Raw genomic sequence first — 56,106 nt, forward strand, 5'->3', positions numbered from 1 at the left:
GCTCATCGCCGAGGGCGCCCCGTGCCTGCATTTCATCACCCTGAATTTCGCCAAGGCGACCACCGAGGTGCTGACCAATCTCGGCTACGAGGTGACCGCGGCGCCGCTGAGCGCCTGAGTCGCGGTGTGCGACGCGGCGCCGCGAAAACGCTTCGTGAGTATGCCCACATGTCCGTTTTGTGGCGATTCTGTGGGGCGTAGGCAGAATGGCGTCATGCCGCATTCCAATCCGATCGCCGCGTGGAAGTCACTGCGCGAAGGTAACGACCGCTTTGTCAACGGCACTCCGCAGCACCCCGGCCAGGGGGCCGCGGCGCGCGCCGAACTGACCGGCGGACAGCACCCCTCGGCAATTCTGTTCGGCTGCGGGGACTCTCGCGTGGCCGCCGAGATCATCTTCGACCGCGGGCTCGGCGACATGTTCGTCGTGCGCACCGCCGGGCACGTGGTGGACTCCTCGGTCCTGGGGTCCATCGAGTACGGCGTCGCCGTACTGAACGTGCCGCTCATCGTCGTGCTGGGCCACGACTCCTGCGGTGCGGTCCGCGCCACCATCGACGCGCTCGACACCGGCGCGGTGCCGGGCGGATTCATTCGCAGCGTGGTCGAGCGGGTCACCCCGTCGATCCTGCTCGGCCGCCGTGACGGCCTGAGCACCGTCGACGAACTCGAGGCCCGCCACGTCGAGGAGACCGCGCTGCTGCTCACCCAGCGCTCGACCACGATCGCCGAGCGCATCGCCGCCGGCCAGCTCGCGATCGCGTGTGTCACCTACAACCTGGCGGACGGCCGGGCGGCGCTGCAGCGCGTGATCGGCAACGTCGGGGAAGCCGAAGTGTTCGAGGCGCTCGAGGCGCACACGGCGTAACCCACCGGCTCGGGACGGACGCGCGTCCGGCCCGAGCCGAGACTCACCACCAGTACCTCGCCACTTCCCAACTCTGCAGCGTGCCCGGGGTATCGCAGTGCGCCCAGGACTGCTGGCCGCCCCAGACCACCGGGCCGCGGCGTTCGTAGGTGGCCCAGCTGCTGCCGAACCAGCCCCACCAGTAACGGCATTCGATGCGCACCTGATGGCCGGTCCAGCCGTCGCACATCGAGTACGCCGCGCTGTTGTTCACCGGATAGGCCGCGCATCCCGGCTGCCACGGCTGCGCCTGCGCGGGGACCGCGCCCAACGCCGCACCCGCGCCCACGAGGACCGCGGCCGACGTGCTCACGAGCAATTTCCTGCCGAGCGTGTTCATCACAGACTCCCATCAGCGTGGGGCATGTCGTCCCGACCCTGACGGGGCCTCGCGCCTGTCGAACTCCGGCGGTGCGGCCGTCGAGTGCGGCGAACCACCCTTGCGTGATATTCGTCATATTTTCGCGCGTTCGCGTTACAGCGAGCTCTCCTCGCGCCTTCGCCGAAATCGCCTCCCTCAGCGGGGTTGGACCGTTTGGGGGCCGTCCGCCCGTAGCCTGGGCGACAGGCGCGAATCCGGACGATCAGGACGTCGCGGGCGCTCGGTGTCGGCACGCTTCACGAACGCGAGGGGACGACGGGAATGCAGCAGGGCGACGGTGAACGGGCGGGGAGCAGGGCGGTTCGGCTCGAAATGTTCGGCGGGCCCGAGGTTCTCACTGTGCGGGAGGTGGCCGAGCCGCAGGCGGGGCCCGGGCAGATCCGGGTCCGGGTCACCGCGGCCGGACTGAATCCCATGGACCGGTACATGACCGCGGACGACGCGACCGCGGCCGGATTCGGGCTGAGTCTGCCCGCGGGATTCGGGACCGACTACGCGGGCGTCGTCGACCGGGTCGGGTCGGGCGTGCGCGGATTCGCGGTGGGGGACAGGGTATTCGGGACCGCGTTGTCGCGGGCCGTCGCCGACTTCGTGGTGGTGGAGGCGCGGGGCACCATCGTGAGCGGCGTCGCCCACCACACCCCGGACGGGGTCGACGACCACACGGCCGCCGCGCTGCCGATCGCGGGTGGTACCGCCGCGGCCGCGCTCCACGCCCTGCGCCTCGGGCCGCAGGACACGGTGCTGATCGGCGGCGCGGACGGCGGGGTCGGGGTGTTCGCGGTGCAGCTGGCGCGTATCGCGGGGGCGCGTGTCATCGGCACCGGGTCCGCAGCGTCGGCGGAGTACCTGCGCGATCTCGGCGCCGAACCGGTGGTCCACGGTGCGGGGCTGGCCGACCGGGTGCGCGAGCTCGGCGGGGAGCCCGTCACCGCGGCGCTCGATCTGGACGGTGCGGACACCGTGGACGCCGCCCGCGAGCTGGGGGTTCCCGACGACCGCGTGTGCGCCGTCGCCGCCGTGGTCGACGGGGTGCTCGCCGCCAACGGTGCCACGGCCGGTACCGCCACCCTGGTGAACATCGCGCGACTCATCGCCCGCGGCCGGATGCACGTGCCCATCGCCGCGACCTTCCCTCTCGACGAGATCAGGGCGGCGGTCGAACTCCAGGCGGACCGGGACATGCGCGGCAAGGTCGTGATCGAACTCTGAGCGGTGTGCGGCGGCGAATCGATTGCACCCCAACGGCTTCCGGGAACACCGGCTATCCCTGATCGCCGAAGTCGATCACCGTGCGCGCCGTCGCTCCGTCGCGCATGTGCCCGAACCCCTCGTTCACGCGAGTCAGCGGTAGCCGGCGCGCGACGAGCGCGTCGAGTTCGAGCCGTCCCCGCAGATACAGCTCGGCCAGCTGGGGGATGTCGTCGGTGAATCGGTTGTCGCCCATCAGCAATCCCCGGACGCCCTTCGCCGCGGTGACCATCGCGACGCCCGGCAGTTCGAGGATCTCACCGGCGGGCGGGATGCCCACGATCCACGCGGTCCGCCCCGGCCGCACCATGCGTACGGCCTGCGCGACTGTGGCGGTGCGCCCGACGATGTCGAAGGCGTGATCGACGCCGCCGGTCAGCTCGAGAACGGTGGCCGCCGGGTCGGGGTCGGCGCTCGCGTCGATCAGATCGGTCGCGCCGAACCGGACGGCGAGCTCGAGCGCCGCGGGGTTGGTGTCGACAACCGTGATGGTGCGGGCGCCGGCCAGGCGCGCGCCCTGCACGACGTTGAGCCCCACGCCACCGGCGCCGATCACCGCGGCCGTCTCGCCCACGCGCAGCCCCGCGCCGCGCACCGCGGAGCCGACCCCGGTCAGCACCGCGCAGCCCAGCAGAGCGGCGCGATCGAACGGCATGGCGGCGGGTATCTCGACCAACGCGTTGCGGTGCACGATGACCGCGTCGGCCAGGCCGCCGAGATTGGCGACCTGACCCACCGGCTCGCCGTCCGCGCGGGTCAGTCGCGGGCGCGGGCGGCCGAGGCGGCCCAGGTCCATTCGCCTGCCGCACAACCAGGTTCGACCGGATCGGCAGTCGCGGCACTCGCCGCAGAACATGGACAGGCAGGCGACCACCGGTGCGCCGACGGTCAGGTGGCGCACGTTCGATCCGATCGCCTCGACGGTTCCGGCGATCTCGTGCCCGGGGACGGTCGGCAGCGCGGTGGGCAGGGCGCCGTCGATCATGTGCAGGTCGCTGTGGCACAGCCCGCAGGCGGCCACGCGCACCCGGACCTCGTCGGGTTCGAGCACGTCGTCGAGGTGGAGTTCCTCGAGGTCGAGGCTGCCGGGTGCGGCGGTGAGTACCGCCGCGCGAATGGGTGTCCGGGAAGATGACATCGCGTGGTCCGCTCGGGTCGGGCTGATCAGGATCGGTGCGCGGCGGGCTCGGCCGGCGGCGCGGAGTCGGGGGCCGGGGCGAAGGTGAAGCCCCGATAGCCCGCTGCGGCAACGGCATCGCAGATCTCGCGGTACACGCCCATGCCGCCGACGAACGGCAGGAACATGCGCGGTTTGCCGGGGATGTTCGCGCCCATGTACCAGGACGCGGCGTGCGGGTACAGGGTGTGCCGGGCCGCGGTGTCGACCTGCTCGGCCCACGAATTCTCCGCCGCCGCAGTGGGTTCGACCGGTGTATCGCCGTCGCGGCGCTGACGGGCGATGAGATCGGTGATGAACTCGACGTGGTGTTCGATCGCGGTGACCATGTTGACCAGCACCGACGGGCTGCCCGGTCCGGTGACGAGGTAGAGGTTGGGGAATCCGGCGGTGGCCACGCCCAGGTAGGCGCGGGGGCCGTTCGCCCATTTCTCGCGCAGCGCGATGCCGTCGCGGCCGCGGATGTCGATGGCGTCGAGGGGACCGGTGATCGCGTCGAATCCGGTGGCGAACACCAGGACCTGCGCCGGATGGTGCCGCCCGGCCACGACCACGCCGTCCGCGGTGATCCGCTCGATCGGCGTCTCGCGGACACTGACCAGGGTGACGTTGTCCCGGTTGTAGGTTCGGTAGTAGTCGGTGTCCACGCAGATCCGCTTGGCGCCGATGGGATACCCCGACGGCGTGAGCCTGCGCGCGGTATCGGGGTCGGTGACGGACTCGGCGATCCGGTCGCGGAAGAACTCCGCCACAACGGCATTGGCGTCGGTGTCCAGCAGCACATCGGCGAACACCGCGATGATGCCGGGGCCGCCGCTCGCCCATTTCTCGCGCAGCATCCGCTCACGCTCTTCGGGGGTGAGCGCCGCGGCCGGGGTGAGCGATTTGGCCAGCTCGGTCCCCGCCGGACTGACCCGGCAGGTGGCGCGGATGCGCGGGTATTCGCTTTTGACACGGTCGATCTCGTCGGCCCGCAGGGGCCGGTTGCCCGCCGGGGCGCTGAAGTGCGGGGTGCGCTGGAAGACGGTGACGTGCGCGGCCTGGGCCGCCAGCCGCGGAATCAGCTGGATGCCGGTGGAACCGGTGCCGACCACCGCGACGGTGCGCCCGGTCAGGTCGATGCCCTCGGCTGGCCAGCGCGCGGAATGCACTATCGGCCCGGCGAATTCGTCCACGCCGGGGATCTCGGGCGCGCGGGCCGCGGACAGGCAGCCCGCCGCCGAGATCAGGTAGGTGGCCCGGACCCGGTGGCCGGTGGCCGATTCCACGAGCCAGGTGTTCGACCGCTCGTCCCAGGTCGCGGCGGTGACGGTGGCGCCGAAGGTGATGTGGCGGCGCAGCTCGAACCGGTCGGCGACGTGGCGCAGGTAGGCGAGGATCTCCGGCTGCGAGGCGTAGCGCTCGGTCCAGGTCCACTCCTGTTCCAGGTCGGTGTCGAAACTGTAGGAGTAGTAGACGCTTTCGACATCGCAGCGCGCGCCCGGGTAGCGATTCCAGTACCAGGTGCCGCCCACGTCGTCGCCCGCCTCGAACACCCGCACGCGCAGGCCGAGGCCGCGCAGCCGCTCGAGCGCGTACAGCCCGGCGAAGCCGGCCCCGATGACCACCGCGTCGACCGTGTCCGCGGTGTCGGCGGTGTCCGGGACGCCGGTGACGGCGGCGACCCGCGCGGCGACGAAGTCGATGCCGGCCCGCGCGCCGGGCAGCAGATTCACCATGTGGAAGAAGCCGTGCATCTGACCGTCGACCGTGTGGGTGCGCACCGGCACTCCCGCTTCGGCGAGCGCCTCGGCGTAGGCCAGGCCCTCGTCGCGCAGCGGGTCGTGGGAGGCCAGCAGCACGCTCGCGGGCGGCAGGCCCGAGAAGTCCGGGGCGCGCAGGGGACTCACGTCCGGCTCGGATCGCACGTCGCGATCGCCGGTGTACTGCTCGAAGAACCACGCCATGGTCGCGCGATCCACCATGAGCTGGTTGTCCGGCGCGAGGTAGCTGGGCCGGTCGAAGTCGGCGTCGGTGATCGGGTAGATCAGCACCTGGTGGTCGATGCGCGGGCCGCCGAGGTCGCGGGCGCGCCGGGCGAGCACCGCCGCCAGATTGCCACCGGCGCTGTCGCCCATGACGATCAGCGGCGTTCCCGGCGCGGCGAGGTCCGGCCGGTGCGCGTCGACCCAGCCCAGCGCGGCCCAGGAGTCTTCCAGCGGAACGGGATAGGGGTGTTCGGGTGCGAGCCGGTAGTCCACCAGCACCACCGTGCAGCGGGTCCGCGCGGCCAGTTCCCGTGCCAGGGTGTCGAATCCGTCGAGGTCGCCGACCACCCAGCCGCCACCGTGGTAGTAGACGATGATGCCCGCGGGATCCGGCGCCGGGCGCAGGATGCGGGCCCGGATCGCCGCGTCACCGGACGCTATGTCGGTGTCGTGCACCGCGGCCATGGGCGGGCCCGCGCCCAGCAGCGGGGTCAGCGCGGCGTTGCGTTCCCGGGCCTGGACGGGGGTCGACTCGTGCAGGGGCGTCCGGCCGGCCGCCTCGAGCCGCCGCAGGAATTCGGTCGTGTGCGCATCCAGTTCCATACGGCGTTCTGACCTTCTGTCGTGATCGGGTGTGGCACAGCAACTCCAGCAGAGTCCGCCGCCCGCGTGGCGCGACCGGCGTGGCCGTTCGACCCATCCGGCGGGTCACTTGGCTAGCGGGCACGACCGGGCATCGCACCCCGGAGTCGAACGCGCCGACGGCCCTACAGCGTCAGCCGGTGCGACTCGCGCAGCCTGCGCAGGACGATGGCCAGGTACAGCCGCCCGCGCCCGTAGCAATCGGTCAGGAAGAAGCCGAACACCGCTTCCGCCGCCGCGACGCGATGGGCGACGGTGTTGTGATGGGTGTCCAGGGCGCGCGCGGCCTGCCGGATCGAGGTCGAGGCCACCACCACGTCGAGGGTGCGCAGCATGTCGGCCCCGGACTCGGCCAGCACCCGGTCCAGGGCGCGCACATCGTCCATCCGGTTGATCAGTTCCGGGGTCATGGCCTCGGCGAGCGCCTCGTATCCGCGCAGTCGCCAGTACTCGAACGCGACGCCCTCCTCGATCAGATAGGGGCCCTGATCGCGCGGGCTGGGCTGGCTGAAACGCAGGGCGGCCAGCGCCTCGGCGGCCGCGGCCGGGGCGTCGATGACGGGCAGCTCGCGGCTCACGCCCACCTGCACGCCGGTCGGAACACCCTGCTGGAGCAGCGTTGTCACGCGCGGGCCGACGGTGAGCAGCACGGTCAGCCGGTCACCCGGCGCGCTCATCACCCGGACACCGCCGCGGCGCAGCGCGTCGATCAGCGCGGCGACCCCGGAGTCGGGTCCGTGCGCGAGCAGGATGCGCGAGGGCTGTTCGGCGGTCAGGCCCAGGTGCGCGGCCGCGCCGCGGCGGGCGGCGCGCGATTCGCTACCGGTGGCCAGCACGTGCACGGTGCGCTGCTCGGACATCAGCGAGCCGTACTGGGTCGCCTCGTCCAACGCCAGTGTCACGCACAGCGAGAGTCGTTGCAGCAGCGCCCAATCCTCGGGTCCGACCGGGCCGCCCAGACCGACCAGCACGCCGCAGGGGGTCGAGGAGGTCGCCGCGATGGAGTCGGGCCAGATGTTGCCCGTGGTGCCCGCGCCGTCGGCGGCGTGCACGGACCCCGCGTGCCGGACCGCCACCACCCGCCCGAGCCAGCGGCCGGTGGCGGTGACGATATGGGCCACCGAGGCGCGATCGCAGGTCAGCGCGTCGAAGAAACGCAGAACGTGCACGGGGACTGCGTCGCCGGTCGGCAGCCCGGTCATCGCGGGCACCGCCCGGTGCCCGCACCCCGGTCCCGGCGCGCCGCACGCGTATCGCCTCGCCCCATGTGATGGAACCTCCTGCCCGAACACGCCCGCGACACGGGCCGGATACACCGCACCAGGCTGTCGGTGACCCGTTCGGGGTGGCAGCACTGTATCGGGCCATCCGGCGCGGCGGAAGGGGCAATTGGCTAGCGGATAACGATGCGGGGCGAGCACGGCTCTGGCAGGTTGCACTCATCCCAACTCCACGGAGAGCCGAGCATGAAACCTGTCAATCACCTCTGGATCGGGGGCGAGTGGACCGAACCGCACGGGACCGAACGCCACACCCTGATCGACCCCCGGGACGGGCAGCCCTCGGCGAGCGTGCTGCTGGCCGACGCGCACGACGCCGATCGCGCTGTCGCCGGTGCGCGCGAGCGGTTCGACCACGGTCCGGAATGGCCACTGCACGAGCGACTTCGGGTGCTCGACGAGCTGGCCGGGGTGATCGAGAGCCGGGTGGACGAGTTCGCGGACACCCTGGCCGCCGAGACCGGGGCGCCGGCGGCGTTCGCGCGCCAGGGGCAGGTCGGGTCGGCGTTGAGCACCCTGCGCGGAATCGTGGAGGCCGCGCGGGACTATCGGTTCGGGACGCGGGTGGGCGATTCGCTCGCCGTCGCCGAGCCCGCCGGGGTGGTCGCGGCCATCACGCCGTGGAACTTCCCGCTGCACCAGGCCCTGGGCAAGGTGTCCTCGGCGCTCGTCTGCGGGTGCACGGTCGTGCTGAAACCCGCTGAGCTGTCGCCGATGTCGGCCTATCTGCTCGCCGTGGCCGCCGCCGACGCCGGGGTGCCCGCGGGCCGGCTCAGCGTGCTGGCCGGGCGCGGTGACGTGGTCGGCGCGGCCCTGGTCGAGCACCCGGACGTCGACGTGGTGTCGTTCACCGGGTCCACGGCGGTCGGGCGGTCGATCGCGGCCGCGGCCGGCGGCTCGCTCAAACGGGTGGCGCTCGAACTCGGCGGCAAGTCGCCGAGCGTGCTGCTCGACGACCTCTCCGACGCGGCGTTCGCGGACGCGGTCGCCACCAGCCTGCGGTTCTGCCTGCTGAACGCCGGTCAGACCTGTGCGGCGTGGACCCGGTTGATCGTGCCCGAGCGGCGGTACGACGACGCCCGCGCGCTGCTGCGCGACCTGGCGGCGACCTATGTGCCGGGCGAGAACCTCGGCCCGCTGGCCTCGATCACGCAGTGGGACAGGGTGACCGGGTTCCTGCGGGACGGGGTGGCCGCGGGCGCGGAGGTCATCTGCGGGGATCCCGCACCGGGGCCGCCGCCGCGCGGGTACCACCTGGCCCCGGTCGTGTTCGGACGCGTCACCCCGGAGATGCGGATCGCCCGCGAGGAGATCTTCGGCCCGGTGCTGTGCGTGCAAACCCACACCGGTGACGACGACGCCGTGCGCCTGGCCAACGGCACGCCCTACGGGCTCGGCGGCGCGGTGTTCGGCACCGACACCGCACGCGCCTACGCGGTGGCCCGACGAATCCGCTCGGGCAGCGTGCACATCAACGGGCTCAACAGCAATCGGGCCGCGCCGTTCGGCGGAGTCAAACACTCCGGGATCGGGCGCGAGTTCGGGCGCTGGGGGCTCGAGGAGTTCCTCGAGGTCAAATCCATCCAGCCGCCGCCCGGATTCGCCTACCCCGCCGACCCGGCGGATTCGTACTCCCTTCTATCCCAGGACAACTCATGAGCGAAGCAGGAATTCCGGATCTCTACGCCGCGGCCCAGGCCCTGATCGCGGGCCCGGCGGCCGCGCCGCGACCCGCCCGCGACGCGATCAATCAGCCGATGATCAACAATTGGATCGAGGCGCTGGGTGACGCCAACCCGATCCATGCCGACCCCGTCGCCGCCCGCGCCGCCGGCCACGCCGCGGTGGTGGCCCCGCCCGCCATGACGCAGGCGTGGACCATGCCGGCGCTCGGCGCCGAGCGCGACGACGACCACCCGACGGTGAAACTGTTCGAGCTCCTGGACAGCGCGGGCTACACCTCGCTGCTGGCCACCGACTGCGACACCGTCTATCACCGCTATACGACGCTGGGAGAACAGGTTTCGCTGCGGGCGTCGCTGGCCGCGTGCGAGGGGCCGAAGCAGACCGCGCTCGGGGAAGGCTGGTTCTGCACCGTCCGCAGCACCTGGCTCGTCGGTGACGAGGTGGTGGCCGAGATGAACTTCCGGATGCTCAAGTTCCGGCCCGCGCCCCGGACCGGCTCGCCCGCGGCCGAACCCGCCGACCACGACCCGGGGGCGCCGTTGCCGGGGGAGAACGCCCGATACGGCGGCGCGCCGGCGCGGACGGTGCCGGAGCGGCCACCCGTGGCCGCGGCCGGGGATCGGCTGCCGGAGTTGGTGATCTCGGCGACCCCCACCTTCATCGTCGCGGCGGCCCTGGCCACCCGCGATTTCCAGCCGGTGCATCACGACCGCGACTACGCCCGCGCCCGCGGCTCCCGGGACACGTTCGCCAACATCCTCACCGACACCGGGCTCGTGCAGCGGTTCGTCACCGACTGGGCCGGGTCTCGCGCGCGGATCACCGCGATCCGGCTGCGATTGGGGGCGCCCTGGTACGCGTACGACACCCTGACGCTGACCGGGCAGGTGAATACCGTGTCGGGGCAGCGGGTTTCGGTGGCGGTGACCGGAACGTGCGCGCTGGGCAAGCACATCATCGCGACCGTGGATCTGATCATGGACGGCACCGTCGCGCCCGGGGATCCGCTGTGAACGCGCCCGATATCGCCGCGATGCTGCGCGAACGGGCGGGGGATCCGCATCCGGGACTGCGCACCCGGGACCGGGAGTGGTCCTGGGCCGAGGTGGTGGCCGAATCGCGGCGGCGCGGGGCACTGGCTACGCGACTGGATTGGCCGGGCCCGCGGCACATCGGGGTGCTGCTGGACAACGTGCCCGAGTTCGTATTCTGGCTCGGCGGTGCGGCACTCACCGGCGCGACCATCGTGGGGATCAATCCCACCCGCGACGACGACACCCTCGCGGGGGAGGTGCGCCACACCGACTGCGGGCTCATCATCACCGACGCGGCCGGGGCGGCACGGCTGAGCGCGCTCGAAATCGGGGTGGATCGCGACCGGATCCTGGATATCGGCTCGGAACGGTATCGGGCGCTGCTCGACGCAGCCCCGGACGAGAGCACGGACACGGACGCGGTGGGCCCGGAGTCGTTGCTGCTGTTGCTGTTCACCTCCGGGACCACCGGGCGCTCGAAGGCCGTGCGGTGCACCCAGGGGCGGCTCGCGCGGATCGCCCACACCGCGGTGGGGAAGTTCGGGCATACGCGGGCGGACGTGGAGTACTGCTGTATGCCGCTGTTCCACGGCAACGCGCTGATGGCCCTGTGGGCGCCCGCGCTCGCGGTCGGGGCGACGATCTGCCTGACGCCGAAATTCTCCGCCTCGCAGTTCGTTTCCGACATCCGGTATTTCGGGGCGACCTACTTCACGTACGTCGGGACGGCGATCGCCTACGTGCTGGCCACGCCCGCCACCGCCGAGGACGCCGACAATCGGCTCACGCGCGGGTTCGGCACCGAGGCCTCGCCCGAGGATCGCGCGCGATTCCGCGCGCGCTTCGGCGCCCCACTGGCCGAGGGCTACGGCTCGAGCGAGGGCGGGGCGGTGGCCGTAGCTGATCCGGCGGCGCCACCCGCGGCGCTGGGACGGCCCGCGCACGCGGGCGTGGCGATCGTCGACCCGGTGACGCTGCGGCAGTGCGCGATCGCCGAGATCGACGCGGGCGGGCGGGTGCGCAATGCCGAACTGGCGGTCGGGGAGATCGTCGACAAGACCGGATCGCCGACCTTCGAGGGCTACTACGCCGATGCCGACTCGGACGGCCGGCGCCTGCGCAACGGGTGGTACTGGTCCGGGGACCTGGGCTACATCGACGCCGCCGGATTCCTGTATTTCGCCGGGCGGCAGGGTGATTGGGTGCGGGTCGACGGGGAGAACACCTCGACGCTCGTCACCGAGCGGGTGCTGCGCCGCTATCCCGGCGTGCTGGCCGCGGCCGCGTTCGGGGTACCCGACCCGCGTTCGGGCGATCGGCTCATGGCGGCTATCGAGGTAGCCGATCCCGCCGAGCTGGATCCGCGGGCGCTGGCGGCCTGGTTGAACGAGCAGCCGGATCTGGGCGGCAAGGGGATTCCGCGGCTGGTGCGCATCTCCGCGCGGCTGCCCGCGACCGCGTCGAACAAGATTCTCAAACGCGTGCTGCAGCGCCAGCGCTGGGACACCGGCGACGAGGTGCACCAGTGGACCGGGCGTCCACCCGCGCGCTACGCACCCATGACCGCCGCCGACAAGCACGCGCTGACAACCGAATTCACCGCGCACGGACGAGAGCATCTACTCGTCCCGGACCGGGGGAACGACGATGACGGGCACTGACAGCTACGACTACGTCGTCGTCGGCGCGGGCAGCGCGGGCGCGGTCGTGGCGGCCCGGCTGGCGCGCGGCGGAGCGCGGGTCGCCCTGCTCGAGGCCGGGCGCGGCGACGACACCCGCCTGCTCCGGGTGCCCGGCATGACGTTCCTGGTGCACACCGTTCCCCGGCTCAAGGCCCGGGTGTGCTGGAAGCAGTACTCGGTCCCGCAGACCCACGCCGGGGGCCGCCGGATACCGATGACGCGCGGCAGGGTACTGGGCGGATCCAGCTCGGTCAACGGCATGGTCTTCGTGCGCGGGAACCGGGCCAACTACGACGGCTGGGCCGAACAGGGTTGCGACGGATGGGGTTTCGAGCAGGTCCTGCCCGCGTTCAAGCGGATGGAGGACTGGCGGGGCGCGGCGGGGGAGTTGCGCGGCACCGGCGGTCCGATCGCGGTCACCACCGCCGCGGACGTCAGCGACGCGACCCGCACCTTCCTGTCCGCCGCCGCGCACACGCTCGGCGCGCCGATCATCGACGACTACAACGGCGCCTCCCAGCATGGACTCTCGCTGTTCCAGCAGAGCGCCGCCGACGGTGTCCGCTACAGCTCGGCGCGCGGATACCTGCGCGAGCCGCACCTGCTGCCGAACCTGCACGTGCACACCGGGATCCATGCCACGCGGGTGGTGATCGAGAAGGGCCGGGCACTCGGGGTCGAAGTCCTCGACGGCGCCGGTTCCCGGATCGTCCGGGCCACGTCCGAGGTGGTGCTGTCCGCCGGGGTGATCGGATCCGCGCACCTGCTCCTGCTGTCGGGCATCGGCCCGGCCGCGCAGTTGCGCGACCACGGCATCGAGGTCCACGCGGACCTTCCGGTGGGTGAGAACCTGCAGGATCACCTGTTCGTGCCCATGACCTACCTCGTGGACAACTCCCCGCATCGCGGCACGGTCCGGCATTTCCTGGGTGGGCTCCTGGAGGAGACCCTGCGCCCGGGATCGGGATGGTTCGGGCGCACCTTCCTCGAAGGGGTCGGCTTCGTCCGCACCTCACGCGCGGGCGCCGTCCCCGACCTCCAGCTCCACCTGCTGCCGTGGAGTTACGTCGCCCCGAACCAGGATCGCGACGTCCTGCACCGGGTGGACCCCCGCCCCGCGCTGACCGTCATGCCCACCATGATCTACCCGCGCAGCCGCGGCACCGTGCGCCTGGCCGCACCCGACCCGCTGCGGGCTCCGCTCATCGACCCGGCCTATCTGTCCGATCCGGCCGACGCCGAGCTACTGCTCGAAGGTATGGCCATGACCCGAGAGATCATGGCGCACAACGACATCGCCGGTCACACCCGCGGTGAGCTGCACCCCGGGCCACGATTCGCCGACCCCGCCGCACTGCGCCGCGAACTGCCCCACCGCATCCATTCGGTCTATCACCCGGTCGGCACCTGCCGCATGGGCGTGGACGAGGGCGCGGTCGTCGATCCCCGCCTGCGCGTGCGCGGCGTCGACGGTCTGCGCGTGGCCGACGCGTCGATCATGCCCACGATCACCGGCGGCAACACCAACGCTCCGGCCCTGATGATCGGGGAGATGTGCGCGGCCTTCATGAGCGAGCCGTAGCCGCCGGCCGGCGCGGGTCAGCGGTACTGCTCGCTGTGGTGGGAGAGGCGCTCGGCGAACGTCTCGGTCCAGGCAGCGGCCTCGGACTCGTCGGCGTGATCGGCGATCCGGCGCCGTGTCGCTCTGCGTTCGAGGGGTCCGCGGCCGAGATTCTTACCGGGGCGCGGCGGCGCCGCCAGTAGTCGCACACCCCAGCGGATGTACGCCTCCAGCGGCATCCCGGCGCACTCGGCCGCGGCGCGCAGATCGCGCCATTCGTCCTCGTCCATGGTCACGGTAACCGTGACGTCTTTGGTCGCCATAGGCCAACGTTAGTCCGTTCCGCCGCCGCGGGTCGGGGTTTGCGGGACGATCGGTCCGCGCGCCGCCGCGCCGATTCCGGTCGGCGGAACCGGTTTCGGCGCGGCGCGAATCAAATACTTGACTCATTCCAGATTAGCGGCGAGACTGGCGAGCGTGCCCACGGCCATGGAATTCCAGCAGATGTTGCGAGGGGTTTCGCTGCGCGTGACAGCTCCACGCGTGGCAGTGCTGAGCGCCGTGCACGACCAACCGCACGCCGACACCGACTCGATCATCCGTGCCGTGCGTGCGAACCTGTCCGCGGTGTCCCACCAGGCGGTGTACGACTCGTTGCGCACCCTCACCGCGGCCGGGCTCCTGCGATGTATCCAACCCTCGGGCCTGGTGGCGCGCTACGAGTCCCGCGTCGGCGACAACCACCACCACGTCGTGTGCCGCACGTGTGGGTCCATCGCCGACGTCGACTGCTCGGTCGGCGCGGCCCCCTGCCTCACCGCCTCCGACGACCACGGTTTCGCGATCGACGAAGCCGAGGTCATCTACTGGGGTCTGTGCCCCGATTGTGCCGCGGCACAACATGATTCACCACTTACCTGATCGCAGCCCGCAATCACCCTCAGGAAGGAACACTGTGACCTCCGAATGCCCAGTCACCGGCGGTAACGCCAGCGAGAGCGAGAACCCGGCGATCCCGTCCCCGACCGCCAAGAACGGCCGCCCGCGCACCAACCAGGACTGGTGGCCCGAGCAGATCGATCTCTCGGTCCTGCACGCGCATTCGTCGAAGTCGAACCCGCTCGGCGCGGACTTCGACTACGCCAAGGAATTCGCCAAGCTCGACGTCGAGGCCCTCAAGGCCGACGTCGCCGCCGTGCTGACCGATTCCCAGGATTGGTGGCCCGCCGACTACGGCAACTACGGCGGCCTGTTCATCCGCCTGAGCTGGCACGCGGCCGGCACCTACCGCATCGCCGACGGCCGCGGCGGCGGCGGCCAGGGCGCGCAGCGCTTCGCCCCGCTCAACAGCTGGCCCGACAACGCCAACCTGGACAAGGCCCGCCGCCTGCTGTGGCCGGTCAAGCAGAAGTACGGCAACCAGATCTCCTGGGCCGACCTGCTGGTCTTCGCCGGCAACGTGGCCCTGGACTCCATGGGATTCCAGACCTTCGGCTTCGGCTTCGGCCGCGCGGACGTCTGGGAGCCCGAGGAGGTCTTCTGGGGTCCGGAGGACACCTGGCTGGGCGACGAGCGCTACAGCGGTGACCGCGAACTGTCGGGTCCGCTGGGCGCGGTCCAGATGGGCCTGATCTACGTGAACCCGGAAGGCCCGAACGGCCAGCCGGATCCGGTCGCCTCCGCGCGCGACATCCGAGACACGTTCGGCCGCATGGCGATGAACGACGAGGAGACCGCCGCGCTGATCGTCGGAGGCCACAGCTTCGGCAAGACCCACGGCGCCGGCGATGCCGCGCTGGTCGGCGCCGAACCCGAGGCCGCCTCGATCGAGCAGCAGGGCCTGGGCTGGAAGAGCGCCTACGGCACCGGCAAGGGCAAGGACGCCATCACCAGCGGTCTCGAGGTCGTATGGACCTCCACCCCGACCCAGTGGGGCAACGGCTTCCTGCAGAACCTGTACGGCTACGAGTGGGAGCTGACCAAGAGCCCCGCGGGCGCGCACCAGTGGAAGCCGAAGGACGGCGCGGGCGAGGGCACCATCCCCGACCCGTTCGGCGGTCCCGCGCGCACCCCCACGATGCTGACCTCGGACCTGGCCCTGCGCGAGGATCCGATCTACCGCGAGATCACCCGGCGCTGGCTCGATCACCCCGAGGAGCTGTCCGAGGCCTTCGCCAAGGCCTGGTACAAGCTGCTGCACCGCGACCTCGGCCCGATCAGCCGCTACCTCGGCCCGTGGGTGCCCGAGGAGCAGCTGTGGCAGGACCCGGTGCCCGCGGTCGATCACGAGCTGATCGGCGAGCAGGACATCGCGGCGCTCAAGGCCAAGGTGCTCGAGTCGGGCCTGACGGTCGCGCAGCTGGTCAAGACCGCGTGGGCGGCCGCCTCGAGCTTCCGCAGCACCGACAAGCGCGGTGGCGCGAACGGCGCTCGCCTGCGGCTCGAGCCCCAGAAGAGCTGGGAGGTCAACGAACCCGCCGCGCTGGCTCAGGTGCTGCCCGTGCTCGAGGGAATCGCGCAGGAGTTCAACGGATCCGGCAAGAAGGTCTCGCTGGCCGACCTGATCGTCCTGGCCGGGTCCGCGGCCGTCGAGAAGGCCGCCAAGGACGCCGGATACGACGTCACCGTCCCGTTCCATCCCGGACGGACCGACGCCTCGCAGGAGAACACCGACGTCGAGTCGTTCGCGGTGCTCGAGCCCCGCGCCGACGGCTTCCGCAACTACGTCCGCCCCGGTGAGAAGGCCCCGCTCGAGCGGCTGCTGCTGGAGAAGGCGTACCTGCTCGACGTCACCGCGCCGGAGCTGACCGTGCTGGTCGGCGGCCTGCGCGCCCTCGGCGCCAACTACGGCGACTCCGAGCACGGCGTCTTCACCGACCGCCCGGGCGTGCTGACGAACGACTTCTTCGTCAACCTGCTGAACCAGAACACCGAGTGGAAGGCGTCCGAGACCGCGGAGAACGTCTACGAGGGCGTCGACTCCCGCTCGGGCAAGGCGGTCTGGACCGCCACCGCCAACGACCTGGTCTTCGGCTCGCACTCGCAGCTGCGGGCGATCGCGGAGGTCTACGCCCAGCAGGATTCGGGCGAGCGCTTCGTGAACGACTTCGTCGCCGCGTGGGTCAAGGTCGTCGACAGCGACCGCTTCGACCTGGCCTGATCGATACACCGGAACCCGGGTCGGACCACACGGTCCGGGCCCGGGTTTCGCTGTGCCGCAGTGCTTTTCTTGGAGGATGTCAGCGGGACCCGGTCCACGCGGCCGGGGCCGCCGAATATCGGTGCGTCCACAGGGGTTCGGCTCCGGCCGGCACCCGCAGCCGGGCCTGTCCCGGCCACCAGGCGCGCCGCGCCGGTGGTGCGTGGCGGGCGTGCGTTCGCGGTCCCGAGCTCGGGTCGCCCGCTACTTGCCGAGCAGATGCCGCAGGGCGGGATCCAATTCGGCTGTGCGGAAACGATGTTCGGCCTTCGCCAAGCGTTCCGGGAGGACCCGCTGACTCGCGGCGGCGAGTTCGCGGGCACCCTGTTCGCCCAGCAGCAGCGCCGGGCCGAACGTCGGGACCGGCAGGAACGCGGGGCGATGGAGGACTTTCGCCAGGACGGCGGTGTACTCGGCGTTGCGCACCGGGTTCGGGCTCACCGCGTTGACCGGGCCGGACAGCGAATCATCCCAGAGCGCACGGTGATACACGTCCACGAGATCGTCGACGCCGATCCACGGCAGCCACTGCCTGCCGTCGCCGATCCGCCCGCCCAGGCCCGCGGCGAACAGCGGGCGCAGCAGGCGCAGGGTGCCCCCGCGCGGGGACTGCACGATCCCGGTCCGGACCCGGACCACACGGGTGCCCGCCGCGGCGGCGGGCTCGGTGGCGTCCTCCCAGTCCGCGACCACGTCGGCCAGGAAACCGTCACCGCGCGTGGAGTTCTCGGTGAGCTCGTCGTCGCCGCGGTCGTAGCCGTAGTACCCGACGGCCGACGCGCTCACGAAAGCGCCCACGCCCGCGCGGCCCGCCAGCTCGGCGAGCCGGCGCGTCGGTTCGATCCTGCTGTCCCGGATGTCTTTTCGATGCTGTTCGGTGAATCGACCCGCGATCGAGGCCCCGGCGAGGTGGACGACCGCGTCGATCCCGTCGAGCAGATCGGGTGCGGGAGCGCCCGTGTCCCAGCGTCGTTCGCCCGCGTGGCGCGGTGCGTGGCGCACCAGCCGGATCACGGTGTGCCCGCCGGTGCTCAGGAACGCCGCCAGCGCCGAGCCGACCAGGCCGGACGCGCCGGTGATCGCGATGGTGGACCCCGAGAATCCGTGCCGCGCCGCCCGCCGGTGCGCGGCCAGGTCGTCGGCCAGTTGCCGGTACCGGTAGTCGAACGTGGCCCGCAGCGCGGCCTCGGGGATCGGCGTCTCGACCCGGTCGATCACCCGCGTGTGCGTCGCGTCGACGGCTTCGAACTCGTGAATGTGCCGCCAGCGCATCGCGATTCCGGCCGGCATCGACGCCACGCCGTCCACGGCGACCGCGTCCGCGAACCGGTGCGGCGGATCGTAGGCCGCGGCGTCGTGCTGCGCGACCCAGCGCAGACCCCCGGGTAGTCCCAGGACGGCCCGGCCGTCGGCGAGCGACTCGGCCTCCGAGATCAGGGTCATCGGCTGCCACGGCGGTACCAGCCGGGTGAAGGCCCCGGGCCGGGCGAACCAGTCGAATACTTCCGCCAATGGCGCGTCGACCACGCTGGAACGTTGGATGCCCATCCCTCGACTGTAGGCGCGAATCCGGCGATTGCAGCGAACGTGCATCGTTCGCGCCGGATGTGCCGGAGCGCGGGCGTGCCCGCGCGCACCTCGCCCCGAGTCCGGTTCGCCGCGAACGGCTCGGGCCCGGCGGGTCGGCCCGGCTCGCCCGCGGCATCCCCGCGAGTCCGTGGCCAGCGGAGATCTGCCGACGGCGGCGCGGACGAGCGTCGGTAGCATCGAGGATCGACGCACAAACCGATCGGTATGAATTCGAAGGGTGCGAACAGTGACGACCAGTGCCCGGGGCGAGTTGGCGCAGCGGCTCGACGCGCTGTACTCCGCCGCCGGCGCGCCGCCGCTGCGCGTGATCAGCATGCGGGCCACCCGCGAGCTGCGGGTGCGCAATCCGCAGGGGCGCGAGATCAGCGCACAGCGGATCTCGGACTGGCGGCTCGGGCGCAGCGTGCCCGCCAAGTTCGACGGCCTGTCCGCCGTGCTGGGCGTGCTGGTGCCCGCCGCGCAGGCGCGCCGGCCCGATCCCGCACTGCCGGAACTGTATTCGATGACCGGCTGGCACAAACTCTGGTCGCGGGCGCAACAGGAGCGGACCGGAACACCGGCCGGGCCGGTCCCGGCGATCTGCCCGTACCCGGGACTGGCGGCCCTGACGATCACCGACGCGGAGTACTTCGCGGGGCGCGAGAACCAGATCGAGACGCTGCGCGCCCGCTTCACCGAGAACCTCGGCACCGGGGAACCGCTGATCCTGGTCGGCGACTCCGGCGTCGGGAAATCCTCGCTGCTGCAGGCCGGATTCGCCGCCCGGGTGCGCGCGGAATTCGACGTGCTGCCGGTCACACCCGGCGCGGTCGCCGCCGGGGCGCTCGCGGACTGGGCCGCCGAACGCGCCTCGGACTCGAAACCATATGTGCTGGTGGTCGATCAGCTCGAAGAGCTGTTCCTGCCGCCCTTCGACGACGACGCCGCGAGCCGCTATCTCGAGGTCCTGGCGTCCCTGGTGACCGGCGGCCCGGTGCTGCCCGGCCGGTGCGCGGGCGTGGTCGCGGCCCTGCGCGCCGACTTCTACACCCAGGCCGCCCGCTTCCCGGCCCTGGCCGCGCTGCTCGAACGCAATCAGATACTGCTCGGCCCGCCCAGCGTCGCCGAACTGACCGCCGCCATCGTCGAACCCGCCCGGCGCGTGGGGCTGCGCCTGGGCGACGGGCTGGTCGAGCTCATCCTGGCCGACCTCGGGGTCCGCGGCGGCGGCCGGGCCGTGCGCGCGGGCACCTTCCCGCTGCTCGCCCACGCCCTGCGCAGCACCTGGGAATTCCGCGAGGGCGACCTGCTGAGCGTGCGCGCCTACGAACGCGCCGGCGGCGTGCGCGGCGCGATCGCCACCAGCGCCGAACAGCAGTGGGAGAAATTCGACCCCCGCGAACGCGAGACCACCCGCATCCTGCTGCTGCAACTGGTGACCCCGGCCGCCGACGGCACCGCCGTGGGCCGGCACGTGGAGCGCGAGAGCCTGATTCGGCGCTGCCCGGACCAGGACTCGGCGCGCACCGTGCTGAACACGCTCGTCGCGGCCCGCATCCTCACCCAGGACGCGTCCGGCACCTCCCTGGCGCACGACGCCGTGCTCAGCGCCTGGCCGCGCCTGGCCGAATGGGTGGACGAGGACCGCGAGGACGCGATCGTGCGGCACCGGTTGCACACCGACGTCGAGGAATGGGCGGGCGCCGGGCGCGATCGCTCGCTGCTGTACCAGGGGACCCGGCTCGCGGTGGCGAGTGACCTACGGTCCCGCATGCCGAATGTGCTGTCCCCCTTGGGAATCGAATTCCTCGATGCGGCCGAGCAGGTACGGCGGCGCGGGGTGCTCGGCAAACGGGCGCTGGCGCTGTTCCTGGTCGTCGGCGCGATCGTGACCTCGGTGCTGGCCGTGGTGTCCATGCGACAGAGCCGGCTCGCCGATCGCGAGCGCGAAGACGCGCAGTTCGCCGCGCTGGTCGCCGCGGCCCAGCACAACCAGGCCGGCGACCCGACCGAATCGGCGCAGCTCGCACTCGTCGCCACCGCCGTACGGCCCGATGATCCGCAGGCCCGCGGCCTGCTGCTGGCCTCGCAGGCCGCCCCGCTCGCGGCCACCGTGCCCGCGCACGAGGGCGCGATCTACGGTGTGGCGCAATCCCGAGACGGCATCGTCGCCTCGGGCGGCTACGACAACGCGGTGCGGCTGTGGCGGCGCGACGACGCCCGCGGGCTGACCGCGCTGGGCGCCGCGCTGCCCGCGGACGCCTGGGTGGCGTCGGTGGCCTTCTCGCCCGACGGGCGAACGCTGTTCGCCAGCACGGCTTCCGGGCGCGTGCACCGCTGGGACGTCTCCGACCCCGCTCATCCCGTGCGCGCCGACACCATCGACCTCGGGCATCGCGGGGCGGTGTACGCGGTCGCGGTGCGCGCGGACGGCCGCTGGATCGCCACCGCCGGGGACGACCGCACGGTCCGCCTGCACGATCTGGCGTCCGGGGCGACCGTCACGCTCACCGGACACGACGCGCCCATCCGCACCCTGGCCTTCGCACCGGACGGGAACACGCTCGCCAGCGGCAGCGACGACCGGACAGCGCGGCTGTGGGACGTCACCGACCCCGCCGCCGCGCGAGCGCTCGGCGCACCCCTGGCCGGGCAGCGCCTGACGATCCACGCCGTCGCCTTCAGCCCCGACGGGAGCGTGCTCGCCACCGGCAGCGACGACCAGAGCTTCCAGCTGTGGTCGATGCGCGACCGGGCGAACGCGGCGCCGCTGGGACCGCCGGTGCCCGCGCGCACCGCGGCGGTCTGGTCGGTGACCTTCGCCCCGGACGGCCGGACCCTGGTCACCGCCGGGCGGGACGGCACCGCCGATCTGTGGAGCGTGATCGATCCCCGCCGGCCGGTGCCGGTGGGAAAACCCATGGGCGGCAGCCGCGGTGCGCTCGCGGCCGCCCTCTTCCTGGACGAGGGCCGGGTGCTGACCGGCGGCCAATCCGGCGAATTGCAGGTCTGGACGCTCTCACCCGCCGAACTCGCCGGCCACACCGCGCAGGTGCAGGCCCCCGCCTTCGACGCCTCGGGCGCGCTCATGGCGACCGGGTCGTGGGACGGGACCGTCCTGCTGTGGGACACCACCGGCGCGACCCCGCGCCCGATCGCCGCCGCGCCCATGCCCGCGGACGTCCGGGTCGAGAACCTCGCGCTCGCGCCGGACGGCCGCACCCTGGCGGTGAGCCTGGTCGACAGCGGGCCGGTGCTGCTGTTCGACCTCGCCGATCGCACCGCACCCCGGCCGCTGCCCACCCTGGACCTGCCGCAGGCGCGCTACGCGCACGAGATCGCGTTCTCGCCCGACTCGCGCCACCTGGCGACCGCGCTCACCGACACCAGCGTGCAGATCTGGGACCTCGGCGATCGCGACCGGCCGGTCGCGCAGGACAGCGCGCTGACCGGGCCGGGCGGGTGGGTGAACGCGGTGGCCTTCGCGCCCGACGGGACACGTTTGTACGCGGTATCGGGCGAGGGGCGGGTGCACAGCTGGAATCTGGCCGCGGCGCAACGCACCTCGACCGTGCTGGCCGATTACCACCGCAGCCTGAACGCGCTCTCGATCAGCGCCGACGGCACACTCCTGGCAACCGGTGGTGACGATCAGATCGTGCGGGTGGCGCGCCTGGACGGCGATCGCGCCGACGAACTCGCGGCACTCGGCGGCTACTCGAGCGCGATCCGGTCGGTGAGTTTCGATCCCGGGGCGCGGTCGCTGGCCACCGGTGCGGACGATCAGACCGTGCGGCTGTGGTCCATCGCCGATCCCGCCGCGCCGGAGGCGATGGGCGCCTCGATCGTGCCGCGCGGCACGGTGCGCTGGCGGGTGCAGTTCAGTCCCACCGGGATGCTCGGCGCGGGCGGGGGCAACGCGGTGCTGAGTTGGCTGAACACCGACGCGTCGGCGGCGGCCGAGCGGGTGTGCGCGGCGAGCGTGGGTTCCGAACTCGACGGGGATTGGCGGCAATGGCGTCCGGAATTGGCCGCCGCCTGCGCGCGCTGATCGTATTCGGAAATGCGGAAAGCCCGCACGGCCGGGAGGAATGCGGCCGTACGGGCTTTTCGGGGGTGGGGCTATCAGAAGCCGATGTGCAGACCGAGCAGGTCGCCGCCGAACAGGGTGAGGTTGTTGAACAGCTGAGTGAATCCAGAAAGCATGAGCGTGTCCTTCTCGGTCGAACTGTGTTGGGGAGTTGCTCCGGTCTTCGCCGGTGCCACATCAGATTTGCACTGGATGTCCAGTCCGTTTCGGGTGCCGGTGGAAGATCGCCCGGTCGCGCCGGGAAAACGTACTTTCCGGTCCGGACAGATCCGGGTCCGGACCGGACGGATACGCCCGCGGATCGGCTCTCGCCGGTGGACGGTTTCGCGATTTTGCATCCGGGCAAACCTCATCAAATGGGATTATTCGGAGGCCGTTTAGATTCGACGTGATTCGTGTAGACAACCGGTCGAATCAGTCAAAACGCCTGGAAATGACGTGCATCACCGGTGTGTGGGAAGTAATTACTAGTGTTTTCCTGCAAAAGATGATGACGTCTCGATCCGTGCAGTAGCGTGCAGTCCGCGAACCGTCAGCGATCAGTGCTGACACGATTGTTTCGATAGGAGCTCTGCCATGGCTGAATTCATTTCCGGTGGTCTGTTCGACGCGTTGCTCAAGATGGTCATCGGCTCGATGAGCGGCTCGGCAAGTGGCAGCGTGCCCTGCCCCTAGGGTTTCGCGGTCCGGCGCCCGCAGGAGTGCTCGCTCCCCGGGCGTGCGGGGCCTTCGATTGCGGGATGGACTCGGGTCCGGTCCGGGTGCGAACAGCGAGCGCATACTGGTCGGGTTGTTTCTGATCGGGACGGACACCTCACACTCCGGAGGCACCTCGATGAAGCGTCAGCAGAATCTGTCCCAGGACGCCCGGCGCAAGGCCGACGCCGAAAGCGCCGCCGCCCACCGCGCCGAACGGCACGATCAAATGCGGGACATGAATCTCGCTCGCGAGGACTCCGGCGGTGATTACGAACCCGCCGACCGCGAGGACATGGAGGGCATCGATCGCCCCCGTACCCGCATGCGCGACGACCGCCACGCCGCCGAAGCCGCGGCCCACGACGCCGTCCGCCGCGCGAACACCGAGCTCGACGGCGACTGACCGTCGGGGTGGATCCGGGCATTCCATTCGGGGGATGCCCGGCGCCGCTCGTCTCGCGCGCGTCCACGGCCGACTCGGCCGGTTGAGGTTCGGAACCGGTGTTCGGGACTCGGAGTTGACTCCGAGGTGAACTGCGGGGGACGTCCAGGACTCGGTGTGGTCACGAAAGTGCGGGGCAGCGGAGTGGTGTGTCACGGGACGAGGACGATCCGGTCTATCCGGAGATCTGATATCCGCTTTTCATTGCTGGACAGTAACTGGAACGCCTAGGGTTCGAGATCTGGCATTCGGGACAAATCCCACAGGGGTGGGGGAGTCCGCAGGGTGCGATCGAGTTCGGGTTGCAGGGTCCCCCGTTACTGAAGGGCAACACTATGAACCGTCACCAGCTCTCCGCCCGGCGAGTGCCGCGCCCGCTCATCCATCCCCATCGGGAATCCGATCCCGCCCTCGCGCGGGTGCTGGTCGTCGAAGGACACCGGGCCACCGCCGAGATGGCGCTGCTGGTGCTCTCGGCCGCCGGATACGACTCGATGCACGCCCCGAACGGGCACCAGGCCCTGGCCCTGTCCGAGCGCTGGCATCCGGACCTGGTGCTGCTGGACCTGAGATTGCCCGATCTGCACGGCGTCGAGGTGTGCCGGCGACTGCGGATCACCGGCGACGCCCCGATCATGATCGTGTCCGCCGAGCCGGACCGCGGTGTGATCGAGAGCGCGCTCGCCGCCGGCGCCGCCGACTATCTCCCCAAGCCCTTCCGCACGAGCGAACTGCTCACTCGGATTCACGCTCGCCTGCACCCGGACCTGGTGATCGACGAGCGCGAGGACAACGAGCCGCGCGCGGCCGTGCCGGTCGTGCGGCACGCGGCACGGCTCGCCGACTAGGCGGGCTGGGAGCCGGTTCGACTCCCGGCGAGCTCGATCACCCCGGCGAGACCGTTCCGGAGCGCAGTTCGCGTTTGAGGAGTTTGCCGCTCTGGTTGCGCGGCAGCGACTCCGCGAACCGAACGATCTTCGGGACCTTGAACGGGGCGAGCCGCTCCTTCACATGCGCGATGAGGTCGCCGGCGGCGACCGCGTCGGTGTCGGCGCGCAACACCACCACGGCCGTCACCGCCTCGATCCAGCGCGGGTCCGGGGTGCCGATCACCGCCACCTCCGCCACCGCCGGGTGGGTGTAGAGCGCGTCCTCGACCTCGCGCGAGGCCACCAGGATGCCGCCGGTGTTGATCACGTCCTTGATCCGGTCGACCACGGTGATGAAGCCCTCCGCGTCGCGGACCACGAGATCGCCCGAGTGGAACCAGCCGTCGGTGAACGCGGCCGCGGTCGCCTCCGGGTTCTCCCAATAACCCAGGCACAGTTGCGGTGAGCGGTACAGGATCTCCCCGGGCACGCCCGCGGCAACGTCCACGCCGGCGGCGTCGACAACCCGCGCCTCCACGAACAGCACCGGACGCCCGCACGAGTCCGGCCGGTCCGTGTGCTCCGCGGGACGCAGCACGGTCGACAGCGGGCCGATCTCCGACTGCCCGAAGCAGTTGTAGAAGCCCAGTGCCGGATAGCGGTCGCGCAGCCGTTGCAACACGGTGACCGGCATGATCGACGCGCCGTACTGCGCCTTGCGCAGCGAGGACAGATCGTGCTCGTCCAGCCCCGGGTGCGTGGCCAGCGGAACCCAGACGGTCGGTGCGAGGAACAGCGAACCGATGCGTTCGGCCTCGACCGTGCGCAGGATCTCGGGAATGTCCGGCACGGGCAGCAGCCGCACGGTGGCCCCGACCGCCAGGTACGGCAGCATGAACACGTGCATGCCCGCCGAGTGGTACAGCGGCATGCAGATCAGCGGGTTGTCCGCCGCGTCCAGGTCGAGCGCGACGATGGCGCTGGTGTACTCGTGCACCAGAGCGCGATGAGTCATCATGGCGCCCTTGGGTTTCGACGTCGTGCCCGAGGTGTACAGCAGCTGCGCGAGATCGGTGTCGGCGGTCCCGGACTCCCACGGCGGCACCGGCCCCGCCGCCGAGGTGTCCAGCAGGGAATCGGCCGCGTCCCGCAGCGGGAGCACGGCGCATCCCGGCGGCAGTACCGGCGTGAGGTGCGCGGTCAGTTCCGGATCGGCGAGTACCGCACGCGCACCGGACTGTTCGAGCAGATACGCCAGTTCGTCGCCGCGCAGGGCGTAGTTGATCGGGACGTGAACCAGCCCGGCGCGAGCGGCGGCCAGAAACGCTATGACGTAGGCATCGGAGTTGGTGCCGTAGGCGGCGATTCGGTCGCCCGGCGTCGATCCGAGCCCCCGCAGCCGGGCTGCGGCCCGGGTGACGGCGTCGTCGAGTTCGCGATAGGTGAAGGCGCGGTCCGCGAACCGCACGGCCACCCGGCCGGGATGGCGGGCGGCGCTGCGGCGCAGCATGCCGTCGACCGTCCCGGCGCGGGGATCAGTGATGGGAGAGGACAATTCGGAGCCCGTCATCGTTCCAAGGATCGTTCAGTCCGCGGTGCCGCGGGGATGAACGATGATCTTCACGTGCTCGCGCGGTGAACGCAGCGCGGTGAACGCCTCCGCCACCCCGTCTAGTCCGACGCGGCCGGTGATCAGGGCCTCGGCGTCGATCACGCCGTCCGCCAGCCGGTTCAGCGTGATGTCGTACGGCTCCTGATAGTTGCCGTGACCGAAGTTCACCGCGATGCGCCGGAATTGGCCGACCACCGGAACGATGGTCTCCTCGGCGAACCCCGCGGCCAGGACCTGGATGCGGGAGTTGAACGGCAGCTGATGCAGCAGTTCGCCGATCACGCCCGCGCGGCCGCTGCACTCGTAGGCGATGAGAATCCCCGAATCCGCCTCGCTCACCAGTGAATTGCCCTCGGCGGCCAGGGCGTTCCACACCTCGATGGGATCCTGCTCGGTGGGATCGACCACGATGTCCGCGCCCATCCGCCGGGCGAGTTCGCGGCGGGCGGGTGAGGGTTCGGAGGCGATCACCACGCGCGCGCCGTGTGCCTTCGCCGCGACGATCGCGCCCAGGCCGATGGTGCCGCAACCGATCACGAGCGCGGAGTCGGCGGCGGTCAGACCGGACTGCTGCACGTGCATTTCGCCGACATGCAGCGGTTCGGCCAGGGTGGCATGGTCCAGGGACAGGTTGTCGGGTACCTTGCGCACCCAGTAGGCGTCCACCACGATCTGTTCGCCGAACGCGCCGTGATAGGTGTTCGAGTAGCCGATGATCGTCGGGATTCCGGTGGCGGTGTCGGTGGCCAGGCCGATGCCGGCGACCCGGTCGCCCACCGCGAAATCGGTGACGTCGGAGCCGATCTCGGCGACGATCCCCGCGTACTCGTGGCCCAGTACCACCGGTCGGTCGGTGTCGAACTCGGCCAGCGGGTATCCGGCCGCGTTCGCGACTCCCACGAACCGGCAGGGGTCCTTCGACACCGACAGGTCACTGCCGCAGATGCCGCAGGCCACCACGTCGATGCGAATCTGCCAGGAGCCCAGGGCCGGTGGCGCGTCCACCTCGGCCACGGAGAACTGCCCCTCGAGGAATTGTGTTGCGCGCATGGTCAGGCTCCAGTCTGTGCGCCGTAGTAGTCGGTGTGGGCCTTGGTGATGGCGGTGACCAGCTGCCCGATCAGCAGGTCGCGGTTGTCCTGCGCGAATTGCAGGCTCGCTTCGCGACCGCGGTTGCGGTTCTTGAAATGCGGGATGACCTCGGAGGCGAACAGCTCGTAGCTGCGCTTGGTGTCCTCCCAGCTCGCCATGTCCACGTGCAGCACGAGCATGGTGCCGAACCCGCCCGTCTTGTCGATCAGGCGCTGGATCTGCTCGATGGCCTCGTCCGGGGTGCCGATGATGGCCTGGCCGAACTCCCCGAGGGTGTCGTTGCGCCACTGGTCGATGATGCCCTTGGGCGTCCGTGCCCAGTCCGGGCTCTGGCCGGTCTGGCGGTTGACGTAGGCGGCCATCGAGCCGATGCGCCGCGACACCGCGCGCTCGGCGTCGGCGCGGGACTCGGCCAGGAAGATCGGGTTCACCAGCCGCCAGTTGGCGCGGTCGGCGATGTGCCCGTGTTCGGCGCATGTCTTCTCGTAGACGCCCCAGTTGCGATCGAGCACCTCGAATCCGCCGGGCGAGCTGGCGGCCAGGGACAGCAGCGACAGGCCGTGGGTGCCCGCGAGCACCGAGCCGTTCGGGGAAATGGTTGACGCCGTGGCGATTTCGATTCCGGCGGGGTCATAGGTGGGCAGCTGGGCGCGCGCGTCCTTCAGGGTGAACCAGTCGGTCCGCATGTCGACGACCTCGCCGCGCAGCAGCCGGGTGATCGCTTCGAGGGCCTCGCCCTGGCGGCGGCGCTGATCGGAGGGGTCGATGCCCATCATGTGGGCGTCGAGGGGGATCTTGCCCGGGCCCGTGCCGAAGATGAGCCGTCCGCGCGTCTGCAGGTCGAGCTGGGTGATGCGGTCGGCGGTGATCAGCGGGTGGTGGTAGGGCAGGGACACCACGCCGGTGCCGAAGCGGATGCGCTGCGTGCGCTCGGCCGCGGCGGCGATGAAAAGGTCGGGGGCGGGGACGATCTCGGCGCCGGTGGAGTGGTGCTCACCCATCCAGGCCTCGTCGAAACCGAGGTGGTCCAGATGCTCCATCAGGTCGATATCGCGGCGCAGCTGCAGCGCGGGATCGGCGTCGAGGGGGTGGTACGGGGCCAGGAAGGCGCCGAATTTCATCGAGCTGGGGGTCCACATGGAACGGGTATCTCCTCGTCGAGACGGGGCTGTGAGCGGGCTCACTGCGGTGCCCCTTCATGACAACATGGATCGAGTGATCCAAAAATGAGTGTCTCGCTGAGTGGAACGGGGCGGAAAAGCCGCGACGGATAACGAATCTTCGCTTGACTCTGATGGGCGTTGCCGATCTACAGTGGATCAACCGATCCAGTATTTTCGCTACCGTGGGAGCCCGCTGTGTACCTCGACGTCGAACCCGGCGGGCCGAGCCCGCGCCTGGTCGAACCGGATGACTTCACCATCCTGTCGGTGGTGGTCACCGGTCCTCGCGACGACGAGCTCCTGCGCTCCGCGCTGTCCGGCTGGGCGGAATTCGACGGCACGCACGCCTGGCTCGATATCGAACGCCTGGAGATCGAATTGCGGGCCGCGCTGACCGCCGGCTCGCGCTGGGAGCAGGGGTTCGCCGCGATGCTCGGGTACGCGCGCGATGCGGGCTGGCTGGATGACTCGGGCCGGGCGGTGCGCGCGCATTGCCGATGGGCGCTCGGGTGATCGAGGTCCGATGAGCCGGACGTTCGAGGCCGGCCGAGCCTGTGCCAAGCTCGGATCCATGCTCACGCCCGCCAATCGTCAAGGCGCCACGACCCGCACCCGACTGCTGAAGACCGCCGAGCGGCTCTTCGCCGCCGAGGGCGTGGACGCGGTGTCGGTGCGCGCGATCAATGCCGCCGCCGGCCTGGGCGCGGCCTCGGTGAACTATCACTTCGGCACGAAAACCGATCTGCTGTCGGCGGTTCTGCTCGACTTGGGCGCGCCCGTGCGCGACCGGATCCGAGCGAACGTCGATGTACTGGGCGCTCGCCCCGCGCCGCCGACTCCCGCCGAGCTGGTGGACGCGGTCACCGGCCCCTATCGGGCGCTGCTGCACGACCACCGCACCCGCGGCATGCGCTGGATCAAAATCGTTTCCCAGTTGTCGGTGCAGGCTCACCCCGCCCTCGAAGCCGCCGAGGAAGACCTGCGCGGCGTCCTGCTCGCACAGGTCCGTCGTACCTTCCCCGGCAGCGATCCCACCCGGCTGGAACGCCGCTGGGCGGTGGCCCTGACGACGTTCCTGCAGGCGCTGGCGCATGCCGACGATTCGAGCGCGGCGCACGCGCTGACCGCCGCCGAACTGACCGAGTTCCTCGACGATCAGGTGGTGTTCCTGCGCGGGGGCCTGAGCGCGCTGCTCGGCGACTGAGGCGCGGGCGCGAGTTCGCCTCTCGCGTCGCACGGGGATTCGATCCCGCTGTGCCGGTCCGGAATTCGGTGGCGGCCGCGCCGCCCGGCACTCAGTCCAGGCAGAATTCGTTGCCTTCGGGATCCGCCATGACGATATGGCCGAACCCCATGGGCGGCTCCGGCTCGACGCGGGTGAGACGCTTCGCGCCCAGTGCGACCAGGCGATCGCATTCGGCCTCGAGCGCGGCCATCCGCTCCGCGCCCTGCAGGCCCGGCGCCACGCGCACGTCCAGATGCACGCGGTTCTTGGCGACCTTGTCCTCGGGCACCTGCTGGAAGAACACGCGCGGGCCGGACCCGTCCGGGTCCTCGATGGCCGAGCGGGTGTTGCGGTGTTCGGGCGGGACGCCCAGCGCGGCCAGGAACTCGTCCCACGCCGCCAGGGGGTCCGCGCCGGCGGGCAGTTCGACCCCGGGCGGGCCGGGGTGGACATAGCCGAGCACGTCGCGCCAGAAGGTCGAGAGCGCCTTCGGGTCGTGCGCGTCGAAGGTGATCTGCAGGTGGCGGCTCATCGGGCGGCTCCGTTCGTGGTGTGCAGGTAGAGATCGCGCAGCAGGGCGACCTCGGACAGATGGTGGATGAGTTCCCGGTGGATGTGCAGGACCAGCGCGGCCATCGGCAGGTCCGGGTAGGGCTCGGCGGGTCCACACGGTACGGCCAGTCCGTCGCTGCCGAGCGCTCGAACCCCGGAAATCCATGTGCCGAGCTGTGTTTCGAGTTGTTCGAGAGCCTGTTTCGCGGTCCTCGCGTATTCCCAGTCCTCGTACGAGGCGGCGGGTGCGCCGAAATGCGCGGCGTTGCGGGCCGCGAGCACACCCACGATCACATGACCGAGTCGCCAGGCGATCGTGGTGAACGGCGCGGGATCCGGTGGCGGGTAGGCGAAGTCGATGGTGAAGTCGCCGCGGCCCGCCTGGATGGGGGCGGTCGAGGCGCCGCGCGGGTACACGCTCCAGGCGTTGGGCACCGGCGACCAGAAGTACTCGTCGTCGCTCAGGCCCTCGAGTCGTTGCCGCACCTGGTGATTCCAGTGGAACTCCCACTGGTCGCACAGCAGGGCGTTCCAGTCCGGTTCGTCTGCGTCCATGCGGCTACTCTGACAGCAATAGCGGACAGTATCGGTCCGCAATCGCACGGACACTCGGTGAGGTGGCCATGACGGACCGGGACGACCGGGGAACGACCGAACGGGTGCTGACCCTGCTCGGGCTGCTGCAGCAGCGGCAGGTGTGGACCGGGCCCGAGCTGGCCGAGCGGCTCGCGGTCACCGTGCGCACGGTGCGCCGCGACGTCGAACGGCTGCGCGCGCTGGGCTATCCGGTGCACGCCAGTCAGGGGGTCGGCGGGGGATATCAGCTCGGGTCGGGGCAGGATCTGCCGCCGCTGCTGCTGGACGACGAGGAGGCCATCGCCACGGCCGTCGCGCTGCTGGTCGGTGCGGGCGGTGCGCTGACCGGGGCGGGCGACGCGGCGTTGCGGGCGCTGACCAAACTCGACCGGGTGCTGCCCGCGCGGCTGCGGCACGAGATGCGGGTGCTCACCGAGGCCATCGAATCGTTCGATCGCGGCCGGTCCCCGGTCGACCCGGACGCGATCATGACCCTGGCGCGCGCGTGCCACGATCAGCTCGAAGCCGGGTTCGACTACCCGGCCGGTGACGCGGTGGCCCGGCGCCGCGTCGAGCCCTACCGCCTGGTGGCCTCGGATCGGCGCTGGTACCTGCTCGCCTACGATCTCGAGCGGGCCGACTGGCGGACGTTCCGGGTCGACCGGATGCGCGAAGTCGCCCTGCGCACCTGGCATTTCCGCGCCCGCCCGGCGCCGGACGCGGCGGCCTTCGTGCAGGAGAGCGTCGCGGCCCGGGTGTATCCCCGGCGGGCGCGGTTTCTGGTGCACGCGCCCGCCGACACCGTCCGCGCCCAGGTGCCGCCCGCCGCGGCGGTGGTCGAGGCCCTCGATGCCGAGTCGTGCGAACTCCGCAGCGGGGCAGCCAATCTCGATGCCGTGCTGATGCACGTGCTGGTGCTGGGCCACCGCTTCGAGGTCCTCGAACCGCCCGAATTGGCTGTGCGCGCACGGCTTCTCGCGGGAAATCTGGCCGCCGCGGGTGGTGGCGGGTCGTAGCGGCCGGGGGTCGACCGGGTTCCGGCCCGTCGGTCAGACCCGCGCGTGCGTGTCGGCCACCTGGCGGGTGGCGATCTTGGCGATGCGGGCGACCAGGGTGCGGGGGCGGCGGGGGAGCAGGTGCGCCGAGGCGAAGTTGCCGATGCCCGGGACCACGTAGCCCCGGTTGCGTTCCAGGGCGCGCAGACTCGCCCGCACCACCTGGTCCGCGCTGCCCATCGGCGCGCCGATCGCGGCCTTGCGGGTGCCGACCACGTCGAAGAATTGGGTTTCGGTCGGCCCGGGGCAGACCGCGAGGACCTTGACGCCGCGATCGCTGTACTCGCGCCACAGCGCGAGGCTGAAGTTCAGGACGAACGCCTTCGTGGAGGCGTAGGTGGCGAAGTAGGGGGAGGGCTGGAACGCCGCGGTCGAGGCGACGTTCACGACCTCGCCGGCGCCGCGCTCGAGCATGCCGGGGATCAGGAGCCGGGTCAGTCCGGCCAGGGCGACGATGTTGACCATCAGCTGGTCGTGCTCGCTCTCGGCGGGTAACTCCTCGAATCGGCCCGCGCTGCCGAACCCGGCGTTGTTGACGAGGAGGTCGACGATCAGGCCGCGGCGGGCGACCTCGTCGGTGACGCGGGTGGCGGCATCCGGGTGCGCGAGATCCTGGCCGATGACCTCGACGCGGACGCCGTGGCGGTTACGCAGTTCCGCGGCAAGGGATTCCAGCCGCTCGATCGAGCGCGCGACGAGTATCAGATCGTCGCCGCGCGCGGCCAGCGCCGCCGCGAACTCCGCGCCGATGCCGAACGAGGCGCCGGTGACCAGTGCTGTTCTTCCCGAGTGGGCCATGGTGGTTCTCCTTCGATCCTTGGTAACACGAGAGTAGCGAATTAATCAGAACATGCAACACCAATGTTGCAGATTGAGGGTGAAAGGGTCACCCGGTGTAGTCTCTCGGGGAGAATCTCAGCGAAGAGGAGTCCATGCCGCAGCCGCCCGCCCGACCCTTGCGCGCCGACGCCGAACGGACCGTGCGCGCGATCCTGGACGCGGCCGAGCGGGTGTTGAGCGAGAACCCGAACGCGACGCTGGAACAGATCGCCGAGGCCGCGGGGGTCGCGCGCACCACCGTGCACCGGCGCTTCGCGAACCGCGACGACCTGGTGCGCACGATGGCGCTCACCGCGTGGCGGCGCATGGACGCGGCGGTCGACGCCGCCCGTCCGCTGTCGGCGCCGCCCATGGTCGCGTTGCACCAGGCCACGGCCAACGTCATCCAGATCAAGTACGGCGCGAGCTACGCGCTCGACCGCGCCGTCGAATCCGATCCCGAGATCGCCGCCATCCAGGCCGAGGTGTTCGCCAAATGTGATGCGGCGCTTGCCCGCGCGCAGACCGAGGGCCTCATCGACGCCGGTGCGGACCTGCTCTGGGCGCGCCGGGTGTACATCGCGCTGATCGGCGAAACCGTCCATGGGGACACCACCCTGGACGGCACCGCGGATCCGGACGCCCTGGCGAGCCGGTTGATCGACACCTTCCTCGCGGGTGTGGGACCCCGGCGGTAGTCGCCGCGCCACCGTTCGCCGCACGGCTCGTACACTGCGTTCATGCCCGACGCCGGCTCACCCGGAGCCCAGCCGGCTCCCGATATCGCCCCGCTGCTGGACCTGTTCGCGGGCCGGCGCGTGGTCGTGCTGACCGGCGCGGGCATCTCCACCGACAGCGGTATCCCGGACTATCGCAGTCCGGGCGCGCCGCCCACCAATCCCATGACCTACCAGCAGTTCGTCGGTGACCCGGTCTTCCGGCAGCGGTACTGGGCCCGCAATCACGTGGGCTGGCGGCGCATGGACGCGAGCCGCCCCAACGCCGGCCATCGCGCGCTGGCCCGGCTCGAGCGGGCGGGGCTGGTCACGGGCCTGCTGACCCAGAACGTCGATCTGCTGCACACCAAGGCCGGGCAGCGCGCGGTGATCGACCTGCACGGCACGTACCTGCGGGTCCGGTGTCTGGCCTGCGGGGCGCGCATCTCCCGGCTGACGCTGGCCGAGCGCCTGGAGCACGCCAATCCGGGTTTCGCCGACGATCCGGCCCGCACCGGCGTGGAGGTCGCGCCCGACGCCGACGCGGTGGTCGCCGACACCGCGAACTTCCGGGTGGTCGACTGCGCCGACTGCGGCGGCATGCTGAAGCCGGACATCGTGTATTTCGGCGAGTCGGTGCCCAAAGACCGTGTGGCGGAGGCGTTCGCGATGGTCGACGCGGCCGACGCGCTCCTGGTGGCGGGCTCGTCGCTGACCGTGATGTCGGGCCTGCGCTTCGTGCGCCATGCCGCGAAGACCGGCCGGCCCGTGGTGATCGTGAATCGCGGCGCCACCCGCGCCGACGACCTGGCGACCCTGCGCTACGACGCCGGCTGCGCCCCGACCCTGACCGCGCTGGCGGACGGGTTCGCGGGGGATCGCGTTCCCGCACACTGATTTCGGCGGCCGGCTCGCACGCGGGCCACGCCGGTTGCGGCGGACCGGCACTGGCTGGCGAGTCGTATGCCGTAGGGCGTGCTCGTGAGTGACGAGTGCCGCGCTGACTGCGCTTGGGCTCGGTAGAGGTCGGTGCATCAGTCACTCTGGTTGTGGCAGTTCGGCCTACGAGGGGTGGGTGACCCGGGCCGACGAGTCGCATTTCCCAGTGCGGGCTTGCGGTTGGTGGGTCGGGCGCGGACAGCGCTTGCGCTGGGGACCGGGCCGGTCGATACCGTGGGGTGCACCGGCGGCCCGTCCCGGGCGCCCAGGCGGAAAGGACCGAACGGGTGACCACATCGTCCGCGCCGCAGGCGATCATTCTCATCACCGGCATTCAGGCGGCTGGGAAATCGACCGTCGCGCAGGCGCTGGCCGAGCGGCTGGAGCGGTCGGTGCACGTGCGGGGAGATCTGTTCCGGCGCATGGTGATCAACGGGCGCGCGGACATGACGCCGGACCCGTCGGCGGAGGCCGTGCGCCAGCTCCGGCTGCGGCATCGGCTGACCGCCTCGACCTGTGACGAGTACTTCCGGGCGGGTTTCACCGTCGTCGCGCAGGACGTCGTGCTGGGTGCGCACCTGACCGAGATGCTCGACATCATCGTGGCGCGGCCGCTGCTGGTGGTGGTGCTCGCGCCGCGGCCCGAGGCGATCGAGCGGCGTGAGGCCGGCCGCGGCAAGGACGCCTACGGCCGGTGGACCATCGACCTGCTCGACGCGGGGCTGCGGAACGAGACCCCGCGCATCGGGCTGTGGCTGGACACCTCGGACCAGACCCCGGAGGAGACCGTCGACGACATCCTCGCGCGGGCCTGGACCGAGGCCGTGATCGATTGACGGTCCGTCACCCCGGGGCGAGCCTCACATCGGGTAGATGGGGTGCTTGCGCGGGTTGAACTCGGGCTTGGTCGTCTGCTTGTCGCGCAGCAGGCGCAGCGCGTGCCGGATCTCGAGGCGGGTGCGCGAGGGTTCGATCACCGCGTCGATGTATCCGCGTTCGGCGGCGATCCACGGCGTGGCGATGGTCTCGTTGTACTGGTTGACCATGAACTCGCGGGCGGCGGCGCGGTGCTCTTCCGGTACCGCGGCCAGCTGGCGCTTGCCGAGCAGATCGACAGCGCTCTCGGCGCCGATGACCGCGATCCGGGCGGTGGGCCAGGCGAAGCTGAAGTCGGCCCCGACCTGCCGGGCCGCCATCATGCCGTACGCGCCGCCGTAGGACTTGCGCACCACCAGGTTGATGATCGGCACCGTGGCCTCGATGATCGCGCGCGGGACGCGGCCACCGCGAATGATCACACCGGCGGCTTCCTCGGACAGCCCGGGCAGCACGCCGGGGGTGTCGGCGACGAACACCAGTGGAATGTTGAACGCGTCGCACAGCCGGATGAAGTACGTCGACTTGTCCGAGCAGGCGGCGTCGATCGAACCGCCCAGTACCAGTGGCTGATTCGCGATCACGCCGACCGGGTTGCCGTCGACCCGCGCGAATCCGGTGATCAGGTTCGGGGCGAATGTCGCACGCACCTCGTGGAATTCGCCGTCGTCGAAGATCCGCAGCAGGATCTCGTGCATGTCGTAGCCGGAGCGATCGGAGTCGGGGATGATCCGGTCGAGTTCACGGTCGGAATCGGTGATCTCGGGTTCCAGGCCCGGGTTCACGATCGGCGCCTGCTCGACGCAGCTGGTCGGGAAGTAGCTCAGGTAGTTGCGGGCCCACTCGTAGGCTTCCTGCTCGGTGTCGGCCACGTGGTGCAGGGTGCCGCGCTCGGCCTGCACCTTCGCGCCGCCGAGTTCCTCGGCGGTGACGTCCTCGCCGTTGACCGCTTTGATCACGTCCGGCCCGGTGACGAACATGTACGAGTCCTTGGTGCCGATCAGCACATCGGTATTGATCGGCCCGTACACCGAGCCCGCCGCGCATTTGCCGAGAATGATCGACACCTGCGGGACATAGCCCGAGAGCTTCTCCAGGACGCGCGAAATATCGCCGAACGAGGCGATCGATCCGACCGCGTCCTGAATCCGGGCGCCGCCGGAATCGTTGATCGTCACGACCGGGCACGCATTGTCGAACGCGAAGCGCAAGGCGCGCATGAACTTCTGCGCCGACGTCACTCCGACCGAGCCGCCGTAGACGGTCTGATCGTGCGAGATGACCACGACGGGCCGTCCGTTGATCAGCCCGCGGCCGGTGACCAGTCCGTCGCCGTAGAGCGCGTCCGGCTGTCCCGGTTGCCTGGCCAGGGCGCCGGTTTCGACGAAGGTGCCGGGGTCGAGCAGCATGTTCACGCGCTCGCGAACGCTCGGGATGCCCTTCTTCTCACGCTTGGCCCGGCCGGCGTCCCCCGCCGGTTCCGCCGCGACCCCCAGGATCTTGTTCAGTTCGTCGAGCTTCGCTCGCGTGCCGATCACGCTTACCGCCACCTTCTCCCGCTGCACCGATTTGCCCCGGTGACGTTATGCGTTGTCGCCGAGGAATGATCACCAAATTAGACAAACGGGATGAATCACAAAATGCGGGGGGTGTTTGCTGGGTATCGCCTCCCGGGTGTGCGGGCCCGCCGGCGCGAAATCGAGAGTTCGCCCCGGCGCACGCCCCCTCGTGAACCCGGTCCACCTCCGACGCGTCGCGGACCGACCCTGTGGGCGCTCGGCGTGCGGTGCTCGAATCTACTGCCTTGGCGCACAATGCTTTCCCGGACCGGAAGGGGGTCGATCGGCGCGTCCCGGGGTGTTCGCGCACAAGTGAAACCTGTTCTAATCTCTCCGCATGGACGTCACATACGAAGGCACCGCACGCGAACTCGAGACCGACGCCGGGACGCTGCGCTACCACGAGGCGGGCGCGGGCGAGCCGCTGATCCTGTTGCACGGGTCCGGCATCGGTGTGAGCGGCTGGAAGAACTTCCGGGGCAATCTGGCCTACTTCGCCAAGTACTACCACTGCTACATCCTCGAGTTCCCGGGCTTCGGAATCAGTGATCCGGTGCCGGGTATGCACCCGGTCTTCGCGGCGGGCGCGGCCGTGCTGCGGTTCATGGACGCGCTCGGCATCGAATCCGCCGCCATGGTGGGCAACTCGATGGGCGGGGTGGTCGGGGTCAATCTCGCGATCAACGCACCCGAGCGCGTCACGAAACTCGTGGCCATCGGCGGCGTCGGGCCGAACATCTTCACCACCAACCCCAGCGAGGGTTCGCGCCTGCTGCAGGAGTTCGCGGACGAGCCCAGTCGGGAACGCCTGGTGCGCTGGCTGAAATGCATGACCTACGATCACGCGCTGGTGACCGAGGAACTGATCGAGGATCGGTGGCGGGCCGCGAGCGATCCGGCCTCGCACGCCTCCCTCGCCGCGATGTACGGCTCGAAGGCGTTCGAGGCCCAGCGCGCGATGATGGCGAAGATCGCCCCCTACTGGTCCAACATGCACAAGGTGCGGTGCCCGGTCCTGCTGACCTGGGGCATCGAGGACAGGCAGAGCCCGCCGGACATGATGCTCGTGCCGATGCGGCTCATTCCCGACGCCGAGGTCCACGTCTTCCCCCGGTGCGGGCACTGGGTGATGATCGAGGCCAAGGAGGCGTTCGAGTCGGTGACCCTGGATTTCCTGCAGCGCACCGGCCGCGGTTAGTGTGCGATGCCGCGGCTGTCCGATGCCGGGCGTTCTCCGAAAGTCGCCGGCCTCTATAGTCGGGTCGTTGAATGCAGTTGTTGTGCCAGGGCCGAATTCGCGCTTATTTCCACTGGTGAGTCATACATACTGAAACATCGGCGGCTCAGAGGTATGGTCGGTGGCCGTGACCCGATTGTTATCGGGTTCGGTGCTAGATCGACTTGGGAGATCCATTGAAGTACACGAAATTCGCTACCACCGCCATGATCGCCATCGCCGCCACCGGAATCGCCGCGGGGACCAGCTATGCCGCACCGGGCGCCCAGGCGCCCGCGGTCGCGCAGGTCACCCCGGCGGCGGCGTCGCAGGGCACCCAGGACGGCGTCGACTACTCGGTGCAGCTGGCCGAGACCGGCAACACCGTCGTCACGCAGGTCACCGGCGGCGCCTTCCAGCTGGCCGCGGACGGTAAGGCCGTCACGCTGAAGAACGACGCCGGTCAGGTCGTCGCGGTACTGCCGCTGGCCGGCGCCGCGGGCAACCAGGAGATCGCGCTCACCGCGGTCGTCGACGAGCAGGGGCAGCGGCTGTCGCTGACCGCGCCGAAGGCCGAGGACGTCTCGGTCAAGTTCGTCGGTTCGCAGGAGTGGTTCTTCGCCGAACTGCAGCGGGCCTCGCTCGGCGCGCTCATCGGCGCCATCATCGGCGCGTTCTTCTTCGGCATCGGCCTGCCGTTCGGCGCGCTCATCGGCCTGCTGATCGCCGGTGGCCCGTCGCTCATCGACGCGGGCCTCGCCTACTTCAGCGGGCAGCCCTGAAAATCCTGATTCTCGGCGGCACCCGGGAAGCCCGGGAAATCGCTGACATCGCTTCCGGTGAGCGAGGATTCGACATCGTCTCCTCGCTCGCCGGGCGCGTGCGCGAACCCGTCCTGCCGGTCGGCGCGGTGCGCATGGGCGGCTTCGGGGGCGTGCAGGGACTGCGGGAGTGGATCTCCGGCAACGACATCGACCTCGTGGTGGACGCCACCCATCCCTTCGCGGGCGGCATGACCGCCAACGCGGCACAGGCCGCCGCGCACCTGGGCCTGCCGGTGCTGCACCTGCGCCGCCCGGGCTGGCACGAACAACCCGGGGATCGCTGGATCCGGGTGCCCAATCTCACCGTCGCGGCCGAAACCGTTGCCGGGCTGGGGGATCGGGTCTTTCTCACCGTCGGCCGCCAGGGCGTCGCGGCCTTCGCCGGATCGGGGCAGTGGTTCCTGATCCGCGCCATCGATTCGCCCGAGGGCGCGGTGCCGGCCCGGCACGAGGTGCTGCTCGCGCGCGGGCCGTTCGCGGTCGAGGAGGAGATCGCGCTGCTCACCGCGCACGCCGTCGAGGTGCTGGTGACCAAGGACAGCGGGGGAGAGCTCACCGAGGCCAAGCTGACCGCCGCTCGTGCACTGGGCCTGCCGGTCGTCATGATCGACCGCCCACCGCTGCCGGTCGGCGCCGAGCAGGTGGAAACCGTTGCCCAGGTCTGGGATTGGGTGCTCGCCCGGCGCTGAGCCGCGGTGTCAGGACAGCCGGCTGGCCGGATCCAGGAGGTCGGGCAGCCGGTCGAACCACTCCAGGACCGCGCGTTCGTAGCGGATCCCGAAATCGAGGGTGGCGCGTTCGAACGGTGAGATGCGTTGCTCGTCATGGCCGGACAGGTAGCCGGTCAGGCGCTGTTCGTGCACGGTCCGGTTGGTGGCGATGATGCGGTCGAGGCGGTCGCGGTCGATGAAGTCTCCGAAGGACAGGGTGAGCAGCAGCGGCACGCGGATGGTTTCCGCGCCGGGATCGCGCGCGATCCATTCGGCGAAGGCCTCGCGGCCGTCCTCGGTGATGCGGTAGGGCGTGCGATCGCGCGCCCCGGTTTCGCCCTTCTCGACCAGTCCGTGCTGGTGCATGGTCGCCAGTTCCCGGTAGACCTGGCTCTGGGTGATGGTCCAGAAGTCGCCGATGCGGTCCTGGGCCAGCGTGACCAGATCCCACCCGGACATATCGCCCTGGTGTAGGAAACCGAGTAGGGACGCGGCCGTCGAATTGAGCGGGCGCCGGGTTTTCTCGTCTACCACTGCCATCCCTTCAGCCATACATTCCACTATGGAATATTATTCACCATAACGCCGGGACGTGAAAACCCGGGGTCCGTTCGCCGACTCGAAGACCGTCGTGGTGGACGCGCCCACGATGAGCAGTGTCCGCATGTCCACCTCGTCGGGGTCCAGCTCAGCGAGGGTCACCACGCGCACCGACTCCGTCGGCCCGCCCACGTCGCGGCCCAGAATCACCGGGGTCTCGGGCTTGCGATGCTCGAGCAGCAGATCCTTCATGGCCCCGACCTGCCAGGTGCGCTGGGAGGACCGCGGGTTGTACACCGCGAAGGCCATGTCGGCCGCCGCCACCGCGGCGAGCCGCCCGGCCACCACCTCCCACGGCTTGAGGCGGTCCGAGAGCGAGATCATGGCGAAGTCGTGCCCGAGCGGCGCGCCGACCCGGCTCGCCACCGCGGTCGCGGCGGTGACGCCGGGCAGCACCCGCACCGGGACGTCACACCACTGCGGGTCGCCGGACTCCTCGATCACCGCGGCCGCCATCGCGAACACCCCGGGATCGCCCCCGGACACCACGACCACCTTCGCGCCGCGCTTGGCCATGTCCAATGCCATTGCCGCACGCTCGGATTCGACCTTGTTGTCGCTCGCGTGCCGCTGCTGGCCCGGACGCTCGGGCACCCGGTTCACGTAGGTGGCGTAGCCGACGATGTCGGTGGCCTCGGCGAGGGCGTGGGCAACCTCGGGGGTGATCCACTCCTGGGATCCGGGGCCCAGGCCCACGACGACCACCTCGCCGGGCGCATCGGCCCGCGGCCGTTCGTCCGCCGCCGCGGATGAGCCCGCGTTCTCGGCGGCGTTCGCGAGCGCGGCATCGGTCGCCGCGTCGGCGGTGACCGTGCCGACCCGGTCGACCGGGGATTCGGAGTGTGTCGCAACCGATTCGGCGTTCGAGGCGGGCGTGCCGGGTGTCGCCGTCGTCTCGGTCAGCGGTATGCGGGTCTGCGGCGCGGGGCCGGGCACGACGGTGATGGCGAAGTACGGCACGCTCGCCTCGTCCACATCCGCGGCGCGCAGCACGCGCTGGCGGGTGCTGCTGGCTCGCTCGATGTAGAACGCGTCGTCCAGGCGGCCGGAGTCCGCAAGGGCCTGGCGCACACCGGGATACGTGCGGCCGAGCTTCATGATGGCGGCGGCGTCGGTCTCGCGCAGCCGGCGGGTGAGCTCCTCGGTGCCCATGGTGCCGGGCAGGATCGTCAGCACCTGTTCGCCCTCGACGATCGGGGTCGCCAGGGCGGCCGAGGCGGCGCTGACCGAAGTGACGCCCGGGATGATCTCGCTGTCGAAGCGGTCGGCCAGGCGCCGGTGCATATGCTGGAAAGAGCTGTAGAACAGCGGATCTCCGGCCGCGAGCAGCGCCACCGAACGCCCCGCCGCCAGGTGCTCGGCCAGCCGGGCGGCCGCGCTCTCGTAGAAGTCGTCGATCGCGCCCTGATAGCCGCCGGGATGTTCGGTGGTCTCGGTGGTGACCGGGTAGACCAGATGCTCCTCGAGCTGGCCCGCGCGCATGTACGGCGCGGCGATGGCGCGCGAGATGCTGCGGCCGTGCCGGGCGCTGTGGAAGGCGATCACGTCGGCGGCGCCGATGATCCGCGCCGCCTTGACCGTCACCAGTTCCGGATCGCCGGGACCCAGGCCGATGCCCCAGAGCTTGCCGCTCATTCTTGTTCGCTCGCAATCGCGTTGAGGGCGGCAGCGGTGATCGCGCTGCCACCGCGCCGGCCCCGCACGGTCAGGAATTCGATGTCGCCGTACTCGGCCAGGGCCTGCTTGGACTCGGCCGCGCCGATGAACCCGACCGGGATACCGATGACCGCCGCCGGGCGCGGGGCACCCGCGTCGAGCATGTCCAGGAGATGGAACAGCGCGGTCGGGGCGTTGCCGATGGCGACCACCGCGCCCTCCAGGCGGTCGCGCCACAGCTCCAGCGCCGCCGCGGACCGGGTGTTGTCCATGGCCGCGGCCAGGGCGGGCACGCGCGGGTCCGCCAGCAGGCACAGCACGTCGTTGTCCGCGGGCAGGCGCTTGCGCGTCACCCCGGAGGCGACCATGTTCGCGTCGCACAGAATCGCGTTCCCGGCCCGCATCGCCGTGCGCGCGGCCGCCACCACACCGGGGCTGTAGTCGATGTCGGCGGCCAGATCCACCTGCCCGCAGGCGTGGATCATGCGCACCACCACCTGCGACACATCCGCGGGGAACCGGGCCAGATCGGCCTCGGCGCGAATCGTGGCGAACGAGCGCCGATAGATCTCGGCCCCGTCGGTGAGGTAGCTGGTGCGCACGTCGGACATGGTGTCCAGCCTAGATTTCGCCCGCGCGCGGCCGCGGGGCGGGTGGCAGCGGTCACCTCGAATCCGCTTCGGAGTGCACCGGATCAGGTCCGCGGGCGCTCGAGGATGCGGGACATGACGATGCTGCTCCGGGTTCGCCCGACGCGCGCGTTCTCCCGGATCCGCTCGACGGTCACCTCGATCTCGGCCATGTCCCGCGCCATGACGTGTACCAGCGCGTCGGCCTCCCCGGCGATCGTCCACACGCCGATGACCTGCGGAATCGGTTCCAGGCTGCGGCGCAGTTCGGCGGGGGAGATGTTGTCGCGGTAGTAGACCTCCACGTACGCCTCGGTGCGCCAGCCGAGCGCGGCGGGATTGACCTGCGCGCTGAAGCCGGTGATCTGCCCGCCCGCGACCATCTTGTCGACCCGGCGTTTGACCGCGGGCGCGGACAGCCCGACGAGCGCGCCGATTTCCTGGAACGACGCCCGCGCGTGCTTGAGCAAATGGGCCAGAATGCGGCGATCGATGTCGTCCATGTCTACCCTTTCGGCGGCTGACGCAATAAATCTTCGTCAATGTCCGAATTTGCGCAACATATCGCTATATCTGACGCAACGGTACCGCACATACCTTCGTGAGCACGCACGTTCCTCGTTCGACCGAATCACATCGAAGGAGCTTCGTTGACTTCCGCAGCCACGCTCCGCGCTCCCGAACCGGCGGATGATCGCCGCCCGAGCGCGCGCCGGTATCTGATGTGCCGACCCGAGCATTTCGAGGTCAGCTACGCGATCAACCCCTGGATGGATACCTCGGCGCCGGTGGACCGGGCGCTGGCCCTGGCGCAGTGGGACGCGCTGCGCGCGGCGTACGAGGCGCACGGGCATCGGGTGGAGGTGATCGAGGGGGTGCCCGGCCTGCCCGACATGGTGTTCGCCGCCAACGGCGGCCTGGTCATCGGGGACCGGGCGCTCTCGGCCCGCTTCGCCAATCCCGAACGCGCGCAAGAGGGTCCGGCCTACCACCGGTGGCTCGGCGAGCGCGGCTTCGCCCGGCTGGGCGCGGCGGCCGAAATCAACGAGGGCGAGGGCGATTTCGCGATAGCGGGGGACCGGATCCTGGCCGGAACCGGGTTCCGCAGCTCCCGGGCCGCGCACCGCGAGGTGCAGGAGTTCTTCCACCTGCCGGTTGTGTCGCTGGATCTGGTGGATCCCCGGTACTACCACCTCGATACCGCGCTCATGGTGCTCGGCGACACCATCGCGTATTTCCCGGGCGCGTTCACCGGCGCGAGCGCGCGCCTGCTGGCCCGCATGTATCCCGACGCGGTGATCGCCACCGCCGCGGACGCCGAGGTGCTCGGGCTCAACGGGGTCTGCGACGGGCGGCACGTGTTCCTGAGCGATCGGGCCACCGGGCTGGCCGCGGAGCTGCGCGCGCGGGGCTACGAGCCGGTCGGCATCGATCTGTCCGAGCTGCTCAAGGCCGGCGGCAGCGTCAAATGTTGCACGCTGGAACAGCATTCGGTGCGCACCGCGGCGCTGCCGGACGATGTGCCGCTGCTGAACGCGGAGTTCCCGGTCGGCGACGAGCCGGCCGAGGACGAGTCTTCCATGGACGTCGAGCCGCTGGCGGGCTGACGTCCCGGCGCGGAGCCGGTCGGGGCTCCGAGCCGGTGCGCGGGTGCCGTTCGTCGCGGGCGGCGACGGCACCCGCGTGCCGGTCCCCTGTCATTCCGGGGCGGTGCGGCGCCGTTCGGCGCGGTGCTCGAGCGTCTCGACGACGCGCTGCCAGGCGGGCGCCGCCGCGGCGATGTGGGTGGTCACGAGGCGCCGGTGCCCGGCCGGAGCCCCGGGCCGTTCGTGCGCGGCGGCCCAGGCGTCGAGTTCGTCGATGAGACGGTCCAGGCGCGGGTCCGCCGGATCCCAGCCGGCCGCGCGATCGGTGGCGAGCATCAGACGAGTGGTTTCCGGGTCGTCGAGCAGGGCGTTCTTCTCCCGGACGCGCTGAGCCACGGCGCCGGGATCCAGCGCGCGCAACAGGATCCACGCGTCGCGTTCGAGGCGCACCCGTTGCTCGCCGATGCCGAGGTCGCGCATGCGCTCGAGGACGGCGACCACCTCCGGCGGCAGTACGAGGCGCTCGCCGCTGTCCAATGCGGCTATGCGGCGGCGGTATTCGGCGATCTGCTCGATCCGGCGCTCGAGGTCGGCGTCGATATCGGCCAGGGCGGAGGCGAATTCGGGCGCGGGCGCGTGCAGGAGCGCGCCGATGCGCGCGAGCGGTACCCCGGCGTCGGCGAGGGTGCGGACACGGATGAGATCCACCGCGGCCTGCGCGGGGTAGCGGCGGTATCCGGAGGCGTCGCGGTCGGGTTCGGGGAGCAGGCCGATGTGGTGGTAGTGGCGCACGGTGCGCACGGTCACGCCCGCGGTCGCCGCGAGCTGCCCGATCGTGAGCACCGTCCCCCCGGGGTCGTCGATGTCGTTCCCGCGGTGTTCGCGGGTCGTCCCGAGTCTAGGACCGGGCGAGATCGACGACATCGCGGATGGCCCGCGCGACCGCGTCCGGGCGGTCGAAGCAGAGACGGTGGTGGAAGGTGCCGGTGAGTACGCGGTGTTCCCCGCGCGTGACCGTGCGCGCGAAGGCCGCGTCCATGGCCAGACGGCCCGCCCGCTGCCGTTCGAGATCATCGTCCGAGAGCGCGGCGCGCAGGCCCGGATCGATCCCGGCGACGCTGAGCGCGATCACGGGCACATCGGGAACGCCGGGGCCCGTGCGCACTTCGGCGGCCAGGTCGACCAGCTGCGCGCGCTCGCGCATCCCGCTGCGGATCCAGGGCGCGCTGTCCTTGGCCGCGAGCAGCGCGGTCCGTACCGGGCCGGGATAGTCGGCCAGGAGTTGTGCGTTCATCTCGCGCAGCGTGGGTCGTAGCCGGGTGAGCTGGTCGAAGTCGGGCGCCGTGCGTTCGGCCGCCGCGAGCCGCAGCGGCTCGGGCATGAAGTCGTCCCACTCGCGGTGCACGGCGTCGAGCCACACCAGGCCGGCCACCTCGTTCGGGTAGAGCTGGGCGAACCGGTGCGCGAACAAGCCGCCGAGCGAATGCGCGGCGAGCACGTACGGGCCGTCGATTCCCTCGGCGCGCAGCAGCTCTCGTGCCTCGGTCGCGATGGCGCGCGCGGTGCGGGGTGTGCCCAGCGCGTCGCTGTACCCGGTGTCGCCCCGGTCGTACACCACCGCCGTGGTGAACTCCGAAACACGCTGCTGCACACCGAAATAGTCCAGTCCCACCGCGCTCGCGCCGGGGAAGAACACGACGGCGGGCCCGCCGCTGCCCGCCCGGTGCACGAATACCCTGCGGCCGTCGATCATCCGGAAGCCGCCGATCGGCGGCACGTTCTCGCTCACACGTTCCGTGCTGTTCGTCATGGGATCACCGTGCAACCCTGACGCAGCGTCATGGTCAAGTCCGATGACCTGACCGGTCGTCGGTAGGCCCGAGGAAATTCGACAATGGGAATATGCGCATCTATGCATTAAAGGCGAGCGTGGATCGGCCCGGCCATCGAGGGCCGTCCGGGAAACAGGAAACCCCCGCCCGGATTCGGGCGGGGGTCGGCTCGGCGTGCGTGGCGGCCGGGAGAGTCCCGGCTACCGGGCCGGGTCAGCGGGTGGCGTCCGGGACCCACTGGAAGCCGCTGGCGCCGGTGTTGACGCAGATGACCGGCTTGCCGGTGTTGACGTCCCAGGCGGGCTTCATGCCTTCGCTGCGGGTGCACGGGGTGTGTGCCCGCGGGGTGGAGGCCGAGGCCGGGGCCGCGACGCTGATGAGCGCGGTGGCGACGGCTCCGCCGATCAGTGCGGTGGTGACGAGCTTGATCATGACTGCTGCCTTCCTTCGATGAACATGCGAGGAGGCTCCCCCCTCTGGTCGCACGTCGTAGTCTGCCGGGCGTGCGTGCGAAAGCCAAATGAATTTCCGCACTGGTGAATTCGCTCACAGGCGTACGAAAGGCGCTGCTGTGCAGGTGAACTGCGGTGTGTTCAGGGTGCGGAACTCGCGGCGGCTTCGATCCAGTTGGAGAACTCGCACGCCAGGTGCCACCGATGCCCGGTGACCATGGCCGGCAGTATCGCCAGCGGGAACTCGACGGTCAGCCGGGCGTGGAATCCGGTGCCGGTGTCGCGGAACTGGTGTCGCACACCGCCGATCGCGGTTCCGTCCAGTGCGCGCGCGACCCCGGCGATCTGGTGCGGGAAGAGTGGGTCCGGGGGAGTGGTAAGGCTCGAGACGTCGGTGTAATCGACCAGGAACAGCGTCGCCAGCGGGCTCGAACCGGTGGTCTCCAGCACCACCTGTCCGCGCTCGCTCACCCCGAAGTCGAAATGATCGGGGCACGCCCGCAGCATCGCGGTGGTGTCGGAGCTGTTGGCGGCTTCCTCGAACCAGGCCACGAATCGTGCCGCGCCGCCGCCGGTTACGTGCAAATCGGTGACGCTGCGCCGGCGTCCCGGCACCCGGGCTTGCGCCCGGGCGACGCGGTCGGCCCAGCGGGTGTCGCGGGCGAGCCGGGCCCGGATCTCGGCCGATCCCAGTGCGAGTTTCGTCCGCAGCAGCGCTTCGCGGCGTTCGGCGACGTCGCCCGCGGCCGGGGCGGCGACTCCGAGCTTGCGCGCGGCGGCGTCGATACGCCGGCTCTCCCAGGCGAGCACGGCGTCCCGCCCGGCCGTGCGTCCGTTCAACTCGGCGACGATGCCGACGGTGTGCGCTGCGCTCATTATCCCGTCCTTAACGCTAGTATTACTGCACTTAAGACGGTAGTCGTGCCCGGCAGTCGAGTGCAAGTGTCACGTCGAGATGTGTGACGAACGCCCCGCGACCTGTGCGCTTCGTCAACGTCGTGGCCGTTCGCGGGGGTCGGAGGCGGGAGTCGGCTCATTAACGCATCGGCCAACCGTCACGATCACGTGTGTGATCGAGGTTCGCGAACCGGACCGGGGAGGGTGTGTATGCGGGTGGCGGTTGTGCTCGCCGTCGCGGTGATCGCGGCGACGAGCGGGTGTTCGGACTATCCGGCCGACAGCGCCGAGGAGGCGGTGCGTTCGCACATCGAGGCCGCCGATCGTGGCGATGTCGCGGCACTGCGGGAGCTGGCGTGCGGAGATCTGGCGCAGGCCATGGCTTCTCGCACCGACGAGCAGGTTCGCGCGGCCTTCGCGGACTACTACGATCCCGCACCCGATCGGCTCAGCGACGAGCCGTTCGGGGACAGGGTGTGGGTGTCCGGGTACTACTCCGGCATCAGGCACCTCGAGATCTCGTTCGTCACCGAGCGGCACGGTGACTGGCGGGTGTGTGAGGTCCGCCGGGGCAACGGACCGTACGGCGCGCTACCCGGACCGTTCGGCTGAGTGCCGGAACCGATTCGGGGACTGGCCTTTTCGGGTCCTAGCCGCCGCGGTGTCCGCCGAACGCCGGTTACGGTGAGGTATGCAGGAAGAACCGGGGCCCGTCCGGCCCGCGCGGCGGGACGGGCCTGTCTCGAGGTTTCGCGGGCCCCTCACGGTCCTCATCGGGCTCGTCGTGGCGGCGCTGGTCGTGGCGTCGGTGCCCCGGTGGTGGTGCGGCCGGGACGCCGAGGGCTGGTTTCGGGGTGACGTGGCGCTCGCGCGCGGGCTCGCCGAGGAACTGGTGGCCTTCGAGGCTGAGGACGACCGGCGGCGGGCCGTCGGTTCCCGGGCCGGTCCGGACCGGATGTGGGGGCTGCTGGGGCATCAGATGACGGCGCTGGGGCTGGCGCAGGTGTGCCTGGAGTATCCGGAACTGCGCGAGCGGTACGCCCCCGTCGTGACCGCCGCCGCGGCCAAGAGCCTGCTGCCGGAGATGCGGGCCGAATTCACCGATGCCTGGCACGGTCGCGACGGGATGGCCGAGCTCGCGAGCGCGGACGGGCACGCGTACCTGTCCTATCCGGCGCTGGCGCTGGGCATGGCCCGCCTGGTGGACCCGGCCTTCCCCGCCGCCCTCGCGGCCGAGCACGACGCGCTCGTCGCCGCGTTCGAGCGCCGCCTGCTCGCCGCCCCGGCCGGGCTCCTGGAAACCTTTCCGGGCGAGGCGTATCCGACCGATGTCGCGGCCGTGGCCGCCGCCATCGCGGTGCACGGCCGGGTGACCGGCGCCGATCACGGCGCGGTGCTCGCGCACTGGGCGAGCCGGGTGCGCGCGGTCCAGATCGATCGGGACACCAGACTCGTGCTGCAGCGCACGGACGCCGGCGGCCGGGCGCACGACGCGCCCCGGGCCTCGGGCACCGGGCTCGCGGCCTATTTCGCGGGGTTCGCCGATCGCGCGCTCGCGGGGGAACTGGCCGCGGCGCTGTTCGATCAGGAGCGGAATGTGCTGGGTTTCAGCGCCATCGACGAGTACGGCCCCGGCCACGACGGTGCCGGGGATATGGACAGCGGTCCCCTGATTCTCGGAATGTCCATCTCGGCAACGGGTTTCGCGCTGGCACCGGCGCGCGCGTTCGGGCATCGCGAGGCGTTCACCCGCCTGTATCGCACCGCGAATCTGTTCGGCCTGCCGCTGCGCGGGGGTGAGCGGCTGCGCTTCGCCACCGGCGGTGTCACCGGCAACGCCCTGCTGCTGGCGTTCCTCACCTCCGGACCGGAGCTGGCGCGATGAGCCTCCGCCCCGACCCCCGCCTTCGGCTCCTGTGGCGCGCGGTCCGCCTGCCGCTCGTCCTGATCGCCCTGTATCTCGTGCTGCGCACGGCGCTGTGGCTGCTGTCCGAGCGGCACGGCTTCGGCTCGGCGGACGAGCTGAGTCCCGCCTTCCTGGTCGTGGCCGCCGCGACGACGACACTGCGCCTGATACTGCTGATCGTGGTGCCCGCGCTGCTGGCCTACCGCGCGGCGGTGTGGCTCTTGCGCCGGGTTGCGGGCCTTCGAACCGGGCTGCCGCAGACATCGGGGTCGATGCCGCGGGGTGAGCCGGGTCGAACACCGCGGTCCGAGGTCGGCTGATCAACCCGGTAGCTGGTAGATCGCCTGACGACTGCGGTCAGGAGTCGGATCGATCCGGTTGTCGGTGGATGAGCGGCTCGACGCGGTGGTCAGGAGTCGGCGCGAATGATGCGGCCGCCGACGAGTAAGCCGACTCGAACCTCGCGGTCAGGCGTCGGCGGGATCGATCCGGTAGCCGGTCGGTGTGGCCGTCACGTCGGTGACCGCGCCGCGCGGGCGGCCGCAGTGGCGTTCGCAGCCGGACCAGTGCTGGCGGCCCGAGGCGACCACCTCCTCAGGGAGCAGGTCCGCGCGGGGGACGGTGAGGGCGCCTACCGGGACCACGCGGCCCGACTCGACGGCCTCGGCGGCGTCGGACCGGATGTCGGTCAGGGACTTGGCGCACCCGGGCCGGCCCGCGCACGCGGTGACCTGTAGCCAGGGGGAGGTGGCGTCGAAGATCAGGCCCATGGGGGCCAGGACGCGGACCACCTGTTCGGCGGCCCACTCCTCGAGGTCGGTGATGATCAGGCTGCGCCAGGGGGTCAGGTAGATCGGGCGTTCGATCGCGGCGATGAACTCCGCGGTGCGCGCGTCCAGCGAACCGAGTCGTACGCCCGCGCCGAGGGTGACCAGGTCGTCGGCCTGGGTCAGCCAGCCGATCGGAACATCGTGGGGCGCGGTCGTTTCCAGCGGTTCGGCGGTGGTGATCAGGTGCGGGTGCGCGATCAGCAGCTGGTCGGCCAGCCGGCGGGGACCGTCCGCGATCTCGTGCAGTCGCCACTGGTCGTCCCGCAGGTCCAGGAAGCCGTGGGCGGCCGCGAGCATGACCTCGACCGCGCCGTCTGCGGTGACCCGCAGGCCCGAATCCGTGCCGCCGAGCAGCAGCGCGAAGGTGTCGCCGTCCACGCCGTGCACGCCGATGTCGCCGCCGAGCCCGCTCACGTCACCGCGCCCGTCGTCGAGGGTGAACAGCACCCGGCCCGGCAGCTCGGCCAGTCGCGGCGCGGCGAGCAGACCCGCGTCCAGCGCCGGGACCAGCGCGTGCACCTCGGCGAGACCGCCGACCCGGCCGGACAGCGGCGAGGCGATGATGTTGCGCACCCGTTCGTGCGAGGCGCTCGGGAGCAGCCCGGCCGCGGTGAGGCGCTGTTCGAGCGCGGCGGCGTCGTGCATCCGGCGCAGTTGCACGTTGCCGCGCGAGGTGAGTTCGATGTGCCCGTCGCCCAGGTCGCGGGCGGCCTCGGCGAGGGTCTGTAGCTGGTCGGGGGCCAGGCGCCCGCCGGGGATCCGGATGCGGGCCAGGGGTCCGTCGGCGGCCTGGTGCAGGCGCAGCACGCCGGGGCAGGAATCGGGTTCGGATCGCGTCATGTCCACACCAGGGTACGGCGGGCGTCCGGGGTGAACGCCCGCCGTACCGGGGACGCTCACCCCGCGTGATGCGGTTCGATCGAGGCCGGCAGCCCGCGCTCGCGCGCGAACGCGGGCGTCTTCTCCCAGGAGTCGTTGAGCAGACTCGGAATCATGTGTTCGTCGACCCGGTCGCGATGCACGGTCGTCATCATGACCGTGAGTCCGAAGAGCAGGGTGGCCGCGCAGATGATGCCCGCGAGTACCGCCCACCGTGTCTGCCCGCTGCCCGCCGCGGTCAACGCCATTGCCAGCGTCGCGAAGGCAACCAGTACGCAAAAATATCCTGACCAGGCGGCGAATCGGTTCCGCCTGACCCATCCGGGAGTATTCGCCATAGCGGCAGCGTACGCGTGGCGAACATGCTCGAAAAGGCTCGTGCACCAGGGTTTGCCGCACTGTGACACTAGCGCGATCCACACCATCGCCGCGGCGTGATCTGCGCGGTGACACCGGCGCGATAGCGACTGTGACGCGGGGCGCGATCACCGCGGCGCGAGACCGGCGCGATAGCATCGGCGGGCTCGTCGGACGGAAGAAACCGGTGCAATTCCGGTGCGGTCGCGCCACTGTGACAGTCAGACCTTCTCCAGCGAGTGCCATACCGTGCTGGGCGCGTCCACCCGAGGAAGGCCGAAACCCGTGATTCTGCTGCTGTCCACGTCCGATACCGATCTGCTGAGCGCGCGAGCCAGCGGAGCCGAGTACCGGCTCGCCAACCCCGCGCGCCTGCTGCCCGAGGACCTGCCCGGTCTGCTCGACGGCGCGGATCTGGTGATCGTCCGCATCCTCGGCGGCAAGCGGGCCTGGGAAGAGGGCCTGGAGACCGTGCGCGCCAGTGGGATTCCCGTGGTCGCGCTGGGCGGCGAGCACGCCCCCGACGCCGAGCTCATGGAGTGCTCGACCGTGCCCGGCGGTGTGGCCGCCGACGCGCACAACTACCTGGCCGCCGGTGGTCCGGCGAACCTGTTGCAGCTGAGCAACTTCCTGTCCGACACCGTGCTGCTCACCGGTCACGGCTTCGAGCCGCCGGTGGAACTGCCGCGCTGGGGTGTGCTCGAGCGCGCCGAGCGCGACCTGCCCGCGGGCGCGCCCACGGTAGCCGTCGTCTATTACCGGGCCCAGCATCTGGCCGGGAACACCGGCTACATCGACGCGCTGTGCACCGCCATCGAGGACAAGGGCGCGCGGGCGCTGCCCATCTACTGCGCCTCGCTGCGCACCGCCGAGACCGAGCTGCTCGCCGAACTGCGCAAGGCCGACGCGCTGGTGGTGACCGTGCTCGCGGCCGGCGGCACCAAGCCCGCGACCGCCTCCGCGGGCGGGGACGACGAGGCCTGGGACGTGGGCGCGCTCGCCGACCTGGACGTGCCGATCCTGCAGGGCCTGTGCCTGACCAGCGGTCGCGCCCAGTGGGAGGCCAACGACGACGGGCTGTCCCCGCTCGATGTCGCCACCCAGGTCGCGGTGCCCGAGTTCGACGGCCGCATCATCACGGTTCCGTTCTCGTTCAAGGAGTTCGACGAGGACGGGCTGTCCACCTACGTGCCCGATCCCGAGCGCGCGGCGCGCGTGGCCGGTATCGCCTCCCGGTACGCGCGGCTGCGGCACATCCCCAACTCCGAGAAGCGCGTGGCGATCGTGTTCTCGGCGTACCCGACCAAGCACGCCCGCATCGGCAACGCCGTCGGCCTGGACACCCCGGCCAGCGCCATCAAGCTGCTGAACGAATTGCGTTCGGCCGGATACGATCTCGGCGAACCGGGGGAGATCCCGGGGCTCGAGGCCGGGGACGGCGACGCGCTGGTGCACGCGCTCATCGCCGCGGGCGGCCAGGATCCGGACTGGCTGACCGCGGAACAGTTGGAGGGCAACCCGATTCGCATCGGCGCGGGCACCTATGGGCAGTGGTTCGCCGAACTGCCCGAGGATCTGCGCGAGGGTGTGGAGGAGGCGTGGGGCGCCGCGCCCGGCGAGCTGTACGTGGACCGCTCGGCCGACCCGGCCGGTGAGATCGTCATCGCCGCCATGCGATTCGGCAACGTGGTCATCATCGTGCAGCCCCCGCGCGGTTTCGGCGAGAACCCGGTCGCGATCTATCACGACCCGGATCTGCCGCCGAGCCATCACTACCTGGCCGCCTACCGCTGGATCGCCGCGCCGGACGGTTTCGCCGCCGACGCCATGGTGCACCTGGGCAAGCACGGCAACCTGGAATGGCTGCCGGGCAAGACCCTGGGCATGTCGGCCTCCTGCGGCACCGACGCCGCGCTCGGGGATCTGCCGCTGATCTACCCGTTCCTGGTGAACGATCCGGGCGAGGGCACCCAGGCCAAGCGCCGCGCCCATGCCACCCTGGTCGATCACCTCATCCCGCCGATGGCGCGCGCGGAGACCTACGGCGACATCTCGCGGCTCGAGCAGCTCCTCGACGAGCACTCCAACATCTCCACCCTGGATCCGGCCAAGCTGCCCGCCATCCGCCAGCAGATCTGGACGCTCATGCGCGCGGCCAAGATGGACCACGATCTGGGCCTGGCCGAGCGGCCCGAGGAAGACGTCTTCGACGACATGCTGCTGCACGTCGACGGCTGGCTGTGCGAGATCAAGGACGTGCAGATCCGCGACGGCCTGCACATCCTGGGGCAGGCGCCGGCCGGGGAGGCCGAGGTCGACCTGGTGCTGGCGATGCTGCGCGCCCGCCAGCTCTGGGGCGGTGAGGTCAACGTGCCGGGCCTGCGCGAGGCGCTGGGCCTGAGCGAGGCCGGGGACGAATCCCGCGAACGCGTCGACACCTTCGAAGGGGTTGCGCGCGAACTGGTCTCGGCCATGCAGGAGGTCGACTGGGACGTGCAGGCGATCGACGCCATCACCGAACAGCTCGTCCAGGACGGGGACGCCGTCGCCATCGCGGGCGCCGAACCCGAGTCCAGGCTGTCCGCGGTGCGCCGGGTGCTGGGCTTCGCGGCCACCGAGGTGGTGCCGCGCCTGCGCCAGACCGGGGTCGAGGTCGCGCGCATTCTGCACGCGCTCGACGGCGGGTTCATTCCGGCCGGGCCCAGTGGTTCGCCGCTGCGCGGCCTGATCAACGTGCTGCCCACCGGGCGCAACTTCTACTCGGTCGATCCCAAGGCGGTGCCCTCGCGCCTGGCGTGGGAAACCGGTCAGGCCATGGCGGATTCGCTGCTGGCGCGGTACCTGGCCGATCACGGGGAGTACCCGCGCTCGGTCGGGATCTCGATCTGGGGCACCTCGGCCATGCGTACCTCCGGCGACGATATCGCCGAGGTGTTCGCGTTGCTGGGTGTGCGCCCGGTGTGGGACGAGGCGAGCAGGCGCGTCACAAAGCTCGAGGCGATCGGGCTCGAGGAGCTGGGCCGTCCGCGCGTGGACGTGACCGTGCGCATCAGCGGGTTCTTCCGGGACGCGTTCCCGCACGTGCTGGCGCTGCTCGACGACGCGGTGCGCCTGGTCGCGGATCTGGACGAGCCCGCGGAATCGAACTACGTGCGCGCGCACGCGCAGGCCGATCTGGCCGAGCACGGCGACGAGCGGCGCGCCACCACGCGCATCTTCGGGTCCAAGCCCGGCACCTACGGCGCGGGTCTGCTGCAGCTCATCGATTCCAAGAGCTGGCGCACCGATGACGATCTCGCGCAGGTGTACACCGCCTGGGGCGGATTCGCCTACGGCCGCGAGCTCGACGGCGTGCCCGCGGCCGACGACATGCGCACCGCGTATCGGCGAATCGCGGTGGCGGCCAAGAACACCGACACCCGCGAGCACGATATCGCCGACTCGGACGACTATTTCCAGTATCACGGCGGCATGGTGGCCACCGTGCGCGCGCTGACCGGAAAGAACCCCGAGGCCTATATCGGCGACAGCACCCGCCCGGACGCCGTGCGCACCCGCACGCTGTCCGAGGAGACCACCCGCGTATTCCGTGCGCGCGTGATCAATCCGCGCTGGCTCGAGGCCATGCGCCGGCACGGGTACAAGGGCGCGTTCGAAATGGCGGCCACCGTCGACTATCTCTTCGGATATGACGCGACAACCAATGTCGTCGCCGACTGGATGTACGAAAAGCTCGCCGAGAGCTACGTTTTCGACGACGTGAATCGCAAGTTCATGGAGCAGTCGAATCCCTGGGCGCTGCACGGTATCGCGGAGCGTTTGCTGGAAGCGGCCGAGCGGAAACTGTGGGAGGCGCCCGAATCCGAGACGCTGGAACGACTGCGTCAGGTGTATCTCGAAACCGAAGGCGAACTGGAGTAGGCGAATTCCGCCGCGCGCGGCGCGGCGGCGGGCGATGACGGCGGTGCCGGGGCTCGGACGTTGAGGACATCAGCGGACAACCCCGGCACCTGTCCTATGCGCGGGCCGAGTCTGAGGGGACCATAAGAATCGTCCCGGCGTCTCGGGGAGGCGGCGGGAACTCCAATCCCATTATTGGGATCGATAATTGGATGTTGATTCCCGATTCGCGGGCGTGCACGTTGCACGCGCAATTCGATCGTGTTCTTCGGCGTCGCATTTCGTGCACGCCCGGTGTGCGCACCGGCGAATCGGCCTTTCACCGGCAGGAACGCATGATGAAAATCGCCAAAATCGCCGCGACAGCCCTTTTCTCGATCGCCACGCTCTGCGTCGCGACCGCCACCGCGCACGGTGAACCCGGGGTCGCGAATCCGGGTATCAGTGGTGTCGATCGAGGGGTCGAGTACACCACCAGCCTGGCGCCCGACCGCTCGGCCGTCACCACCACCCTGGCCGCGGGCCGCTTCGAACTGGGCGCGGGCGCGGTCACCGTGATCGGCCCCGCCGGGGAGACCATCGCCGCGCTGCCGCTGACCTACCAGGTCGCGGACCGGACGGTGAGCGTCCTACCCGAGATCGACGCCGCCGGAACGACATTGACGGTCCGCCCGGCCAACGCCGCCGACGTGGTCGTCCCGACCGCGGAGTCCGTGGCTTTGCAGCAGGTGGCCAACGCCGGGACGATCGTCGCGGGGGCGGTCATCGGGTGCCTGGTCGGCATCGTCATCGGCATCTGGTTCTTCGGGATCGGCGCCATCATCGGCTGCGGCGTCGGCGGATTGATCGGCGCGATCATCGGCGGGCAGCAACCGTGAGGTGACACCGGACGTGCGTGCGGGCTCCGGCCCGCGGGCACCGGACCGCCGGGCAACGCAACCGCTCCGGCGGTCCTGCCATGTCCGGACCCGGTGCGGCGAGTCTCGGGAGGTGGTGCCCCTGACGGGGCCGTACCCCGAATCCGCTACGGCGGTAACGGATTCGGATCCGGATGATCAGGGGGTGGCGGTCACTTCGATGCCGATCGTGCCCGACTTGCCGCGCCGCAGCACACTGCCGGTGACGATCAGGAAGCCCTGGATGCCGTAGCGCTTCTTGATGAGTGAGCGCGTGCGGTCGCTGCCGGCGTCGTCCTGGATGATCGCGGTGCC

51 protein-coding genes and 1 pseudogene (1 of these 52 only partly in view) are annotated in these 56,106 nt (G+C 70.8%); 27 read left to right on the top strand and 25 right to left on the bottom strand.

The genetic code is table 11. From position 1 onward, the window contains the following. Together ACWIGI_RS30480 and ACWIGI_RS30485 are read left to right on the top strand one after the other, a co-directional pair. A pseudogene (locus ACWIGI_RS30480) lies at positions 1-118 on the top strand (5,10-methylenetetrahydrofolate reductase); the annotation flags it as partial. Between the two features lie 96 nt (positions 119-214). Then, positions 215-868, top strand: a complete 654-nt coding sequence (locus ACWIGI_RS30485) for a carbonic anhydrase (RefSeq protein ID WP_454206125.1) — start codon at positions 215-217, stop codon at positions 866-868. Between the two features lie 43 nt (positions 869-911). On the opposite strand, the gene ACWIGI_RS30490 is transcribed toward ACWIGI_RS30485, so the two are convergent. Beyond that, positions 912-1,220 (bottom strand): hypothetical protein, encoded by a 309-nt coding sequence (locus ACWIGI_RS30490; RefSeq protein ID WP_454206127.1) that lies wholly within the window; start codon positions 1,218-1,220, stop codon positions 912-914. Between the two features lie 330 nt (positions 1,221-1,550). On the opposite strand from ACWIGI_RS30490, the gene ACWIGI_RS30495 reads away from it, so the two are divergent. Next, positions 1,551-2,501, top strand: a complete 951-nt coding sequence (locus ACWIGI_RS30495) for an NADP-dependent oxidoreductase (RefSeq protein ID WP_454206129.1) — start codon at positions 1,551-1,553, stop codon at positions 2,499-2,501. A gap of 52 nt (positions 2,502-2,553) precedes the next feature. Here ACWIGI_RS30495 and ACWIGI_RS30500 read toward each other — a convergent pair whose 3' ends face one another. The 3 genes from ACWIGI_RS30500 to ACWIGI_RS30510 all read right to left on the bottom strand — a co-directional run bounded on the left by ACWIGI_RS30500 (position 2,554) and on the right by ACWIGI_RS30510 (position 7,528). Beyond that, the gene (locus ACWIGI_RS30500) at positions 2,554-3,678 is read right to left on the bottom strand and encodes a Zn-dependent alcohol dehydrogenase (protein ID WP_454206131.1); all 1,125 of its coding nucleotides are present in this window, start codon (positions 3,676-3,678) and stop codon (positions 2,554-2,556) included. A gap of 26 nt (positions 3,679-3,704) precedes the next feature. Beyond that, positions 3,705-6,287: an alpha/beta hydrolase fold domain-containing protein gene (locus ACWIGI_RS30505; protein ID WP_454206133.1), complete on the bottom strand. Its 2,583-nt coding sequence runs from the start codon at positions 6,285-6,287 to the stop codon at positions 3,705-3,707. Between the two features lie 164 nt (positions 6,288-6,451). Then, positions 6,452-7,528: a helix-turn-helix domain-containing protein gene (locus ACWIGI_RS30510; RefSeq protein ID WP_454206135.1), complete on the bottom strand. Its 1,077-nt coding sequence runs from the start codon at positions 7,526-7,528 to the stop codon at positions 6,452-6,454. A gap of 264 nt (positions 7,529-7,792) precedes the next feature. Between ACWIGI_RS30510 and ACWIGI_RS30515 the strand changes: the two genes are divergently transcribed. Genes ACWIGI_RS30515 through ACWIGI_RS30530 form a run of 4 tightly spaced genes read left to right on the top strand, consistent with a single transcriptional unit; the run spans position 7,793 to position 13,590 of the window. Beyond that, a complete protein-coding gene (locus ACWIGI_RS30515) occupies positions 7,793-9,265 on the top strand; it encodes an aldehyde dehydrogenase family protein (RefSeq protein ID WP_454206137.1) in 1,473 nt (490 codons plus the stop codon). After that, complete coding sequence (locus ACWIGI_RS30520; RefSeq protein ID WP_454206138.1) at positions 9,262-10,305, top strand: MaoC family dehydratase; 1,044 nt, start codon at positions 9,262-9,264, stop codon at positions 10,303-10,305. Before ACWIGI_RS30515 ends, ACWIGI_RS30520 begins: the two co-directional genes overlap by 4 nt. A gap of 20 nt (positions 10,306-10,325) precedes the next feature. Beyond that, the gene (locus ACWIGI_RS30525; protein WP_454206296.1) at positions 10,326-11,987 is read left to right on the top strand and encodes an AMP-binding protein; all 1,662 of its coding nucleotides are present in this window, start codon (positions 10,326-10,328) and stop codon (positions 11,985-11,987) included. After that, on the top strand, positions 11,974-13,590 hold the full coding sequence (locus ACWIGI_RS30530) for a GMC family oxidoreductase (RefSeq protein ID WP_454206140.1): 1,617 nt from the start codon (positions 11,974-11,976) through the stop codon (positions 13,588-13,590). Before ACWIGI_RS30525 ends, ACWIGI_RS30530 begins: the two co-directional genes overlap by 14 nt. Positions 13,591-13,607: 17 nt before the next feature. On the opposite strand, the gene ACWIGI_RS30535 is transcribed toward ACWIGI_RS30530, so the two are convergent. Then, positions 13,608-13,892 carry a hypothetical protein gene (locus ACWIGI_RS30535; RefSeq protein WP_454206142.1) on the bottom strand — a complete coding sequence of 95 codons (285 nt, stop codon included), beginning with the start codon at positions 13,890-13,892 and terminating at the stop codon, positions 13,608-13,610. 181 nt (positions 13,893-14,073) lie between these two features. Between ACWIGI_RS30535 and ACWIGI_RS30540 the strand changes: the two genes are divergently transcribed. Continuing rightward, the gene (locus tag ACWIGI_RS30540) at positions 14,074-14,490 is read left to right on the top strand and encodes a Fur family transcriptional regulator (RefSeq protein ID WP_454206298.1); all 417 of its coding nucleotides are present in this window, start codon (positions 14,074-14,076) and stop codon (positions 14,488-14,490) included. Further along, positions 14,471-16,729: a catalase/peroxidase HPI gene (gene katG / locus ACWIGI_RS30545; RefSeq protein WP_454206144.1), complete on the top strand. Its 2,259-nt coding sequence runs from the start codon at positions 14,471-14,473 to the stop codon at positions 16,727-16,729. The genes ACWIGI_RS30540 and katG overlap by 20 nt, the downstream gene beginning before the upstream one ends. A gap of 243 nt (positions 16,730-16,972) precedes the next feature. Here the strand turns inward: katG and ACWIGI_RS30550 are convergent, their stop codons facing one another. Beyond that, positions 16,973-18,316: a TIGR01777 family oxidoreductase gene (locus tag ACWIGI_RS30550; protein WP_454206145.1), complete on the bottom strand. Its 1,344-nt coding sequence runs from the start codon at positions 18,314-18,316 to the stop codon at positions 16,973-16,975. Between the two features lie 268 nt (positions 18,317-18,584). Between ACWIGI_RS30550 and ACWIGI_RS30555 the strand changes: the two genes are divergently transcribed. Next, positions 18,585-22,388, top strand: a complete 3,804-nt coding sequence (locus ACWIGI_RS30555; protein WP_454206147.1) for an NACHT and WD repeat domain-containing protein — start codon at positions 18,585-18,587, stop codon at positions 22,386-22,388. Between the two features lie 74 nt (positions 22,389-22,462). Here ACWIGI_RS30555 and ACWIGI_RS30560 read toward each other — a convergent pair whose 3' ends face one another. Continuing rightward, positions 22,463-22,765 (bottom strand): hypothetical protein, encoded by a 303-nt coding sequence (locus tag ACWIGI_RS30560; RefSeq protein WP_454206149.1) that lies wholly within the window; start codon positions 22,763-22,765, stop codon positions 22,463-22,465. Between the two features lie 497 nt (positions 22,766-23,262). On the opposite strand from ACWIGI_RS30560, the gene ACWIGI_RS30565 reads away from it, so the two are divergent. Together ACWIGI_RS30565 and ACWIGI_RS30570 are read left to right on the top strand one after the other, a co-directional pair. After that, positions 23,263-23,529 (top strand): hypothetical protein, encoded by a 267-nt coding sequence (locus ACWIGI_RS30565; protein WP_454206150.1) that lies wholly within the window; start codon positions 23,263-23,265, stop codon positions 23,527-23,529. A 374-nt stretch (positions 23,530-23,903) separates the two neighbouring features. Further along, the gene (locus ACWIGI_RS30570; RefSeq protein WP_454206152.1) at positions 23,904-24,416 is read left to right on the top strand and encodes a response regulator; all 513 of its coding nucleotides are present in this window, start codon (positions 23,904-23,906) and stop codon (positions 24,414-24,416) included. A 37-nt stretch (positions 24,417-24,453) separates the two neighbouring features. Here ACWIGI_RS30570 and ACWIGI_RS30575 read toward each other — a convergent pair whose 3' ends face one another. The 3 genes from ACWIGI_RS30575 to ACWIGI_RS30585 are packed head-to-tail and all read right to left on the bottom strand — an operon-like array spanning position 24,454 to position 28,280. Then, entirely contained in the window at positions 24,454-26,007 is a 1,554-nt protein-coding gene (locus ACWIGI_RS30575; RefSeq protein WP_454206153.1) for a fatty acyl-CoA synthetase, read from the bottom strand. A gap of 15 nt (positions 26,008-26,022) precedes the next feature. Continuing rightward, complete coding sequence (locus ACWIGI_RS30580) at positions 26,023-27,099, bottom strand: alcohol dehydrogenase catalytic domain-containing protein (RefSeq protein WP_454206154.1); 1,077 nt, start codon at positions 27,097-27,099, stop codon at positions 26,023-26,025. A 2-nt stretch (positions 27,100-27,101) separates the two neighbouring features. After that, the gene (locus tag ACWIGI_RS30585) at positions 27,102-28,280 is read right to left on the bottom strand and encodes an LLM class flavin-dependent oxidoreductase (protein ID WP_454206155.1); all 1,179 of its coding nucleotides are present in this window, start codon (positions 28,278-28,280) and stop codon (positions 27,102-27,104) included. A 219-nt stretch (positions 28,281-28,499) separates the two neighbouring features. On the opposite strand from ACWIGI_RS30585, the gene ACWIGI_RS30590 reads away from it, so the two are divergent. After that, positions 28,500-28,817, top strand: coding sequence for a hypothetical protein (locus tag ACWIGI_RS30590; RefSeq protein ID WP_454206156.1), 318 nt, complete (start codon positions 28,500-28,502; stop codon positions 28,815-28,817). A 10-nt stretch (positions 28,818-28,827) separates the two neighbouring features. After that, positions 28,828-29,508: a TetR/AcrR family transcriptional regulator gene (locus ACWIGI_RS30595; RefSeq protein WP_454206158.1), complete on the top strand. Its 681-nt coding sequence runs from the start codon at positions 28,828-28,830 to the stop codon at positions 29,506-29,508. A gap of 91 nt (positions 29,509-29,599) precedes the next feature. On the opposite strand, the gene ACWIGI_RS30600 is transcribed toward ACWIGI_RS30595, so the two are convergent. Beyond that, the gene (locus ACWIGI_RS30600) at positions 29,600-30,061 is read right to left on the bottom strand and encodes a VOC family protein (protein WP_454206160.1); all 462 of its coding nucleotides are present in this window, start codon (positions 30,059-30,061) and stop codon (positions 29,600-29,602) included. Further along, positions 30,058-30,636: a DinB family protein gene (locus tag ACWIGI_RS30605; protein ID WP_454206162.1), complete on the bottom strand. Its 579-nt coding sequence runs from the start codon at positions 30,634-30,636 to the stop codon at positions 30,058-30,060. The genes ACWIGI_RS30600 and ACWIGI_RS30605 overlap by 4 nt, the downstream gene beginning before the upstream one ends. A 68-nt stretch (positions 30,637-30,704) precedes the next feature. On the opposite strand from ACWIGI_RS30605, the gene ACWIGI_RS30610 reads away from it, so the two are divergent. Further along, positions 30,705-31,673 carry a helix-turn-helix transcriptional regulator gene (locus ACWIGI_RS30610; protein ID WP_454206300.1) on the top strand — a complete coding sequence of 323 codons (969 nt, stop codon included), beginning with the start codon at positions 30,705-30,707 and terminating at the stop codon, positions 31,671-31,673. 33 nt (positions 31,674-31,706) lie between these two features. On the opposite strand, the gene ACWIGI_RS30615 is transcribed toward ACWIGI_RS30610, so the two are convergent. Beyond that, on the bottom strand, positions 31,707-32,510 hold the full coding sequence (locus ACWIGI_RS30615; RefSeq protein ID WP_454206163.1) for an SDR family NAD(P)-dependent oxidoreductase: 804 nt from the start codon (positions 32,508-32,510) through the stop codon (positions 31,707-31,709). A gap of 134 nt (positions 32,511-32,644) precedes the next feature. Here ACWIGI_RS30615 and ACWIGI_RS30620 point away from each other — a divergent pair, with 134 nt between their 5' ends. The 3 genes from ACWIGI_RS30620 (at position 32,645) to ACWIGI_RS30630 (ending at position 35,022) form a co-directional block, all read left to right on the top strand. Continuing rightward, positions 32,645-33,229, top strand: a complete 585-nt coding sequence (locus tag ACWIGI_RS30620; RefSeq protein WP_454206165.1) for a TetR/AcrR family transcriptional regulator — start codon at positions 32,645-32,647, stop codon at positions 33,227-33,229. A gap of 42 nt (positions 33,230-33,271) precedes the next feature. Next, positions 33,272-34,144, top strand: a complete 873-nt coding sequence (locus tag ACWIGI_RS30625) for an NAD-dependent protein deacetylase (protein ID WP_454206167.1) — start codon at positions 33,272-33,274, stop codon at positions 34,142-34,144. Positions 34,145-34,473: 329 nt separating this feature from the next. After that, the gene (locus ACWIGI_RS30630; RefSeq protein ID WP_454206169.1) at positions 34,474-35,022 is read left to right on the top strand and encodes an AAA family ATPase; all 549 of its coding nucleotides are present in this window, start codon (positions 34,474-34,476) and stop codon (positions 35,020-35,022) included. Positions 35,023-35,046: 24 nt separating this feature from the next. Here ACWIGI_RS30630 and ACWIGI_RS30635 read toward each other — a convergent pair whose 3' ends face one another. Beyond that, positions 35,047-36,600 carry an acyl-CoA carboxylase subunit beta gene (locus ACWIGI_RS30635; RefSeq protein WP_454206171.1) on the bottom strand — a complete coding sequence of 518 codons (1,554 nt, stop codon included), beginning with the start codon at positions 36,598-36,600 and terminating at the stop codon, positions 35,047-35,049. Between the two features lie 358 nt (positions 36,601-36,958). Here ACWIGI_RS30635 and ACWIGI_RS30640 point away from each other — a divergent pair, with 358 nt between their 5' ends. The 3 genes from ACWIGI_RS30640 to ACWIGI_RS30650 all read left to right on the top strand — a co-directional run bounded on the left by ACWIGI_RS30640 (position 36,959) and on the right by ACWIGI_RS30650 (position 39,350). Then, positions 36,959-37,819 (top strand): alpha/beta fold hydrolase, encoded by an 861-nt coding sequence (locus tag ACWIGI_RS30640; protein WP_454206172.1) that lies wholly within the window; start codon positions 36,959-36,961, stop codon positions 37,817-37,819. A 215-nt stretch (positions 37,820-38,034) separates the two neighbouring features. After that, positions 38,035-38,619, top strand: a complete 585-nt coding sequence (locus ACWIGI_RS30645) for a hypothetical protein (RefSeq protein WP_454206174.1) — start codon at positions 38,035-38,037, stop codon at positions 38,617-38,619. Further along, positions 38,616-39,350: a cobalt-precorrin-6A reductase gene (locus ACWIGI_RS30650; protein ID WP_454206302.1), complete on the top strand. Its 735-nt coding sequence runs from the start codon at positions 38,616-38,618 to the stop codon at positions 39,348-39,350. The genes ACWIGI_RS30645 and ACWIGI_RS30650 overlap by 4 nt, the downstream gene beginning before the upstream one ends. Before the next feature lie 9 nt (positions 39,351-39,359). Here ACWIGI_RS30650 and ACWIGI_RS30655 read toward each other — a convergent pair whose 3' ends face one another. The 4 genes from ACWIGI_RS30655 to ACWIGI_RS30670 form a co-directional block, all read right to left on the bottom strand. Continuing rightward, complete coding sequence (locus ACWIGI_RS30655) at positions 39,360-39,911, bottom strand: PadR family transcriptional regulator (RefSeq protein ID WP_454206177.1); 552 nt, start codon at positions 39,909-39,911, stop codon at positions 39,360-39,362. Positions 39,912-39,941: 30 nt separating this feature from the next. Next, complete coding sequence (gene cobJ, locus ACWIGI_RS30660; protein WP_454206179.1) at positions 39,942-41,606, bottom strand: precorrin-3B C(17)-methyltransferase; 1,665 nt, start codon at positions 41,604-41,606, stop codon at positions 39,942-39,944. Beyond that, complete coding sequence (locus tag ACWIGI_RS30665; protein ID WP_454206181.1) at positions 41,603-42,238, bottom strand: precorrin-8X methylmutase; 636 nt, start codon at positions 42,236-42,238, stop codon at positions 41,603-41,605. The genes cobJ and ACWIGI_RS30665 overlap by 4 nt, the downstream gene beginning before the upstream one ends. An 83-nt stretch (positions 42,239-42,321) precedes the next feature. Continuing rightward, positions 42,322-42,759, bottom strand: a complete 438-nt coding sequence (locus ACWIGI_RS30670; protein WP_454206182.1) for an Lrp/AsnC family transcriptional regulator — start codon at positions 42,757-42,759, stop codon at positions 42,322-42,324. A 147-nt stretch (positions 42,760-42,906) separates the two neighbouring features. On the opposite strand from ACWIGI_RS30670, the gene ddaH reads away from it, so the two are divergent. Further along, positions 42,907-43,863, top strand: coding sequence for a dimethylargininase (gene ddaH / locus ACWIGI_RS30675; RefSeq protein ID WP_454206184.1), 957 nt, complete (start codon positions 42,907-42,909; stop codon positions 43,861-43,863). Between the two features lie 90 nt (positions 43,864-43,953). On the opposite strand, the gene ACWIGI_RS30680 is transcribed toward ddaH, so the two are convergent. From ACWIGI_RS30680 to ACWIGI_RS30695, 4 genes are all read right to left on the bottom strand, one after another. Then, positions 43,954-44,685 (bottom strand): MerR family transcriptional regulator, encoded by a 732-nt coding sequence (locus tag ACWIGI_RS30680; RefSeq protein WP_454206186.1) that lies wholly within the window; start codon positions 44,683-44,685, stop codon positions 43,954-43,956. Between the two features lie 55 nt (positions 44,686-44,740). Beyond that, the gene (locus tag ACWIGI_RS30685) at positions 44,741-45,652 is read right to left on the bottom strand and encodes an alpha/beta fold hydrolase (RefSeq protein WP_454206188.1); all 912 of its coding nucleotides are present in this window, start codon (positions 45,650-45,652) and stop codon (positions 44,741-44,743) included. A 235-nt stretch (positions 45,653-45,887) separates the two neighbouring features. Further along, positions 45,888-46,106, bottom strand: a complete 219-nt coding sequence (locus ACWIGI_RS30690) for a hypothetical protein (protein ID WP_454206190.1) — start codon at positions 46,104-46,106, stop codon at positions 45,888-45,890. 161 nt (positions 46,107-46,267) lie between these two features. Then, positions 46,268-47,002 carry a hypothetical protein gene (locus tag ACWIGI_RS30695; protein WP_454206191.1) on the bottom strand — a complete coding sequence of 245 codons (735 nt, stop codon included), beginning with the start codon at positions 47,000-47,002 and terminating at the stop codon, positions 46,268-46,270. A gap of 231 nt (positions 47,003-47,233) precedes the next feature. On the opposite strand from ACWIGI_RS30695, the gene ACWIGI_RS30700 reads away from it, so the two are divergent. The 3 genes from ACWIGI_RS30700 to ACWIGI_RS30710 all read left to right on the top strand — a co-directional run bounded on the left by ACWIGI_RS30700 (position 47,234) and on the right by ACWIGI_RS30710 (position 49,249). Further along, positions 47,234-47,635: a hypothetical protein gene (locus ACWIGI_RS30700; RefSeq protein ID WP_454206193.1), complete on the top strand. Its 402-nt coding sequence runs from the start codon at positions 47,234-47,236 to the stop codon at positions 47,633-47,635. 79 nt (positions 47,636-47,714) lie between these two features. Then, the gene (locus tag ACWIGI_RS30705; RefSeq protein ID WP_454206195.1) at positions 47,715-48,908 is read left to right on the top strand and encodes a hypothetical protein; all 1,194 of its coding nucleotides are present in this window, start codon (positions 47,715-47,717) and stop codon (positions 48,906-48,908) included. Beyond that, entirely contained in the window at positions 48,905-49,249 is a 345-nt protein-coding gene (locus ACWIGI_RS30710; protein ID WP_454206196.1) for a hypothetical protein, read from the top strand. Before ACWIGI_RS30705 ends, ACWIGI_RS30710 begins: the two co-directional genes overlap by 4 nt. A 147-nt stretch (positions 49,250-49,396) precedes the next feature. On the opposite strand, the gene cobG is transcribed toward ACWIGI_RS30710, so the two are convergent. Together cobG and ACWIGI_RS30720 are read right to left on the bottom strand one after the other, a co-directional pair. Next, the gene (gene cobG, locus ACWIGI_RS30715; protein ID WP_454206197.1) at positions 49,397-50,599 is read right to left on the bottom strand and encodes a precorrin-3B synthase; all 1,203 of its coding nucleotides are present in this window, start codon (positions 50,597-50,599) and stop codon (positions 49,397-49,399) included. Between the two features lie 56 nt (positions 50,600-50,655). After that, the gene (locus ACWIGI_RS30720) at positions 50,656-50,886 is read right to left on the bottom strand and encodes a hypothetical protein (RefSeq protein WP_454206199.1); all 231 of its coding nucleotides are present in this window, start codon (positions 50,884-50,886) and stop codon (positions 50,656-50,658) included. 394 nt (positions 50,887-51,280) lie between these two features. Here ACWIGI_RS30720 and cobN point away from each other — a divergent pair, with 394 nt between their 5' ends. Both cobN and ACWIGI_RS30730 read left to right on the top strand, forming a co-directional pair. After that, positions 51,281-54,916, top strand: a complete 3,636-nt coding sequence (cobN, locus tag ACWIGI_RS30725) for a cobaltochelatase subunit CobN (protein ID WP_454206201.1) — start codon at positions 51,281-51,283, stop codon at positions 54,914-54,916. Positions 54,917-55,233: 317 nt separating this feature from the next. Beyond that, positions 55,234-55,773: a hypothetical protein gene (locus ACWIGI_RS30730; protein WP_454206203.1), complete on the top strand. Its 540-nt coding sequence runs from the start codon at positions 55,234-55,236 to the stop codon at positions 55,771-55,773. A 177-nt stretch (positions 55,774-55,950) separates the two neighbouring features. On the opposite strand, the gene ACWIGI_RS30735 is transcribed toward ACWIGI_RS30730, so the two are convergent. Next, positions 55,951-56,106 carry the end of a PPOX class F420-dependent oxidoreductase gene (locus tag ACWIGI_RS30735; RefSeq protein WP_454206205.1) on the bottom strand. The gene runs 228 nt beyond the window's last position, so only the last 156 of its 384 coding nucleotides appear in the window; its start codon lies off the right edge, out of view — the gene reads right to left on this strand; it ends in the stop codon at positions 55,951-55,953.

The organism is Nocardia sp. NPDC055321, from assembly GCF_053645575.1.

Coding starts and splice junctions, on each gene's coding strand:
- ACWIGI_RS30485 (WP_454206125.1), top strand. CDS start 215: ATGCCGCATTCCAATCCGATCGCCGCGTGGAAGTCACTGCGCGAAGGT.
- ACWIGI_RS30495 (WP_454206129.1), top strand. CDS start 1,551: ATGCAGCAGGGCGACGGTGAACGGGCGGGGAGCAGGGCGGTTCGGCTC.
- ACWIGI_RS30500 (WP_454206131.1), bottom strand. CDS start 3,678: ATGTCATCTTCCCGGACACCCATTCGCGCGGCGGTACTCACCGCCGCA.
- ACWIGI_RS30505 (WP_454206133.1), bottom strand. CDS start 6,287: ATGGAACTGGATGCGCACACGACCGAATTCCTGCGGCGGCTCGAGGCG.
- ACWIGI_RS30510 (WP_454206135.1), bottom strand. CDS start 7,528: ATGACCGGGCTGCCGACCGGCGACGCAGTCCCCGTGCACGTTCTGCGT.
- ACWIGI_RS30515 (WP_454206137.1), top strand. CDS start 7,793: ATGAAACCTGTCAATCACCTCTGGATCGGGGGCGAGTGGACCGAACCG.
- ACWIGI_RS30520 (WP_454206138.1), top strand. CDS start 9,262: ATGAGCGAAGCAGGAATTCCGGATCTCTACGCCGCGGCCCAGGCCCTG.
- ACWIGI_RS30525 (WP_454206296.1), top strand. CDS start 10,326: ATGCTGCGCGAACGGGCGGGGGATCCGCATCCGGGACTGCGCACCCGG.
- ACWIGI_RS30530 (WP_454206140.1), top strand. CDS start 11,974: ATGACGGGCACTGACAGCTACGACTACGTCGTCGTCGGCGCGGGCAGC.
- ACWIGI_RS30535 (WP_454206142.1), bottom strand. CDS start 13,892: ATGGCGACCAAAGACGTCACGGTTACCGTGACCATGGACGAGGACGAA.
- ACWIGI_RS30540 (WP_454206298.1), top strand. CDS start 14,074: ATGTTGCGAGGGGTTTCGCTGCGCGTGACAGCTCCACGCGTGGCAGTG.
- katG (WP_454206144.1), top strand. CDS start 14,471: ATGATTCACCACTTACCTGATCGCAGCCCGCAATCACCCTCAGGAAGG.
- ACWIGI_RS30550 (WP_454206145.1), bottom strand. CDS start 18,316: ATGGGCATCCAACGTTCCAGCGTGGTCGACGCGCCATTGGCGGAAGTA.
- ACWIGI_RS30560 (WP_454206149.1), bottom strand. CDS start 22,765: ATGCAAAATCGCGAAACCGTCCACCGGCGAGAGCCGATCCGCGGGCGT.
- ACWIGI_RS30565 (WP_454206150.1), top strand. CDS start 23,263: ATGAAGCGTCAGCAGAATCTGTCCCAGGACGCCCGGCGCAAGGCCGAC.
- ACWIGI_RS30570 (WP_454206152.1), top strand. CDS start 23,904: ATGAACCGTCACCAGCTCTCCGCCCGGCGAGTGCCGCGCCCGCTCATC.
- ACWIGI_RS30575 (WP_454206153.1), bottom strand. CDS start 26,007: ATGACGGGCTCCGAATTGTCCTCTCCCATCACTGATCCCCGCGCCGGG.
- ACWIGI_RS30580 (WP_454206154.1), bottom strand. CDS start 27,099: ATGCGCGCAACACAATTCCTCGAGGGGCAGTTCTCCGTGGCCGAGGTG.
- ACWIGI_RS30585 (WP_454206155.1), bottom strand. CDS start 28,280: ATGTGGACCCCCAGCTCGATGAAATTCGGCGCCTTCCTGGCCCCGTAC.
- ACWIGI_RS30595 (WP_454206158.1), top strand. CDS start 28,828: ATGAGCCGGACGTTCGAGGCCGGCCGAGCCTGTGCCAAGCTCGGATCC.
- ACWIGI_RS30600 (WP_454206160.1), bottom strand. CDS start 30,061: ATGAGCCGCCACCTGCAGATCACCTTCGACGCGCACGACCCGAAGGCG.
- ACWIGI_RS30605 (WP_454206162.1), bottom strand. CDS start 30,636: ATGGACGCAGACGAACCGGACTGGAACGCCCTGCTGTGCGACCAGTGG.
- ACWIGI_RS30610 (WP_454206300.1), top strand. CDS start 30,705: ATGACGGACCGGGACGACCGGGGAACGACCGAACGGGTGCTGACCCTG.
- ACWIGI_RS30615 (WP_454206163.1), bottom strand. CDS start 32,510: ATGGCCCACTCGGGAAGAACAGCACTGGTCACCGGCGCCTCGTTCGGC.
- ACWIGI_RS30620 (WP_454206165.1), top strand. CDS start 32,645: ATGCCGCAGCCGCCCGCCCGACCCTTGCGCGCCGACGCCGAACGGACC.
- ACWIGI_RS30625 (WP_454206167.1), top strand. CDS start 33,272: ATGCCCGACGCCGGCTCACCCGGAGCCCAGCCGGCTCCCGATATCGCC.
- ACWIGI_RS30640 (WP_454206172.1), top strand. CDS start 36,959: ATGGACGTCACATACGAAGGCACCGCACGCGAACTCGAGACCGACGCC.
- ACWIGI_RS30655 (WP_454206177.1), bottom strand. CDS start 39,911: ATGGCAGTGGTAGACGAGAAAACCCGGCGCCCGCTCAATTCGACGGCC.
- cobJ (WP_454206179.1), bottom strand. CDS start 41,606: ATGAGCGGCAAGCTCTGGGGCATCGGCCTGGGTCCCGGCGATCCGGAA.
- ACWIGI_RS30665 (WP_454206181.1), bottom strand. CDS start 42,238: ATGTCCGACGTGCGCACCAGCTACCTCACCGACGGGGCCGAGATCTAT.
- ACWIGI_RS30670 (WP_454206182.1), bottom strand. CDS start 42,759: ATGGACGACATCGATCGCCGCATTCTGGCCCATTTGCTCAAGCACGCG.
- ACWIGI_RS30685 (WP_454206188.1), bottom strand. CDS start 45,652: ATGACGAACAGCACGGAACGTGTGAGCGAGAACGTGCCGCCGATCGGC.
- ACWIGI_RS30690 (WP_454206190.1), bottom strand. CDS start 46,106: ATGATCAAGCTCGTCACCACCGCACTGATCGGCGGAGCCGTCGCCACC.
- ACWIGI_RS30695 (WP_454206191.1), bottom strand. CDS start 47,002: ATGAGCGCAGCGCACACCGTCGGCATCGTCGCCGAGTTGAACGGACGC.
- ACWIGI_RS30700 (WP_454206193.1), top strand. CDS start 47,234: ATGCGGGTGGCGGTTGTGCTCGCCGTCGCGGTGATCGCGGCGACGAGC.
- ACWIGI_RS30705 (WP_454206195.1), top strand. CDS start 47,715: ATGCAGGAAGAACCGGGGCCCGTCCGGCCCGCGCGGCGGGACGGGCCT.
- ACWIGI_RS30710 (WP_454206196.1), top strand. CDS start 48,905: ATGAGCCTCCGCCCCGACCCCCGCCTTCGGCTCCTGTGGCGCGCGGTC.
- cobG (WP_454206197.1), bottom strand. CDS start 50,599: ATGACGCGATCCGAACCCGATTCCTGCCCCGGCGTGCTGCGCCTGCAC.
- ACWIGI_RS30720 (WP_454206199.1), bottom strand. CDS start 50,886: ATGGCGTTGACCGCGGCGGGCAGCGGGCAGACACGGTGGGCGGTACTC.
- ACWIGI_RS30730 (WP_454206203.1), top strand. CDS start 55,234: ATGAAAATCGCCAAAATCGCCGCGACAGCCCTTTTCTCGATCGCCACG.